This window comes from Parabacteroides acidifaciens (genome assembly GCF_003363715.1).
GTDB classification, from domain to species: domain Bacteria; phylum Bacteroidota; class Bacteroidia; order Bacteroidales; family Tannerellaceae; genus Parabacteroides; species Parabacteroides acidifaciens.
Genome location: NZ_QREV01000007.1, coordinates 1 through 57,671, shown reverse-complemented (window position 1 = coordinate 57,671; position 57,671 = coordinate 1). Strand labels below are relative to the sequence as shown.

Below are 57,671 nucleotides of genomic sequence, written 5' to 3'. Positions count from 1 at the left end.
ATCTATGACGGGGAGCGGATGCGGGTGTATAAAGGTTGGGAGAATTTAGATCCGGAAAGCTCTATAAATGTTTTGCTTGGACACGAATGCGATCATCTTGTAGGTAACAGGCAGGGGGATATATTCTTTAGGGCATGTGATTCTTTGGTAAGATATGATATCCGGGAAGAGAAGTTTTATGTGGTTGGGAGTTATAAAGCCAAAACGGTAACTTCTTCAGACGGGGATGTATGGACAGGCTATGAAAATATGATATGCCGATATGATGACAAAGGAGATAGCTTACAGCTTTGCATAAAAGAAAATATTCCGGATATTTCCTGTCTCCAGATTGCAAAAAAGAAGATTTGGATAGGCACGTATGAAGGATTATATGTAATTGAGGAGGGGAAAAAGGTTCGTTGCCTGATAGATGGACCGGAGTTCTATCGTTTATTTGAAAGTTCTACGGGAGAGATATGGGCCGGTTGCCGTACCGGAGGGCTGTATAGGATAACACCGGATGAGAAAATAACTTGGTATTCGGATACAAATCCGGCGCCTTATCATGTGGAGAGCAGCCAGATAAGGGGTTTTGCCGAAGACCGGTTTGGCAATATCTGGTTCGGTACGTTCATGGGATTGCATAAATATAATCCCTATACGGATCAGTTTACAGTATATCAACGGGACCATTTGCCGGGTAGTTTGTCACATTCTTCCGTATTTTCAGTCTTTATAGATGCGCAGGAGACAATATGGGTGGGCACTTATTATGGAGGTGTAAACTATTTCAACCCGGAGAGGGAAATATTTGCTCATTATACAGATAATCCTTTACGGAAAGAATGCCTGAATTATTCATTTGTCGGGCATTTAGCTGAAGATAAAGATGGAAATATCTGGATATGTACGGAAGGGGGAGGCCTGAATTTTATGGATCGTAAAACACGGACTTTCAAATATTTCACAGCCGGTCATCCTAATTCCGTATTACAGAATAATTTGAAAAGTATTGCATACGATGAAAAGCGGCACAGGCTGTATATCGGGACACATCATGGAGGGCTTTCCAGATATGATATAAAAACCGGTCTTTTTCATAATTACCTGAATGATTATGAAGAAGGAGATATGAAGCCGGACGGTATTATTTTCCATACAATGATTCATAACGATAGACTGTATGTAAGTGCGATGAACGGGACGTTTGTGATGGATCTCGATACGGATAAATTCAAATGGTTATGCAGGAATGCCCAAAGTTTTACAATTGATAAAGAAGAAAATATATGGATTCTGATTGGTACGTCACTTATCCGCATGGAGCTGGCAAATCCTGATAATCAGAAAAATTATGCTCTCCCTCGATATGGTATCCAGTTTGAGCCAAAACGGATTATAACAACCCATGATGGAAATATCTATTGTGTTGTTTTGGGAGGCGGTTTATACCGGTACGACAAACAGGCTGATTCGTTTATCCATTATTCGCAAGGAAGTGGACATCTATTGAGCAATTATTGTTACAATGTTGCAGAAACAAATTCCGGAGAACTTTTGGTTACCAGTGATAAAGGGGTTACATTTCTGAATCCTTCCAACGGGAAGGCAAGGTTTGCCACATTGGGGGCAAACCTGCCTATCACTTCTATTGCGGATGGATGTGGTATTTTGGTGTGCCGGAATAATGAATTGTTTGTTGGAGGCAATGATGGGCTTACATCTTTTTACCAGGAAGATTTGGATAAGAAAGAAAAAAATTATTCTTTATATTTTTCAGAACTGTATATCCATAATAAAAGAATATATCCGGGGGCGGTTTCGGGCGACATCCTGAAAGAGGCATTTCCGTTTAGTGAGTCTATTCATCTGAATCATGGGCAAAACAACTTGATTATAAATTTTGCTACTACAAACTATATTGATATTCAGAAGAATAATGAATATCAGTATAAATTGATCGGATTTGATAAAGATTGGGTTTCTTCTTCGTCTTCAAGTATTTATTATACGAATTTGGATCCTGGGAAATATACGTTACAGGTTCGTGAAAAAAATCTGTCTCAACATTTGATGAACAGGCGTGAAATATCTTTAGATATCCGGATTGCCCAGCCTTGGTATAATACGGGGTGGGCATGGGCTTTGTATGTCCTGACAACTTTTACAATTACTTATTTGACTGTACGAACTGTAAATGCACGGCGGAAGTTGGCTTTATCTCTTCAAAAAGAAAGGGAGGAAAAAGAACGTAATGAAGAACTGAATCAGGCGAAATTGCGTTTCTTTACCAACATCAGCCATGAATTCAGGACTCCGCTTACGCTTATTATCAGTCAGATAGATATGCTTTTCCAAAGTTCTTCACTCCCTCCGACTTTGTATAACCGGATTATCAAAATCAGTAAAAATGCAAACCGGATGCGGAACATGATTTCCGAACTGTTGGAGTTCCGGAAGTTGGAGCAGAACTATGTTTCGTTGCATGTATGTGAACAGAACCTGATTCCTTTCTTGAAGGATATTTATCTGTCTTATTGTGAATTGTCCGTTCAACAGACAATTACATTTAATTTCAACACAGAAGAGGATGACATTCTGTTATGGTTTGATTCGAATCAATTGCAGAAAGTGTTTTATAATCTTTTATCCAACGCTTTTAAATATACGAAACCCGGAGGAGTTGTTGAGCTGTATATCTCTTCAAATGATAATGATGTTAAGATTAAAGTGATCGATACGGGTATCGGTCTTTCGGCTGAGGATGTGTCCCATATTTTTGATCGTTTCTATCAGGCAGAAAACGGAAAGCAGCTTTCCAATTCCAATCCGGGTACTGGACTCGGACTGGCGTTAAGCAAAAATATAGTCAATCTTCATCATGGAGATATTACGGTGCAAAGTCAATTAGGGTATGGAACGATTTTTACAATTACGTTATTAAAAGGAAGATCGCATTTTGAAAATGATAAAAGCACGATTCTTTTGGAAAGTGTGGAGGAACCTGTGATAAAGGGAGAATCACTGCCGGACTCTATTTCTCCGGAAGAATATGAAGAAATAAACAATGCCTTCCCTGACTTGAAGTCTGGTTCTTATAAGGTTTTGATCGTTGAAGATAATGAGGAGTTGTTACAGATATTAAATACATTGTTTATTCCGTTTTATCAGGTAATATTAGCCCGGAACGGGCAAGAAGGGTTGCAGATGGCAAATGAAGAAAAGCCGGACCTGGTGGTCAGTGACGTTATGATGCCCCTGATGAGCGGTATGGAGATGTGTATGAAGATCAAGAATAATATCGATCTCTGCCATATTCCTGTTGTCTTGTTGACCGCTCTTGATTCGGTCGAGTATAATATAGAAGGACTTCAGCAGGGGGCGGATGATTATATCAGTAAGCCTTTCCACGCAAAAGTTTTATTGATGCGTTGTAATAACTTGATCCGGAACCGTCTGTTGCTGAAATCCAGATTGACCAAGCAGGTCGATTTTGATGTACAGTTGTTGGCTTCCACTTCCTTGGATCAAGAGCTATTGAACCATCTCGTTGAGGTTGTTGATAAATCTATGGGAGAACCGGATTTTGATGTAAATGTTCTTGCCAGGGAGTTGAATATGGGGCGTAGTTCTTTCTTTACAAAAATCAAGAACCTTACCGGCATGACGCCAAGTGAGTTTATACAAAATCAACGTATTAAACGTGCGGCAACTTTGTTGCGGGAACGGCCGGATATGTTGGTAAGCGAAATCTCGGATCAACTTGGATTTGTCTCTACCGTATATTTTAGCCGTTGTTTTAAAGCGAAATTCGGAATTTCACCTGCCCAATTCCGGAAAAAAGACAGCTAAGAATAGGCGTTATTCGCTAAGCGTTTATATTCAAACAGTTAATTCTTCTATTTGGACTGTGTGTGCATAAGAAACGGACGCTCTGTATAGGTCCGCTTTTTTATGTCCCGCTACATTTGCCTCCAGAGATTAGCAAAATTTATTAATCTAAATCTACTATTTATGATGAATGATTTAAACATTCCTTTCTTTAGGAAAACGATGTTTGCGGGAGTAGCCACACTATTCTTGTCAACAGGAGTTACCCAGGCCAATCCGGTTAGTGCCGGGGAGGATACAGCGGAAAAACACGTGATGACGTCATCTCAGCAATCGAAAGTGACAATTACGGGAACAGTTAAAGACGTACTCGGTCCGGTAATCGGGGCGAATGTTGTGGAAAAGGGGACTACAAACGGAACGGTTACGGATATGGAAGGCCGTTTCTCTTTGCAGGTATCTCCGGATGCCATATTGACCATTTCCTATATTGGTTATGTGGATCAAACGATACCGGTGAATGGCAAGAGTGTGGTCTCGGTTTTGTTAAAAGAAGATTTCCAAGCATTGGACGAGGTGGTTGTCGTTGGATACGGAACGCAGAAAAAGGTGAATATGACCGGTTCGGTCGCTTCGGTAGACATGAGCAAAATGGTGGATAGCCGTCCGATCACATCTCTTTCTGCCGGGCTTGCCGGTATGGCGGCGGGTGTTTCTGTCACAGCCGGCAGTGGAGGTCGGCCGGGTAATGATGGTGCGACGATCCGTGTACGCGGCCAGGGAACACTGAATGATTCCAATCCGTTGGTGATCATCGACGGAGTGGAAGCCAGCATGAACAACATCAACCCGCTGGATGTTGAAAGCATCTCGGTATTGAAAGATGCGGCTTCGTCAGCCATTTATGGATCCCGTGCCGCTAACGGTGTTATTTTGATCACTACCCGTAAGGGGAAATCAGGTGAAGCAAAAATATCTTATAACGGTTACGTCACCATGCAGAAAGTGGCGCACCGTATCGACTTGGTCTCCAATTATGCCGATTATATGGAACTGTATAACGAAGGACAACTCAATAGTGACCTTCCCGCTATTTTCAGCCAAGAGAAAATCGACGAGTGGCGGGCTGCCGGTGACAGCGATCCTGTCAAATATCCGAACTCCGACTGGCAGGATGCTCTTTTCCAGACCGGATGGATGCAAAACCATACGATCAATATTAATGGAGGTTCTGATAAGATCCATTATTATATTTCCGGCAATTATATGAACAACCCGGGTGTCATGGAAAATTCCGGGTACGAACGTTACAGTGCCCGTGTCAATTTGGATGCAGAAGTCAAAGATTGGTTCACGATCGGTGTCAATGCCTATGGGATTCGGGGGAAAGAAGAGTTAGGGTTGTTAAAGACCGAATCGAATGATAATTTCTATACTTATATGCAAGCCACTACGCCAGGTATTTGTTATCAAGCGCCTGATGGCCGGTATGGTGGTGTAAATAATCCGGAAGATGACCCGCAGAGTAGCTCCAACAATGTCTTGAAGATGTTGAACGACGTCAAAGGAAACCGTACAACCAATAATATCGTTTCCCGCTTTTATGCTCAGTTGAGGCCATTGAAGGGGCTGACGATCGAGGGGTCTTATACCTACGCTTTTTCCGACCAGTTCCTGTATCAACAGCCTGTCTTCCATGATCTGTGGAATTTGTATGACAATACGCTACAGATTGCCGGAACCGGAGTTACGAAGGTAATCAACCGTAATAATAAGACTGTTCGCAACAACATGGACGGATTGATTAAATATGAAACCAGTATCAACCGGCTGAATATCCAAGCGACAGTTGGTGCCAGCCAGGAATCTTACCGTAATAATTGGTTTGAAGCTTCCAGAGAAAAGTTGACCTCTTCGGAATTGACGGAGTTAAATGCCGCCACTGCCAACGCTACGGCAACAGGAACCTACTCCGATTGGTCTATGCGTTCATTCTTCGGGCGAATCAATCTGAACTGGAATGAGAAATATCTGTTGGAAGCCAATCTTCGTGCTGATGCCTCTTCCCGTTTTGCAAAGAAGTACCGTTGGGGCTATTTCCCTTCTTTTTCGTTAGGTTGGCGCATGGAACAGGAAGCTTTCATGAAAGATATTTCATGGCTTAACCAGTTAAAACTCCGTGCTTCGTATGGTTCGTTGGGAAACAATGCTGTGGGTAATTATGACTACCAGATGTATTACCAAGCATCTAATTATGTTCTGAATGACGCTTTGCAGATCGGTATGGCACAACGCGCGCTTTCGAATGCAGCATTGACTTGGGAAACCTCTTATATCACGAATTTTGGTGTGGATTTCGCTTTATTCTCTAAATTGAGCGGGACCGTCGATGCTTTTGTCAAAAAGACAAAAGGGATTCTGATCGAATTGCCGGCGCCATTGGTACATGGTAATGCCACCGTTCCCAAATCCAACGCGGCCGAAGTCCGTAACCGGGGTGTTGAACTAAGTTTGAATTGGAATGATAAAGTTGGAGCTGTCAATTACTTCATCGGAGGAAATTTCTCATACGTCAAAAACAAAGTGACGAAATTTAAAGGAGAAGAAATGGCTCTTAATGGTACCAATATGATTCTTGAAGGAGAGCCGATCAATGTACAATATGTGCTTTCTGTAGACCGGATCGTCCAAACGAAAGAAGATATGGCAATCGTGGAAGCTATGGAAGCCAACAATCCGGATGCTTTTAAACAATACAAGAAGCCGGAATATGGAGATTTTCTATATAAAGATATCGACGGGGATGGATGTATCACGGATGACGATAAGATCAAAGTCGGAAACGGTACTAATCCGACATTCACTTTCGGCTTTAATTTCGGTGCTAACTGGAAAGGGTGGGATTTCACTTGTATCTTGCAAGGTGCTACCGGATTGAAAACCTATTGGAGCGGATTGGACGGTGCCAGCTATTGGCCGCAGGTACGCCGGGGTAACCAGATCAACAAGACTATTGCAGACGGCCGCTGGTATCCGGGCCGTACGGATGCAACCTATCCGCGCCTCCTGAACTATACGGACGGCCGGAATCGCGTGGCAAGCGACTTCTGGATACAGGATAAGTCTTATTTGAGGGTGAAGAACGTTCAGTTGGGATATACGGTGCCGAAACGCCTCTCTCAAAAGCTCCTGATTGAGAACTTCCGTTTATATGTCAGCATCGACAATGCCTTAACCTTTACAGGATATAAGGGATTGGATCCTGAAGTGTCGGGAACGAAATATCCGACTATGCGATTAACGACATTTGGTTTGAACCTTACATTTTAATTAGTTGAAGACATGAAAAAGATTATAATATATTTGACTGCAACACTTTTCTCCGTTATTACATTCACCGGTTGCTATGATTTGGAGACCTATCCGGGAGATAAGGTTAACGAAGGGACATTCTATAAAACCGATGAACATGCCCACCAGGGGTTGATGGGTATCTACGGCATGTTGCGCCTGAACGAGGCATATGGCTACCAGTTCTGTTTCGACCATTTGGGAGATATAGCCTACGGATATAACTATTATATGATGTATCTGGCGACCTATACTGACCGTGACGGAACGATTCAGGCTCATTGGCAGACCTATTATGACGGCATACATCGTGCCAACACCTTTATCCGTTCGGTAAGGGGAATGAACGGCATTATCTCCGAAGAACAGATCAATGTGTACGTGGCGGAAGCCAAGTTTCTCCGTGCGGTGTTCTATTTCACCTTAACCGACCTTTTCGGTGGTGTACCCTATTATGACGAGTCGACCAACGTCAATGAAGAGTTTATGAACTTGAAGAGGCCGAGAAGTAGTCTTGAAGAGGTACGTGCCCATATTCTGGAGGATCTGGATGAGGCGATCAAGTATCTTCCCGTCAATCATGCTGCCAGCGAATATGGGCGTGCTACCAAAGGTGCTGCCTACGCCCTGCGTGGCAAGGTGCATCTTTATGACAAGGAGTGGCAATCAGCTATCAACGATTTCGAGGAGATCGTCTATAACAAATCCGATAATTATGGGTATGCCCTCGATGACGATTATGCCCGTGTCTTCAAACTTTATAACGGAGCGAAAAGCTCGGAAACAGTCTTTTCAATCCAGAACAAGAGTGGTGTCGGTACGGAGTATGGTATGCAGATACAGGCCTTGATGGGTTGTCGTAGTGCTTACGGAAGTTGTTGGAATAATACGGTTCCTTCTACGCAATTGGTGGATATGTATGAATTCAAGGATGGCCGTCCATTCGATTGGGACGAGGTCTTCCCCGGCTATAACACTATGACACCCGATGAGCGCAAAGATCTTCTCAGCGTTGAGATGGATGGATCGGGGACTGTCGTAGGTATTCGTGAGGCAGATACCGCCAAGATACTGAGCGCTTATACTTGCCGCGATCCACGTCTGATGGCTACCGTGATCGTCCCTTATTCCCACTATATGGGGAACATTGGCCGGACAACCAATGTCGATCTGATCTTTGCCCTGGATCACAATCTGTCGGGGAATGCTAATGGTGGTACACTTCAGAACAATGCAGGTTGGGTCTCTTATCTCTATCGGAAATTCGTGACTGAAGGAGACCAGGGCGGTGCGATCAGTAATCGTCTGCATACGCCGTTCGCTTTCCCCTTGATCCGTTTTGCCGATGTCCTCTTGATGCTTTCGGAGGCCTATAATGAGGCGGGGCAGTTGGACAAAGCCGTGACCGAATTCAATAAAGTCCGTGCCCGTGTCGATATGCCGGGTTTGAACTCCGGTCCCGCGTGGATGGCTGTCAGTAACAAGGAGCAGATGGCTGAACGAATCCGCAAAGAACGCGCTGTAGAGTTTGCCGGAGAAGGACTTCGCTTCAGCGACTTGCGCCGTTGGGGATATGAGGTTGCCCGCAAAGCGCTTGATAATGTCGATGCCGTCAATATTTATGGTGAACTGATTTATACTCATCTATTTACTGAACGTGATATGCTTTGGCCTATACCAGGTGTAGAACGGGAACGGAATGAGGCGTTGACACAAAATCCGGGGTGGTAAGTTTCTTGAATCCCTTTAACTTATGTGTTTATGAGATTGATTAATTTATTGGGTTTATTTTCCCTTTTGTTCTTTTCTGCGGTGGAGGGGCAGAATCATTCTGTCCGGCAACTTGAAAAGGGGTTGCGCCAACATCCGAGGCTGCTTTTCTGCCAGCAGGAAGAACAGAAGGTCCGGGATTTGTTAGGCATGGAACCTCTATTAGACAGCTTATACGTTAGTTTGATGAAAGAGGCGGAGCGTTTATTGACAGTCCCTCTCCAGGAAGATCCCCGAGAGAAAATAAAAAATACGAAAGACATATTGTCTATCAGCCGTGAACAGGTCTATCGAATGGTTAACCTGTCTTTGGCTTACAGGCTTAGTGGTGACAAACGGTTTGCTGAAAAAGCAGAGAAAGAGTTGATCAATGTTTGCAATTATAAGGACTGGGATCCTGTTCACTATCTGGATGTGGCGGAAATGACAACGGCAGTTGCCATCGGTTACGACTGGCTATATGATGTGCTGACTCCTTCGACCAGGCAGTTAGTAGTCCATTCGATTAAAACAAAAGCGTTAGACATTGTTGTAGAAGAATATAAAACCGGGAATGCTGATTCTTGGGCGAAGCGAGAAACGAACTGGAATGTCGTATGCAATACCGGAATGGTATTAGGCGCTTTGGCTATTGAAGAACAGGAACCGGAACTGGCCAGACATATCATCGGAGAAGCGGTAAAGTATGTTCCGAAATGCCTGAAGCATTTTGCACCGGATGGTGTTTGCTACGAGGGGCCTGCCTATTGGGGATATACGAACATGTATTTGTCCCTTTTGCTGAAAGCCTTGAATGATAATTTTGGAGAGGATTTCGGCTTGTCGGAAATGGAGGGAGTGGATAAAAGTGTCTTGTATTATATGCATAGTACGAGTCCTTCCGGTAAGATATTCAATTTTGCCAATTCCAGTAGTACGGCCCCGGCGGCAGAACCTATCTACTTTTATTTCAGTCAGGCTTTTAATCAGCCGGAAGCGGCAGCTTTTTATCGGAATGTCTTGTCAAAGACGGTACAAGGAGGAAATTATTTCAGATTTTATTTCCTTTCCATTCCCTGGTATGATACAGCCTCTTCGTCTGCAGATGTATTACCGAAGCTGAAAGTTTATAGAGGTATTAATGATATTGTCGTGTTCAACGGAGACCGGAATACGCCTAACAGCTTGTATCTGATCGCCAAGACCGGAGATCCCGATATGGCTCACCAGCAATTGGATATCGGAACTTTTATTGTGGAGACAAATGGGATCAGGTGGACGGACGATCTGGGGACCGATAATTATAGTTTACCCGGATTCTGGGATTACAAGCCGGACGGACAGCGTTGGAGCTATTTCAGAAATTCGAATTTCAGCCACAATACGTTGTCGATCGACCATAAGTTGCAAAACTCCGCCGGGATCGGCGAAATCAAAGAGCAGGACGATAAGGTAAACCAACCTTTTGTCACAATGGATATGAGCACTGCTTATGGCGGACAGAGCCGCTTTGTCTACCGGACATTCCGTATGCTCGACGATACTCGCATATTGGTTACGGACAGTGTCGGACTGGAGCGTCCGTCGCAATCTGTGCAATGGTCTGCGATTACTTCGGCGGATGTTGAATGTCAGGGAAATATGGCGATTCTCCGGAAAGACGGTAAATCTTTTTTCTTAAAGATCATTTCTCCTGCCAATGCTTCTTTTATGGCTAAAAGGGCCAAAAGAGATACGGAAGCAGAGAAACCGATAGAGGGATATACGGTTTTGTCGGCATCGGTATCGGGTAGCTCCATACAGGTAATCAAAGTTCTTCTGTCAGGAGAATAGAAGTGTAATTACATTAAAATAAAGAATATAAATATGTTGAAAACAAAGTATTTAATGGGTATGGCACTCAGTGTTACGTTGATTTCCTGTGGAGGGACAGGATGTGGATTTGTAGATGAGAATGTCGAATTTGCCCGTAAACAGATAGGAAAAGAAATCGAACTGATCGAAGCAAGCGGTAAGTTTATGAATCCGACTACGCTAAACCCTGATAGTTCCGTTTATTATTGTAATCTGGCGGACTGGCGTAGCGGTTTCTTTCCTGGCTCGGTTTGGTATTTATATGAACTGACAGGAGATAAGAGTTTATTGCCGATTGCTCGAAAGTACACGAAAGCGGTGGAAGAAGCCAAAAACATCAAATGGAATCATGATGTCGGCTTTATGATCTATTGCAGTTTTGGGAACGGTTTACGTTTGACGGGCGATCCGGAGTACAAAGAGGTGATTGTTGAGGCGGCCCGTTCTTTGTCAACCCGCTTCCGGCCGGTAGCAGGGATTATCCAGTCGTGGAATGTGGATAGAGGATGGATTTCCGAACGGGGTTGGGAATGTCCGGTGATCATCGATAACATGATGAATCTGGAACTGTTGTTTGCCGCTACACGGCTATCCGGCGACTCGACTTTCTATAAAGTTGCCGTTTCGCATGCCGACCGGACGATGAAGGAACAGTATCGTCCGGATGGCAGTTGTTATCATGTGGTGGATTACAGTATGGAAGACGGTTCCGTGCGCAACCGCCATACGGCACAGGGATATGCGCATGAATCGGCTTGGAGCCGTGGACAGGCTTGGGGAATTTACGGTCTGACACTTTGCTACCGGGAAACAGGTGACCGGAAATATCTTGATCTGGCCTTAAAAGCGATCCGCTTCATGTTTAATCATAAGAATACGCCGGAAGACCTTGTCTTCTATTGGGATATGGATGCCCCTGATATACCGGACGATTACCGGGATGCTTCGGCTGCCGCTTGTATCGCTTCTGCTTTGTATGAAATCAGTACAATGGATGTGCCCGATCCGCAGACCTATAAGACGTATGCCGACCGGATTATGAAAAGCCTCGCTTCTCCGGCCTACCGGGCTAAATTGGGTACGAACGGGAATTTCCTGTTGATGCATTGTGTTGGAAGTATTCCGCATAATGGAGAAATAGATGTTCCATTGAATTATGCCGACTATTACTTCCTGGAGGCTTTGAAGCGGAAACGGGATATCGAACAAAAGGCGTTCTGAGCCATCCGCCGGTTATGGATTCGGACGTCCCTTTTGTCCGCGTTAGCTTGTAGTAAGTTGTGCACTTGAAGAGAATCTTTTACCTTTGCTGTGAATTGATTCTGTTTGTAGCATGAAAGATATTATTTATGGATGCTTGTTATCGATTGCTCTGGTACTGGTCTCTTGTGAAAAACAGGTTGCCTCTTTTCCGGATTATGAGATTGCCGAGACTCTTTTGATGGAAAAACCGGATAGTTTGGCGGTGTTGTTGGAAGACCGGATTGATCCTGCCTTGTTGCCGGATAGTTTGAAGGCGGAATATGGCTGGTGGATAACGCGATTGCATAACCGGCAGAGGCGTAGCTTGATGAATGACTCGGTTATCCATCATACTTTGCATTATTTCAATCAAACAGGTTCTCCACGTCTATCCTATGCATATGTGTTGGCGGGAATGCAAAAGAATTGGGCTGGCGATAAACCGGAGGAAGAGATTGAATATATGAAAGAAGGTTTGCAGATCGCTGAAAACTTGCGTGATACGGTGCAATTTATCAATATAGGATCTCAATTGGGGCGTGTGTATTTCCTGTTGAATGAACAACGGCAATCCATAGATATAGGAAATAGAGTTCTTCAATATACGGAAAAAGACTCTGCGAGAAGGATGACCGGATTATATATGACGGGCTGTAGCTATGCGCAATTGGGGAAAACGGATTCGGTACGTTTGTATATGGAAGAAGCCATTCGTCTTTCTCAAAAATTGAATAGTGAGATGGAGTTTTATATTGTCCGGAATTATATAGATTGCCTGAATGCGGCAGGCCAAAGCAGGGAAGTCCAATCCTTGTTAGATGGATTTTACAAACGTTTTGCATTTAAGAGCGACAATGATTATCCAGCGAAAGAGTTTGCATATGCTTGCCTTTGGTTGGATCAGGGAAAAATGGATTCTGTACGGGCGTGCCTGGACCGATTGGATCGATATGGTAAAACGATTGTAAACGGAAGTGATCAAAACAAATATAAAATCTCTATCATCTATGTAACTAAGTTATTACATACGGCTTATAATATAAAGATGGGACGTCCGGTCAATTTGGTCGATGTTTATATGACCAGTGAAATGGTTGCGAACTGGGAAGCAAACAGGATGGGCATCGAACAGGAACGAGTCCGGACTCAAAATAAGTTGGAACGCAATAATTTGTTGCTGAAGATAAAAGAGGAACAGGGACGCCAGTTGGTTCTGTATATTTTATTGGCGGGCGGATTTGTCGTGGCCGTATTAGTCTATCTATATCAACGGAAACTGCTGAAGAAAGAGCGCTATTTGCAGCAAGTGAAGGAACAGATACGGCTTCACCGGATTGCCTTGAATGAGAATGAACAGCTGATGAGCCAGAATGAAGAAACCATACGTGTTTTATCGGCTCAATTGGATGAACAGGGAGAATTGAGTGACCAGTTGCATGACCGCCAGATGGAAATTGAGCAGATAAGACAAGAAAATAGCTTCTTGTTGAAAGAGAAGCAAAAGTTGGAACAGGAGATGAGTCGTTTCATGCAGGCTGTTCCAGGGAAGAGTATTGAAATGGAAGCTTATGAACGGATGACTGAGCAGAACATGACTTTCGTTACCTGTGCAAAACAACTGTCGGCGATCTTGATCGACCGGAACGAATTCCTGAAACGTTTGCAAAAGGGGGAGTTTAAGCATCTGTCCGATATCGACTGGCCATCCGTATATAAAACTTTGGATCAACTTTTTAATAATTATACGAAGCGTCTTCGGCAAAACTATCCGTCGCTAACGGAAGAGGATATTCAATGTTGCTGCCTGATCAAATTGCAACTTTCCACCTCAGCTATTGCGCGTCTGTATGGTATTGCACCCTCTTCGGTGACGAAGCGCAAGCAACGGATAAAGGAGCGGATTAACCAGACAAGGACAGGGCTGATCGGCAAGGAGCAACCGGTCGATGTCTACCTCTGGGGATATTAGGCTACCGGTTTGTCCACATCAGAAAATCTTAATTTTTTATTCCTTTTTATATCAGTTTGTTATCTGTTCTTGATTGTACAGGTAACCGCTTTTTATTGTCCATATGGAATTTAAGGCCGGAGCATGTTAGCTCTCTATCTTTGCTCTTGGATAATTACTTAAATTCTATGTTGTATGAAAAGAGTCGGTATAGTTATAATTTGCCTTATTTTATCTTTTGGAACTGTGTTTGCTCAAAAGATAAAAATAACGGGAAAAGTGGTGGATGGGAGCATGGATAAGGCTCCGTTTGAGTATGCGAATATTGTACTGCAGACATCGGATTCAGTATTTGTAGCCGGCGTGTCTACTGATGTAAAAGGAAACTTTCAGTTGGAGAAGGTACAGGCAGGAAATTATCGGCTGGTTATTTCTGCGATCGGATATACCGATTTGATTGCTGATTTGGCCGGTTTAACCGGATCGATCGATCTGGGAGAGTTGGTTTTAAGTGAAGCGGCAGAACAGTTGGCCGAAGTGACCGTAACCGCTGCCAATATCATTAACCAGGCAGATCGTAAAATCGTATTCCCCAGCCAAAAGCAATTGGAGGCTTCCACTAATGGGATAAATCTGTTACAAGCCTTGATGTTACCTCGCATACAGGTGAATCCATTAACGAAGTCGGTCGGTTTGGCAGGAGGCGGGACCGTACAACTTTGTATGAACGGAGTAAAAGTTTCGACAGAAGATATTAATGCTTTGCAGCCGGAGGATATCCTCCGTATCGAGTACCTGGAAGATCCGGGATTACGGTATGGGAGTGCCGAAGCCGTATTGAACTATATAACCCGCCGGCACGAAACCGGTGGTTCCGTCAGTCTGGATTTGATGAACTCTCCGCATATCGTCTTTCATAACGACGCAGTTTCCGCCCGCTTGAACCATAAGAAGTCGGAATTCAGCATTAACTACAGGACCAGTCCGCGTGACTTTTACGATTGCTGGCGTTCGAATGAAGAGGTCTTTCATTTTGAGGACGGCACTTCCCTGAACCGGTATGAGAAAGGGAAACCGGGGCATTTGTCCGAGTTGAATCATGGTGGTTCTTTCACTTACAACTATCAGGAACCGGATAAATATCAGTTGAATGCCCAACTGGGCTATTGGGGTTATTCGCAACCGCATACGGATTACAGGAGTGATCTTTACAATGTGGAGTATCCGGATCACATAACGGATATGCAGGACTATACGGACCAGGCTACGCATCGTCCGTTTATAGACTTGTATTATCAGCAAGAACTGAAGAATAAACAATTTCTGGCGTTGAACCTGGTAGGCACTTATATTTATACGGATTCCAAACGTTCGTATCAGGAAAGACAGGATGGAAATTTGTTGACAGATATATTTTCCGGTGTTACCGGTAATAAGTATTCCGTGATCGGGGAAGGCATTTATGAAAAGGGTTTTGAGAAAGGCCGGTTAAGTGCCGGGCTAAAGCATACGCAGGCTTTTTCGGATAACACGTATGCAGGTAATCTGGAATACAAGACGAATATGAAGCAGGCGGATACCTATTTATATACCGAATTTCAAGGTAAATGGGAGAAGTTGAACTATACGTTGGGTATCGGCGTTACCCGTTCCTGGTTAAAACAGGAGGGAGAAGAAGGCTATCAGACCTATACGTTCCGCCCCCGTTTTTCCCTGCAGTATGCCTTTACGGATCATTTCTATGCCCGGCTGAACGGTAGTCTGGTGAATAATCCTCCGGCCTTGTCCGAACTGAGCGCAGTGGAGCAGATGATCGATTCCATGCAGATACGGCGGGGAAATCCGGCTTTGAACCCTTATAACCGTTTCCAGACAAACTTGTATATGGAATACCGGAAAGGGAAAGTATCCGTCGGGCTTTCTTCTCTCTATCAGACGAATCCCAAAGCCATAATGGAATCTACATTTATCGAGAATGGGATGTTTGTCCATACGTACCGGAATCAAGACGGATTCCAATATTTCAACAGCGAACTGAACTTGCGGGCCGGGATGTTGTGGAATATCCTGCAATTCTCGTTAAGCGGTGGTGTAAACCGTTTCTGGAGCGACGGAAAGGACTACAGGCATACCTATACAAACTGGTATTACCGGGCGGAAATGATGGCGCAATACAAACACTTGATGGCTTCCTTTACTATCTATAACCGCCGTAATGGTTTTTGGGGTGAAACAATGTCGAGCGGGGAGAACCTGCATATGCTCTCTGCTATGTACAAATATAAGCAAATTGCTGTCGGTGTGGGAATGGTCAATCCGTTTGCGGATAATTATAAAAGGATCAATGAGAACTGGAACAAATATGTGTCGTCTATTAAAGAGACGTATGTCAACGAAAGCTCACGCGCCTTCTTTCTTACCTTTGCCTGGAATTTCCAGTTCGGACGAAAGTACCAGAGTGAAGGAAAGAAGATATGGAATCAGGATACCGATTCGGGTGTGATGAATACATCCAAATAATGTCGGTTTGGTTTCGTCTGTATGGAATGGAATTTCTCCTATTTTATTATTTCAGCAATATTTTGTATATTTACAGCCTATTATGGCTTATAAGCGATTGCTATAAGGCCCCGGGATGATGCAATGAATTTGGATAGATATATATGAGACCAGAAGATATTACTGAACAGGACGAAAGCGAAGAAATAAAAGATACGGAAGGACAGCCGGCTGCTGAAGGAAATACCGATGAAACGGTAGAGGCGGAGGCAAGTCAGGAAACACATTCGGAATATAAGATACCGGGAAAGTCGGAAAGCCGAGTATCTTATCATTTATCAGGCATGTATCAGGACTGGTTCCTCGATTATGCCTCCTATGTGATTCTGGAACGTGCCGTTCCGCATATCAATGACGGATTGAAACCCGTTCAGCGACGAATCCTGCATTCCATGAAACGCTTGGACGACGGACGTTACAACAAGGTAGCGAATATCGTCGGACACACCATGCAGTTCCACCCGCATGGCGATGCCTCCATTGGCGATGCATTGGTGCAGCTCGGACAAAAGGATCTCTTGATCGACTGCCAGGGAAACTGGGGTAATATTCTCACCGGTGACGGTGCGGCCGCTCCCCGTTACATCGAGGCACGTTTGTCGAAGTTCGCACTCGAAACGGTCTTTAATCCGAAAACAACCCTTTGGCAACTTTCTTACGACGGACGAAACAGGGAGCCGGTGACGCTTCCGGTCAAGTTCCCGCTGCTGCTGGCACAGGGTGTGGAAGGTATTGCTGTCGGTCTTTCTTCCAAAATATTACCGCATAACTTCAACGAATTGCTGGACGCTTCCATCGCTTACCTGCGGGGGGAAGAGTTTACGCTATATCCCGATTTCCAAACCGGCGGTTACATAGATGTAACGAAATACAACGACGGCGAACGGGGCGGCTCCGTAAAAGTGCGTGCCAAGATTACGAAGTTAGACAACAAGACGCTTGTTATCAGTGAAATCCCTTATGGGAAAACAACGTCTACCCTGATTGAATCTATCCTGAAAGCGAACGATAAGGGAAAGATCAAGATTAAGAAGGTGGACGATAATACGGCCCGCAATGTCGAAATCCTGGTGCATCTCGCTCCGGGTGTGTCATCCGATAAGACGATCGATGCCCTGTACGCCTTTACGGACTGTGAGATCAGTATTTCGCCGAACTGCTGTGTCATCATGGACAACAAGCCGCACTTCCTCACGGTAAGCGACGTGCTGAAACATTCGACGGACGACACGCTGCATCTGCTTCGCACCGAGCTGGAAATCCAGAAAGGCGAACTGGAAGAATCGCTCTTCTTCGCCTCCCTTGAAAAGATATTCATCGAAGAACGTATCTATAAGGATAAGGAGTTTGAAGAGTCGAAAGATATGGATGAGGCAGTCGCCCACATCGACAAACGGCTCGAACCGTTCAAGCCGCAGTTCATCCGCGAGGTGACCCGCGACGATATCCTGAAACTGATGGAGATCAAGATGGGGCGTATCCTGAAGTTCAACACGGACAAATGTAATGCGACCATCGCCCAGTATAAGGAAGAGATTGCGAAGATTGAAGACCATCTGGCGCATATCGTGGATTATACGGTCGACTGGTTCATGATGCTGAAAGAAAAGTACGGAAAGAACTATCCGCGTATGACCGAAGTGCGCAACTTCGATACGATCGAAGCAACCAAAGTGGTGGAGGCCAACGAGAAACTCTATATCAACCGCGCCGAAGGCTTTATCGGGACAAGTCTCAAGAAAGACGAATATGTCTGCAACTGTTCCGATATCGACGATATCATCCTTTTCTACCGCAACGGGACCTACAAGATCGTGCGGGTGAGCGAAAAGATGTTTATCGGGAAAGACCTGCTCTACCTGAATGTCTTCAAGCGGAATGATAACCGGACGATATACAACGTGATCTATCGCGACGGAATCTACCGCGACGGACAAATCGGTTGCAACTATATCAAGCGTTTTGCTGTAACAGGTGTGACGCGTGACAGGGAATACGATATAACAAAGGGAACGAAAGAGTCCCGTATCCTGTATTTCAGTGCCAATGCCAATGGTGAGGCCGAGACGGTGAAGGTGATCCTGAAACCGAAACCCCGCCAGAGATTGCTGGTGTTCGAAAAGGATTTCAGTGAGGTGGTCATTAAGGGACGTGGCTCGATTGGGAATATCCTGACGAGAGCCGAGATACATAAGATCAGCCTGAAGCAGAAAGGCAGCTCTACGCTGGGTGGCCGTATGGTCTGGTTCGACCGGGATGTGTTGCGGTTGAACTACGACGGAAGAGGCGAGGAACTGGGTGAATTCCAGAGTGACGACCTGATCTTAGTGATTCTTCCGAACGGTGATTTCTATACGACGAACTTCGAGTTAAGCAATCATTACGAGGCTAATATCTTGAATATCGAAAAGTTTGATGCCAACAAAATCTGGACGGCTGCTCTTTACGATGCCGACCAGAAATACTTCTACCTGAAACGTTTCCAGCTTGAGGCTGGAAGCCGTAAGCAGAATTTCTTAGGTGAAAATCCGAAAAGCCGCTTGGTGTTGTTGACCGACGAGGCCTATCCGCGTATCGAAGTGGTATTCGGCGGACACGACTCTTTCCGTGAACCGCTGGTATTGGATGCGGAAGAGTTCATCGCCGTGAAAGGATTCAAAGCCAAAGGAAAACGCCTCTCGACCTTCGATATCGAGACGATCAACGAACTCGATCCTGTTCGCTTTGCCCCCGTAGCGCAACCGCAGCAGGAAAAGAACGAAGGCGATGATGATACGGATCTTGATTCTGATGCCGATAAAAGCAATTCGGATATCATCGATGAGATTACCGGACAAATGAAACTTTTTGATGAATAATGTGCGTATGAAAAAGACTGCCTGTCTGATGTTCCTGTTTCTTTGGATGGCTTTGCCTCTCGTGGCGCAGTCGGATGAAGAAGAAGTACCCCGCTCGATCAACGAGAGTACGATGGTTGGTATCGGTGGTTACAATTTGCGGGACACGTACCTTTCACCCAGTACGGACATCAACTATACCGGTTGGGTGGCGCGTATCCTCAACGAACGGATGAAGGTAGTCCGGTTGGCAGATTATAAGATTTCCCGCCAGCAGCTTATCAACGTCGAGTTCGGTTCTACCCGCAATGGTGCGGAGACGGCGAACGAATATGCCGGGTTTGTGGATTACAGCCTCGGCTATCATTACCGCTTTACGAACCTGTTGCCGGGACTGAAGGTGCTGACCGGTGCTTCCGCCCGTCTTTCGGGTGGTTTCATCTATAACACGCGCAACAGCAATAATCCGGTTTCAGGGAAGGGGGACTTTGATCTGAATCTGTCGGCAATGGCGATTTATAACTTTAAGATCAAGGAGTTTCCGCTTACTTTCCGCTATCAGGCGGAGATACCGTTTGCCGGTGTCCTTTTCTCGGTGCACAAAGGCGAACCTTATTATTTCCTGACGCAGGGAGGCTCGGACGGGATCGTACGGTTCAGTTCGTTCCACAATAAGTTTGCGATGAAAAACTATTTCACGCTCGACATACCGGTGTCGAACTTTACGCTCCGCGTCGGCTATCTGAACAGTATGTACCGGACGGATGTGAACAGCATCAAGACGCATGTTCTCTCCAACTCGTTCATGATCGGGTTTGTAAAGGAATTTGTTTCTTTCGGTGGTAAGCGTTTGAAGAGTAATGCACACCGATACAGTAGTGCTTACTATTGAACTGTTTGAATGATGAAGATGAAAACAAGCATTACATATTATCTACTTCTTTTCTGCATCCTGTTTTCAGGATGTGAGGAAGCGACGAAATACAACTCGTCTCCCCGCGACAACTTCGAAGCGCTCTGGCGGATTATGGACGAAAACTACTGCTTTTTTGAGTATAAGAAAGTGGATTGGGACGAGGTGCACGATCGTTACAGCCTGCTTGTCAAGGATACGATGAACCAGTATGAGCTGTTTGATGTCCTCGGCAAGATGTTGGCGGAAGTGAAAGACGGACATACCAACTTGATTTCTTCTTTTGATATGTCCCGCTACTGGGCTTGGTACGAAGATTATCCGGCCAACTACTACAAGGAAATACAAGACAACTATCTCGGTACTGACTACAAGATTGCCGGCGGCATGAAATATAAACGTCTGGCGGACGATCAGATCGGCTATGTCTATTACGGTAGTTTCTCGAGTGGTGTCGGCGAGAATAACCTGGATTATATGTTCATGCATTTCAAGGAATGCAAGGGGTTGATCTTCGATGTGCGTGATAATGGCGGTGGCTCGATGACCTTTTCCGACCGTATCGCTTCCCGTTTCCTGGAAGAAAAGATGCTGACTTGCTATACGCAGTACAAGAAAGGCAACGGGCATAACGATTTCACCGAGCCGAACCCGGTCTATCTGTCTCCTTCAGACCGTCTCCGCTGGCCACGTCCGGTTATTGTCCTGACGAACCGCCATTCTTACAGTGCGACGAACGATTTTGTGAATGTGATGCGCCTCTTGCCGCAGGTTACGATCATGGGTGACCGTACGGGAGGGGGAAGCGGCCTGCCTTTCAGTTCGGAACTGCCGAACGGGTGGAGTGTTCGCTTCTCGGCATGTCCGGTGCTCGATGTCAATAAGCAGCACACGGAGTTCGGCATCGATCCGGATGTCAAAGTCTCAATTACAGGAGAAGACATAATGAAGGGACGTGATACGATCATAGATAGAGCGATCGAACTGTTGTTGGCAAAGGCCGATTCGATAGAAGCGGCTTCAAAAAGTAAAATCTCTTCCGCAGGCCTTGCATATTAGCATATTTTATTTACCTTTGCACTCGCAACGCGCCTGTGGTGTAATTGGTAGCCACGCCAGACTTAGGATCTGGTGTCGAGAGACGTGTAGGTTCGAGTCCTATCAGGCGCACGAAAAAACAAAAAGAGCTTGTTCCGTTGGAGCAGGCTCTTTTTGTTTTATAGGTCCGGCGGCAGTTTATTTCTTGCCAGAACTGAACTATCCCGTTCCCGCGCTCCGACGCGGGATCGCAAAGGAACAGGTTTTGTCCTAAACTGGTAAATGATGATTTATGGGTCTGTAGAGATGCATGCCTGTACATCTCTACTCGTGCCGCAGGCTATTTTGCGATCCCGCGTCGGAGCGCGGGAACGAGATAGTTCACTTTTTCTTAATAAGCAAGCGGAAAGGTCCTGACTCGTCAAGATCGCCTGCGAAATGGTATTGCAGCACTTCATGGGGTTATAGTGCCGTAAAGGAATGAATAACCCGGCAGATAGAATGAACGATGCGGGATGTGTGCCCCTTCCATACCTACCCGCTATTCATGTCACAGTCGTGAAACAAAAGAAATCCAACTGTAACATAGAAGGAAGACAGTTGTGACATAAAAGGAATACAGCCGTAACATGCAATAGAGGACCGCTGTTTATCCGTTATTGATTCACTATTTGCCAAATATGAAACAATAAATCAGCATTTACAGGTTCACTATTTCTTAAATTGTAGCTATTGTAAAATGTATGTTAAGCTGGCAAGGCATTATTCTCTTGTTTAGTATATTTGCCGGATTGTTCCTATCTTTGTATCCTTGTCAAAATAGAGAGTAAGATGAAATATACCCGAATATATATTCTTTTGACAGTCTTGCTGCTGCTTACCGCCTGTGGAGGAAAGCAGGCGGGGGGGAAAGTGGTGACGGTGACGATAGAGCCGCAGCGCTTTTTTGCCGAGAAGATTGCAGGAGATAAGTTTGCCATCCATTGTGTGGTTCCTTCCGGACAAAGTCCCGAAACCTATGATCCGACTCCGAAGCAAATGGTACAGATCGGGCGGAGCGCCGCTTACCTGCAGATCGGTTATATCGGATTCGAGCAGGTGTGGATGCAGAAGATACGTGAGAATAATCCCGATCTGAAGATATTTGATGTTTCCCAGGGTATGCAATTTATGAAGGATACGGAAGAAGAGCACCAGCATGAAGGGCATCAGCACGAAGCCGGTGACGGACATCACCACCACCATGCAGGAGGTGTCGACCCGCATATCTGGAGTTCCATCGAAGGGGCGAAAGTGATTGCCTGGAATACGCTGAATGCCTTTATCGAGCTGGATAAAGAGAATACCGAATATTATTGGAAGAATTATAACGATCTGCTGGCGGAGATCGAAAAGACAGACGCTGAGATCAGACAGCTGCTCGATCCGTTGGCCGACCGTACGTTCATTATCTATCATCCGGCCCTGACCTATTTTGCCGCCGAGTTCGATCTTACCCAGCTTTGCATCGAGATGGACGGGAAGGAACCTTCGCCTGCCCAGCTGAAACAGTTGGTTATGACAGCCAAGGAGCATCATACGAAGGTTGTCTTTATCCAGCAGGAGTTCGACCGGAAGAATGCCGAACTGATCGCAAAGGAGACCGGCTGCCGCCTGGTGGTCATCAATCCGCTGGATTATCATTGGAATACGGAAATGATTCATATAGCAAAAGCATTGGCTGATGGACAAACTGATTGACATAGAACATGTAACGGCAGCGTATGGCAATAAAACCGTCTTACGCGACGTTTCCCTGACAATCTGGAAAGATGATTTCCTCGGGATTATAGGACCTAACGGAGGTGGGAAAACGACGCTTCTGAAGGTGATACTCGGCTTGCTGTCCCCCGTTTCCGGCACGATCCGTTTTTATGAGGACGGCAAGGCTGTCTCTTCTCTCCGGATAGGCTATCTGCCCCAGCTGAATAATATCGATAAGAAGTTTCCTATCTCCGTGCGCGAGGTGATCGCTTCCGGACTTGCTTCGGAAAAGAAGCTTTTCCGTTCGTTCGATTCGGGCCAGAAGCAACGGGTGGAAGAGGTGATCGGCAAGATGGGGCTGGAAGAACTGGCTGGCCGCGCGATCGGCGAACTGTCCGGCGGGCAGTTACAACGGGTGTTGTTAGGACGTTCCATCGTTTCCCGTCCGCAGGTGTTGATACTGGATGAGCCGAACTCGTATGTGGACAAGCGCTTCGAGTCTCACTTCTATAAATTATTGGAAGAGATCAATAAAGAGAGCGCGATCATCCTGGTTTCGCACGATATCGGAACCGTATTGGCGATGGTAAAGAACATTGCCTGCGTAAATGAAACATTACATTACCATCCCGGCGCGGATGTGTCCGAGGAATGGCTGGGCGAGAAATATGCCTGCCCGATAGAGCTGATCGGACATGGTGACTTGCCTCACCGGGTTTTGAAAAAACACGAACATGAGTAACCTTTGTTGGATAAGCCTACCGGAGATCGGATATATCGTCGGCATTGCAGTTATTATTTTCGGTATTACCGCCGTAAGGCAGAACCCATTCATCACGCGTGGACAGAAGATTCTTTGGATTCTGACTATCATCGTGTTGAACTGGATCGGCCTGCTGTTGTACTACTATACCTATTATATGAAGAATAAATGAAGAAGATACTGATTACCGGAGCAAGTGGTTTTATCGGCGGTTTCCTCGTAAAAGAGGCGCTCGACCGGGGCTATGAGACGTGGGCGGGAGTCCGTTCGACGAGTAGCCGTGCCAATCTGAAGGATGAACGGATTCATTTTATCGACCTGAAATATTCCGACCGGAAAGCGTTGACGGCCCAATTGGTTGACTTTGTCCGCGAGCATGGCGCCTGGGATTATGTGATCCATAATGCCGGGCTGACGAAAACGCTTAATAAAGAAAACTTTTTCCGCATCAATGCCGGGAACACAGCCAATCTGATCGAAGCGCTCGCCGCATCCGGTTGTAAGCCGGAGAAGTTCCTGTTGATGAGCAGCCTGAGCAGTTACGGGCGCGGGGATGAGAAGACATTCCGACCGATCTCGCCGGACGATCCGCAATTGCCGGACACGGCTTATGGAAAGAGCAAGTTGGAGGCGGAAAACTACCTGCGTCAACAACCCTATTTCCCGTATGTCATCCTGCGTCCGACAGGCGTGTATGGACCGGGCGAGAGGGATTATTTTGTGGAGATTAAAAGTGTGCAGTCCGGTTTCGACTTTACCGCCGGTCTTACGCCGCAACGTATTACCTTTATATATGTAAAAGATCTGGCTACCGTCGCTTTCCTGGCATTGGAGAACGAGGCTATCCGGAACCGCCATTATTTTGTGGCGGACGGCGATGTCTATACAGACGAGTCGTTTGCCCGGATGATCCAGGAAATATTGCAAAAGAAGCATGTTTTGCGTGCCCGGGTTCCGATGGGATTGGTGCATATTGCCTGCCTGTGCTCGGAATGGGTCGGCAGGCTGTTGAAGAAGAGCATGACGTTGAATACGGATAAATATATAATCCTGAAGCAACGTAACTGGATTTGTGACGTTACGCCGCTTCAGAAAGAACTTGGCTTTGTTCCGGCTTATCCGCTACGTCGCGGGCTGGAAGAAAGTATCGAATGGTATAAGAAAGAAGGCTGGCTGTAGATGGTCAGTCTGCCTTTCGTGCCATGACGATCCCTTCTGTTGAGAGAGCCGGACTACCTTTGTAGCTGATTTTGATAAACCCGGCCGCTTCCACGCTGAGGTTGTTGCTGGCATACACATTGAATATCCCGAAACCTGCCACTTCGCAAGATACGTCCTCCGCTTTCAGGTCATATGCCTTGACCCGGCCTTTTCCGGCCACTTCATAAGAAACTTTTTTGGCGGTACCTCCCAGTTGGTAAGTGCCCGAACCCGCTACTTCGCACTCGAGTGTGCCGACGTTCAGGTCTTTGCCGTTGATGGTCGAACTTCCCGCTAAGCTGGTTGATAGTTTCTCCACCTCGATCCGGTCGTTGAGGTTGATTGTTCCCGAGCCGGCCACTGATATTTCCAGTTCTTCGGCCGTGTACGGGCCGTCCAGGCTAATCTCGGCTTTGCCGGCGAGACTGATCTCTTTCATCTTTTCGGAACTTGCCCGGACCGTAAATTCGGACGGCCAGATGAATTTCTCTTTATAAGCGTCTTTGATCTTGATGACTAAAGTCTTGTCGCTTACATATACTTCGAGCATGTCATAGACATTGCGGTCTGTCGTAATCGACAAAGCGGTAGCCCCTTCCGCCTGTGCGTAATGGATTTTTCCCGTCGGGCAGGCTACGGATAGCTCGTCATATTCTTCGACAGGCACGTTTATGGTTTCCACCTTTCCGTCTCCCCTGATAATACGAGAACAACCGGACATCACAAAGAGGATGCACAAGAGCGCTAATAAAGATACTTTTGTTTTCATGTCTATTTTTCTTCTTCTACCGTTCCTTTTCCTATCACTTTTTGCTGTACGGCTGTCGGGCCTTTATAACGGATGTTTCCTTTGCCGACAATCGTCGCTTTCAGGTTTTCGGTAGGATGAACCTGGGCGGAACCTTTACCGGTTATCTTACAGTTGACTTCGGGAACGGCAACGCCGAATGCCATGATCTCGCCGTCGGTCGTAATGCTGTAATCCGCTTCCCCGGCTTTTCCCGCTTTCAGGTTGATCGTGCCTGAACCGTTGATGCTGCATTCCAGTTTGTCGGCCTGCAAATTGTTGACAACCATGTTGGCGCTGCCCGATACGTTCAGGTCGAGTTTGCCTATTTCGACTTTTTCCTTCAGCTGGACAAGACAGTTGGAGTTTGCCTTGATCTTCAGTTCGTCACCGGTCAGCTTACTGTTAATCATGAAGTTCGCATTACCGGCGGCTTTTACTTCTTTCAGCCATTTGGAGTTGGTCTTGACGATGAACTTGGTGAAGTGGTCTACCTTGGCTCCTTTAAAGCTGACTGTCAGTTCGCGGTCTTTTATGTCGATGTTGACGTAAGGATGGAGGTTCTCGTCTACCGTCACTTCGAGGTAAGGGGTTGCATCCGACTGTTCGTAGTTGAAGTCGATCACTCCGTCTATCTTAATTGCATTATAATCGCCTACGGTTATTTTCTTGGTCGAGAGTTTTCCGTTTCCTTTTACATGGTCTGCTGCCTGGACGGAGAAAAATATTCCCAGCAGGAAAGCAATCGCTAATAGTCCTTTTGTTTTCATGTACATCTTCTTTATATTATATTTTTAGACGCATCTGTCGCGCCCTGGTTACAAATGTAGGAGGAATTTTGTAAAAGTACGCATAAAAACACCTGTAATTGTCAGTTCAGTTACTGATAATTACAGGTGTTTTGCATAATATATTCAGTCTATTTTATACGTTTGATATCTCCGGATCCAGTACTGCGGATATCGGCTCTGGGATATCCTTTATATTGGATATCGCCGCTTCCGGAGGTAGAAGCATCCAACGTTTCGGTTGCGTGCGCTTCAATGTCTCCACTGCCGCTCACCTTGCATTTCAGGTCTTTGACGACAAATCCGTATGCACTGATATCTCCGCTGCCCGTTACTTTATATACGCCGCTTTCCGCTTTCCCTTTTAGGTCCAGGTCGCCTGAGCCGGATATCGATGCTTCGATGTTCCGGCATGTCAGGTTGTTTGCTTTCATATCGCCGGACCCGCTGACTTTTATCTCGTATGTGTTTGCAATGCGTACCGGTTTGTTCAGGTAGATGTCCCCGGACCCGGATATATTCATTTTCAGGTCATCGCCGGTAAAATTATTTTGGAGTATAAAATCGACACATCCGCTTATTTTAACTTCTTCCAGCTTGGCCGAACTGCTGTTGATGATAAGTTTTGTCGGAAAGAGTCTGTCTTTGTTATTGGTCCGGATACTCAAACATCCATTAGATACATTGATCTCCAGTTGCGAAAGCAGATTCTCGTCAATCGTGATTTGCAGGGATGATTTTCCTGCGTTCTGCATGTAGTTAAAGGCTGGACCCCTGTTTTCACCTTTTGAAGAAAAGAAGTTATTTCCGTCCGTATTGATATTCCCGCCGATATGCAGTTCGGTGTAGTCGGATATTTGGATATCTTTGGTAATGACAGTACCGTTGCCTTTTATATCTTTAGCATATCCGGCTGTTACACATAAAAAGAACAGAGTTGCTAATGTGATTAATTTTGTTTTCATCGCTTTCTTCGTATTATGATTGATTAATTTTTCTTGATAGAGCCTCCGCCGACAACGCTTTTGCTGAGTTTGGGGTCGCCTTCGTAGCGGATATGTCCGCCCCCGGCTATGCTGGCATCCAATTGTTCGGATGCAAAGACTTCGATATTACCACCGCCGGCAACGCTGCATTCCGCTTTTCTGACCGTGCAGCCGAAAGCGCTGATGTCTCCGCCTCCGGCAACGCTCATGCTGCCCCGTTCGGCTTCTCCTTTGAGTGTGATGTTACCGCTGCCTGCAACACTGCAATCCAGATTGTCCACTTTCAAATTCTTTGCATTCAGATCGCCTGATCCGGCAACACTGAATTCCACTTTACGTGCTTCCAGCGATTTGTCGAAGTTTACCGTGCTGCTTCCGGCAATGCTTACCTCTATTTTATCGACTTTGAGGAGGCTTGTCACAGTGAATTCTCCGCTTCCGACAGCGCTTATATCTTTCAGACTCCGTGAGTTTGTTTTTATTTCGCAAACAGTCGGTTGGAGGTTCAGGCTACGCGAAAATCCACTGCTTTTGGGCTGGATGATCAGTGTCTTGCCCTTTACCTTGATTTCAAGATTGGACAGGATGTTTTCGTCTACTGTTATTTTCAGGTAGGGCGAAGCGTTTGACTGTTCGTATTCGATATCCATTCTTCCGACATACGAGATTTCGTCGTAATCGGATATGGATATTTCTTTCGTCGTAATGTTCCCGTCACCTTTTATCGTATTCTTCTGGGCAAACCCGTTTGTAGCCATCAGCAGGATACTGGCGATAAAGTAAAATACTCTTGTTTTCATGTCTTATGCTTTTTTGTTTGTTTTCTTTTAAAGACGAACGGGGTGGGACGACGGTTGCATATATTCTTTATTATTTCTCAAATTAAATTTTCTTATATGCTGTACAACACAAATTAGCATTTTAACTATTGACAAATTCGGAAAAGCCCGTATCTTTGCATCGTGGTTTTTTCATAATAGTATTAGATTTAAGGTTAACAAAGTTGGTTAGGGGTTGTCGTGAGACAGCCTTTAATTGTTTATAGGGGTTTCTGCCGGTGCAGGAGCCTTTTTTTATCGGGAATACTCCGGTATTCATCGGGATTTACCCGTTACCGGCCGTGTTTCTATTGCGTAAGTGACTCGCTGACCGTAGTTTTGCAGCAAATTAAAATGATATGAGTATGGAAACAAATCAACAGGGAAATTTTTACAGAGGTGGCTTCCCTCACCACAAGAGACTGAATACACTTGCAACTGCTGCTGTATTTATTATAGTCGGCTTGCTCTATCTCGGAAGGAATTTCGGGCTGATCGATTCTTATCTTTTCGATATTTTAGTGTCGTGGCAGATGTTGCTGGTTGTGGTTGGTGTCGTGAACCTGATTAAGCGGCATTTTATAGGTGGTTTTGTTACGATCGCTATCGGTGTTTATTTTTTGTTACCCGAAATAACCAGTATGGGGAGGGAGTGGGACAACGCATTTTGGCCGATCTTTCTCATTGCAACAGGACTCATGATTCTTTTTAAGCCGCGACATCATGCCTCCCGTCGCCGTTGGGACGGAAGGACGGAATATGCCAAAGAGGTTTACAGCTCGCAAGACGGGTATGTGGTTTCGGATAATACGTTTGGTTCCGTCCGGCAGATTGTGTTGGACCCGGTCTTTAGAGGGGCGCGGATTAAAAATACATTCGGCGGGACTATCCTGGACCTGCGCCGGACACGGCTGGAAGCTGCACAGACTGCAATAGACGTGGACTGCACCTTTGGCGGAGTCGAAATTTATTTGCCCTCGGACTGGAACTTGCAAACGCAGATCGATGCTCTTATCGGCGGGTGTGACGATAAGCGATACAACACATCTATAGAAATAGACAGGGAACACGTACTCTTAGTAAGAGGAAGAGTCTCTTTCGGAGGTATCGAGTTTAAAAGTTGATTTATGCAGACGCATCCATTTATAGAATCGGTCGTTAACCGCATAATGGGGATTACCCTGGCGGTAGTGGCATGGATGGTTTATGCATGGCTCCTGTTTTGCTATGGGCAGGAGGGGTTGTGGAATGCCTGCTTAGATGGCCTGGTTTCCGTCGGATTGTTGGCTGTGGCGGGTTTCCTGTATGGATATGTCGACGGAACTATCCATGCCTTGCAGATACGGGTTGCACTGGCAGTGTTGGTTCAGGCAATCAGCTTGGCCGGGGCATTCGAACTGCAAGTGCTACTGGAACAGGGAACCACTGATGATTTTGTCCACACGATACCCCTTCGCCTGGTTTTCGGTATCTTATGCTGGATCGTCCTGCTGCAATGGTACCGGATGAACCGGACCGATGATCAGGAGTTTGAAGAGGCTTCTGAAATAGAAACGGTAGAACCTGTACAGGCCGAAGAGGCTTTCCTGGACCGGGTTTCCGTGAAAGACGGTTCCCGCATCCATATCATTCATCTGAATGAACTGTTATACCTGCAGGCCGGAGGCGATTATGTCACGCTCTTTACCCCGGATGGGCAATTCGTGAAAGAGCAGACGATGAAATATTTTGAGACACACCTTCCTCCTACGGTATTTGTGCGGATTCATCGTTCCTGTATCGTCAATACCGAACAGATTCTGCGGGTGGAACTGTTCGGAAAAGAAAATTACCAGGTCCGGCTTAAAAACGGCGTTTGCCTGCGGGCAAGCAATGGCGGTTATAAGCTCCTGAAAGAACGTCTTTCCCTCTGATTTGGTGTCGTAAAAGTGTTAATTTTAGCAGAATTTGACGCCTTTGTATTAAGTTTTGAGCTTTGTAACACTTTTTGTCGAAAAGAGGCTTTGAGCTTAACAAATATTGTCTGCAAAAGGCTTGACAAAAGGGCTTGACGCCTGTATCTTTGCATTGTGGTTTTTTCATAATAGTATTAGATTTAAGGTTAACAAAGTTGGTTAGGGGTTGTCGTGAGACAGCCTTTAATTGTTTATGGGGGTCTGTAAATGAATATTCTCAATAAAAATCTAATGTGTATGAAAAAAGGAACTGTTCTGAAAGGTGTTCTTCTGATGCTGAGCCTCACGCTATTCTCTTCGGCAGGCTTTGCACAATCATTTAATGGTTTGGGTAGCGATATGGGCAATTTGTTCCGGCTTTCGGATGCAAAGACGCGCTCTATCAGTCCGGAAAACAGAACCGGCGAAAAGGGAAAAGGCGGGATGGCCGATCCGAAAGATAAAGACATTCTCAATGTCGCAAATGCCGCCCATGCCGCCCGCGATTTGGGGCAGGGATGGAAAGTCAATCCGTATATCCGTATCCAGTCGGGCGAAACTGCCGTGCTTGCCGATATAGAAGGACCGGGTGCTATTCAGCATATCTGGATGACTCCTACCGGAAACTGGCGTTTCTCTATCCTCCGTATTTATTGGGATGATGAAAAAGAGCCTTCTGTCGAGTGTCCTGTGGGCGATTTCTTCGGAATGGGCTGGGGCGTGTATGCTCCGCTTTCTTCGCTGGCGGTTTGTGTGAATCCCGGAAGTGCCTTTAACTGCTACTGGACTATGCCTTTCCGCCGGAAATGCAAGATTACGATGGAGAATATCAATAAAGAGGAACCGATGACCTTATATTACCAGGTAGACTATACCTTGACGGAGGTTCCGGCGGATGCCGGCTATTTCCATGCCCAATGGCGCCGTTCCAACCCGAATATGACTTCCGACTATACGATTGTCGACGGCATCAAGGGAAAAGGACAATACGTCGGTGTCTATATGGCCTGGGGCGTTAACAACAACGGTTGGTGGGGCGAAGGCGAAATCAAATTCTTTATGGATGGAGATACCAAATACCCGACGATTTGCGGAACAGGGACGGAAGACTATTTCTGCGGTTCCTATAACTTCGACAGGGAAGGGCAGTATAAGGAATTTTGTACGCCGTATGCCGGTCTGCATCAGGTGATTCGCCCGGACGGGACATATAAGTCACAGGAACGCTTCGGGCTCTACCGCTGGCATATTACAGACCCGGTCCGTTTCGATAAAGATTTACGGGTGACGATCCAGGATTTGGGTTGGCGTCTCGGCGGCCGGTATCTGCCTCAGAAATCGGATATTTCGTCTGTCGTTTTCTGGTACCAGTCCGAACCACACAATAAATTCCCTACACTCCCGGCCTGGGAAGAGTTGGAAGTAAATTAGAATTGAATCTTTTTGGCGTTTCGTTTGTTTAAAAAGAACTTGTATCTTTATCTCCGAAATAAATGGAATGCGATGGAATTACGAACAGCAAATGTAACCCGGTATATCATGCCCCTTCGGGAAGGCGGCTCGTTGCCGGCACTGGCGGAAGCGGACGATGAGTTCAAATATGTCGTGAAGTTTCGCGGTGCCGGTCACGGGACGAAAGCGCTGATTGCCGAACTGATAGGCGGCGAGGTGGCCCGTGCGCTTGGTTTCCGCGTGCCCGAACTGGTTTTCCTGAACCTGGACGAGGCATTCGGCCGTACGGAAGGGGACGAGGAGATACAGGATTTGCTGCAAGGCAGTCGCGGACTGAACTTAGGGCTGCATTTCTTGTCGGGCGCTTTGACGTTTGATCCGGTGGTGACAAAGGTCGGTGCGGAACAGGCTTCCCGTATTGTCTGGCTGGATGCGTTCCTGACCAATGTGGACCGTACGTTCCGTAATACTAATATGCTGATGTGGCACAAAGAACTGTGGTTGATCGATCACGGCGCTTCCCTCTATTTCCATTATTCGTGGGTGAACTGGAAGAAACATGCCGTTAGCCCTTTCGTGCAGATAAAAGACCATGTCCTGTTGCCCGAAGCCTCCCGGCTGGAAGAGGCGGATGCCGACATGAAACGCTTGCTGACGGATGAGAAGATACGTGAGATCGTCGCCCTGATCCCGGATGACTGGTTGCATTGGAGCGATAGCCCCGGCAGTCCGGATGAGATAAGAGAAGTCTATTATCAGTTCTTATGTGAAAGACTGGCCCATTCCGAAACATTTGTAAAAGAAGCGCAGGATGCAAGGAAAACACTTATATGAATATGCCGTGATCCGACTGGTTCCCCGGGTGGAACGGGAGGAGTTTTTCAATGTCGGAATCATTCTGTTCTCGAAGCGGGCGAAATATATCAAAGCGCTTTATAAGGTGGACGAGGACAAGCTGAACCTCTTTTCCTCCGAGTTGGACCGTGAAGCATTGTTCGCCAACCTCCATGTTTTCGATCGAATCTGTTCCGGAGCCAACGACGGCGGCCCGATCGCCTCCCTCGACATCCCGGAACGTTTCCGCTGGCTGACAGCCGTTCGGAGCGCCTCCATCCAAACCTCCCGCCCGCATCCGGGTTTCTCCGACGATCTGGACCAGACGTTGGAGACATTGTTCAGGGAGTTGGTTTTGTAAGGATTGCGCCGTATGCACTAATGGACAAATTTAAAATGCAACTTTAAATTTGTCCATTAGTGCCATAATATATACATTTACAGTGTTTTATTATCATATAAACTAAAGTCCCGATAATTATAAAGTCCGTTTATCAAGTCCCTATTGTCTGTTTCTCCATCATAGATAACAGCTGTCCGCTTCACCTGATCACCCAATAAATCCTTGAAGAACTTCAACTGTTTGTAATAATCGCCATTATAACTCTTCCCGGATTTTATCTCGTATGCTTCGAGGTCTAAAGCCTTCATCCGGATTACATCTATTTCCCTTTGTGTCTTATCACGGTAAAAATACAGATGTTCTTCTTTCCCTTTATTGAGCCCTTCTTTCATCATCTCGTTAACGACCATGTTTTCGAACAGCTCTCCCCGCAAAGGGTGTGTTTTTAATTGTTCTTCATTCTCTATACCCAGTAGGAAAGTAGCCAGGCCGGTATCATAAAAATAAAGCTTCGGGGTTTTAGTAAGCCTTTTGCCTATATTGGCATGATAAGGTGATAGCAGGTAAACGGTATAGGATGCGGCCAGGACACTAAGCCAGTTGTTGATTGTCGGCACACTCACGCCGACAGCCACTGACAGGGCCGATGCGTTGAATTCTGTCCCTATCCTTCCGGCACACAGCCGCATGAATGTTTGAAAAGGCATCAGATCCTTTATGTTGATTATGCTCCGTACGTCCCGCTCGATATAGGTTGTGAAATAATTCCGATAGATTATCTCACGTGCAGTTTCGTTCTTCCACACGGCGGGATAGCCGCCATTTAAGATTAGTCGATCTGTATCTGTTTTTTTTCCGGCCTGCTGTAATTCCTTTTGTGACAGTGGCAGCAAAGTAAGGACGGCAGTACGTCCAGCCATCGACTGAGTAACTTTTTCCAATAGCGCAAAGTTGCTACTCCCCGTCACAATAAATTTTCGGTCCATCTTTCCTTGATAGATATCTTCATCGACATTGACTTGGATGTAGGAGAAGATTTCCGGATAATGGTGTGCTTCATCTATGATGGCACCATTAGGATGATTGGCAAAAAAACTTTGTGGATCTTCTTTAATTCTGTTCAGTGTGTCGATCTCTTCGAGATTTACATACGGCAGATCTGGGTACAGTTCACGGCAGATTGTCGTCTTTCCTGATTGCCGGGGGCCAGTCAGGGTTATAACCGGAAAGAAGTCAAAACAGCGCTTTATCTCTTCTGACAAGGATCTGTATATTAGTTCTTTACTCTGCATTTGGACAAATTTAAAGTGTAAGTTTAAAATTGTCCAAAGATACTCTTTTTTTTAGTATCTCAAATACTATTCATACGGTTTCCTTCGCTCGCTTTTTCAAGAATTTTCTCATCCGGCTTGCAGCCGGTATTCATTAGGAGTAGTGCCGACTACCTTTTTAAATATTCTACTCAAATGATGCGGGTATTTAAAACCGAGTTCGTAAGCGATTTCACTGATCGTTTTATTGCTTTCGACTAATAACTCTTTCACTTTCTCCATTACAGTCAACTGAATGTATTCCTGTGCGGACTTTCCGGTTTCTTTTTTTATCAAGTCTCCAAAGTAGTTTGGCGAAAGGTGCATTTGTTCGGCACAATACCCGACAGACGGCAATCCGATCGTTTGAGGCTTTTCCGAAGCATAATAGGAATTTAATATCTGTTCAAAATTACCGAGTAAATCCCGGTTGACAATTTCACGGGTAACAAACTGGCGTTCATAAAAACGGACACAGTGATTGAGCAGCGTTTCTATGTTTGAGGCTATAATTTGTTTTGTATGTTTGTCGATCGCGTGTTCCAATTCTTCTTTGATCTCATTAAAACAATTGAGGATGATATGGCGTTCGCGTTCGGACATATGCAAGGCTTCGTTAGATTCGTATGAGAAAAATGTATAATCTTTCATCCTGGGGGCAAGGGGAGTTCCGTATAGCAAATCCGGGTGGAACATCAGCGCGATCCCTTTAGGATTAACCGTTTCTCCTCCGTCATCTATGCCTGCCACCTGCCCTGGGGAGATGAAGATCAATGTGCCGTCCTGATAATCGTATTTATTACGGCCATATTGTAATGTCCCACATGTAAGTTCTTTATAAATCACACAGTAGAATCCGAAGTTTTTCCGGCAATGTTTGATTGACTTCAGTTTGGAAAAGTCTGTTATGCTGACAAGGGGATGCAAAGTTTCCGCACCCAACAGCAAGTTATATTCCTGAATAGTCTCTAACTTTATAATACTTCCCATGACCCGTATTGTTTACTTTGTTACAAAAGTAATGATTTTGTATGGTAAATAATTAACGCATATCATAGAATCAGTAATTAAGGTTAGCGAATCAGTGATTTGTGTTTGCCGGTTGATAAATAGCCTTGTACGATCAGTGAATAGTGTTATCATATCCGTAATCTGTCTATTGTCCTGCTTTGTCACTCCCTTTAAATTTGCATTATTGAAATCAACATCAAAATAAAAAGGATCGGTTATGAAGAAATGTTTAATCCTCAAATTAGTTTTTATAATGACACTAAGTCAAAGTCTTGCTGTTTTACCGGCACAGAACAATCCTTTCGGATTGGTTTATGAAAATGCGCTCAAAGAAAATATCGAAGGCCGGGTGAATATCCATCCTGTTACTTACCGGTTGCATGACATAGAGATTGCAGCCAATGTGTATGTGCCTGCCGGTTATGATCCTGCAAACAAATATGCGGCAATAGTTGTGGCACATCCGAACGGGGGAGTGAAAGAACAGGTTGCCGGGCTTTATGCACAGCGGCTGGCGGAGAAAGGATATATTACTTTAGTGGCGGATGCCTCTTATCAGGGAGCGAGCGGAGGTGAGCCGCGTAATGTGGACAAACCGGCCAATCGTATTGAAGACATTCACGGCATGGTCGATTATATGAGCCATTATCCGGGTGTCGATGCGAAACGGATCGGTATTCTCGGCATATGCGGCGGTGGCGGATATACCTTGGGCGCTGCCCAATCGGATAAACGTTTGAAAGCTGTAGCGACTTTGAGTATGTTTAATTCCGGTAAAGTCAGGCGGGACGGATTTATGGGCTCCCAGGTTTCAACCATTCAGGAAAGGTTGAAACAAGCCACAGATGCCCGTGCGCGGGAAATGGCAGGCGGGGAAGTGCAATATACGGGAGATTCCAAACTGACAGACGAACAGATCGCAAAACTGCCGTTCGATTTGTATCGCGAAGGGTTTATCTATTATGGCAAAACCCATGCTCATTCCAATTCCACTTTCAGATATACGGTCAGCAGCCTGCTCGATCTGATGACGTGGGATGCTACCTCTAATATCGATTTGATCGGTCAGCCGTTACTTATGCTGGCAGGTAGCAAGGCCGATACCTACTATATGACTGAGGAGGCTTTCCATAGAGCAACCGGAACAGCGGACAAAGAATTGTTCCTTATTTCCGGTGCGACTCATATTCAGACTTACTATGTCCCTGAATACGTAGACCAGGCAGTAAATAAACTGGTGGAATTTTTTGCTAAAAGATTGCTCTATGCGGAGCATACGGTAGGAACTTTTGAACAGCCGTTTCCACTGGGCGAGAAATTGCTTGAAAACAAAAACTTTACCGGACAAGCTTATCTTGCCTCGATCAGTATGGACAAAGGGCTGAATGTTCCGATGGCGAATGTGACATTTGAGCCGGGTTGCCGAAACAGTTGGCATAGTCATTCCGGCGGACAAATACTGATAGCAACGGCCGGTATCGGTTATTATCAGGAAAAGGGGCGGCCTGCTCGTAGATTATTTCCGGGTGATGTGGTTGAGATAGCATCGGATGTCGAACATTGGCATGGCGCAGCTCCCGACAGTTGGTTTGCCCATATTGCTATCAGGTGTAATCCGCAGAATAATGAGGTCAAATGGCTTGATCCGGTGAAAGACAGTGACTATTTCGCGGCAGCCAGACAGAGTGTATCTATTAAGTAATCTGATTGAAAAATAAAATATAGCTGAAATATGAAAAAGTGTATTGAAACAATATTGCTATCGGTCACTGTCGCGATGGTATCAGCTCAGGAACCTGTTGTGATAGAGAAACAAGGCCATTTCTCTGTGGCAGGAAAAACGATTCAACGTGAAGGTGAATATGACAACTCCAAGTTTGTCGGATGGGCAACGCAAGAAGAGAAGGGGCAAAGCTACCGGGCAGACCATGCTTTTGTCCACTACCAGATACCCGTGCAGCCCAAAAAGCTTCCGCTTGTCTTTATTCATGGCTATGGCGGCTCCGGTGTTTGCTGGGAGATGACTCCTGATGGACGGGACGGATTCTCCACTTTGATGCTGCGCAAGCATTACAGCACTTATGTGATGGATCTTCCCGGGCGTGGTCATGCCGGAAGAACTTCTGCGACAACGACGGTAAAACCGGTTGCCGACGAGATGTTCTGGTTCGATATATGGCGTATAGGCGTATGGCCCGATTATAACAAGGGCGTACAGTTTCCTACGGATTCCGTATCCTTGTCACAATTCTTCCGTGAAATGACACCAGACCTGAGTGACCACCGGCAAGATGTGACAGCGATCGATGCATTGACGGAACGAATAGGTAAAAACATCCTGGTAACACATTCGGCAGGAGGCTTTCCCGGTTGGATGGCCGCCATGCAAAATCAGAAGGTTAAGGGCGTTGTTGCGTATGAGCCGGGCGGATATGTATTCCCGGAAGGTGAGGTTCCTGCCCCGATTGAAGGACTCACCGGTGGAGTACAGGGAATACCTGTACCCCTGGAGCAGTTTATGAAACTGACTCAAATCCCTATAGTCATGTATTTTGGAGACTATATTCCTGAAACACCCTCGGAAAAACTGGGTGATGAGAACTGGCGTGTACGTCTTCAGATGGGACGTAAATTTGTAGAAGCTATCAACCGGCATGGGGGGAATGCCACTTTGGTGGAGTTGCCTAAGATCGGGATTTATGGTAATACCCATTTTTTGATGCAAGACCTGAACAATACTCAGCTTGCCGATTTGTTAGAACAGTGGCTTGATGTTTCGGTGGGGCAGACTCAGACCATGGCGAAAGCCTTTTCTTCTACTGAACAGGAGCTGATTGATATTTCGAATGCTAAATGGCAATGGATGTCCGAAAAGAATGTGGATAAACTGGAATCATTATTCCATGAGAATGCCATGTTTGTCCACATGGGCGGATCTTGGGGGAAAGAAGCTGAATTGGAAACTATTAAAGGTGGTTTTATCCATTATAAACATGCCGATATCCATGATGTTTCGGTGAAATTTACTGCTAATATTGGCATTGTTTACAGTAACATTCATCTAACCTCCATGGTGGCAGGCAATGAAGTGACTTTTCCTTTCATGGTAACGGAAGTTTTTGTGAAAGAAAATGGGAATTGGCAACTTGGCAGTCTGGTTTTTACACGGCTTTTGGAAAGAACTGAGAATCAGTAAATATTTAATTCTCCTATATCTGATTTTCGGAGGCTTATTGTATAAAACGTATTTTTCCGACTCGGACGGCCGCCGAAACTAAACAAATGTTAATCCACTTTTCAGACGTCAAAAATGCCCTTTTTCTCCTTTTTCGGGAGTTTTTCGCCATTGCGACCGTCCTCTTTGCCATTGCGACCGTCTTAATCTTCGCGAGGTGCCGAGTGCATCACCCATGAGGACGGTCGTAATGGCGATGACGACCGTCTTCTTTTGAAAAACGACCGTCTTCACTGCAAAAAAGCCCCTAAATTTCCTTGGGATATTTGGAACGCCGTCCGTTTTATTTTCAAATATTCGATTCTCCGGGAGTTAAGGTTTATCACTTTGCCAGCGTTTATGCTTTCCTGCAATCAAATTGAACGTTTTTCGGGATGGACTCGGCAGCCCGTTCCGTCCGGTGTCAGCCGGAAAGGTTAAAAACGAGAAAAGAGACACTTCAAAATGGTTCAAGATTTTGGTCGAAATAGAAAAATGGGGAAAAAGGGGGTTATTGTAATTTCTCGATACAAAAATGTATGTATTGTCATCTGCGTACCATGGTCCGCAATAAGGAATGGTGCGTAGAATTGTGACGAGCAGATCAGGCAGATATTTTTGGAAGGAAAGAGTGTTTGAATTGTTAAATTTAGCAGAATTTGCACGTATTCTGTATAGTTTTAAAGTGTCTAACACTTTTTGGCAAAATACTTGTTGCGGCTTAACATATATTGTCCGTAAAAGGCTTGACAAACGGGCTTTACAGGCGTATCTTTGCAATGTGGTTTTTTCATAATAGTATTAGATTTAAGGTTAACAAAGTTGGTTAGGGGTTGTCGGGATGACAATCCTTAATTTTTTTATATACCTCCCACATTCGCTTCCAATCAAATATTCATGTTTTTGTAGTACTTTTTGTGGTAGGAGACTGCCAGAAAAGTCTTACTTTTAAGCCCTGTATCGAGATTGAATATCAATAAATATAAAGATCATGAAAGCTATACCTTTGATTCTTGCACTTTTCATCGGGCTTTTCCTGCCTGTCGGGAATCTGTCGGCTCAGAATCCTCATTATATTCCGGTAAAGGACAGCCGGGATCTGCATGCTTATTTCCGGTATGCGCCGGATCGGCCGATTGTGATCAGCGGGCATCGTGGCGGGATGCTGGATGGTTATCCGGAGAACTGTATCGAGTCTTTTGAGAAGACTTTGTCTTATATGGAGTCTTTCTTTGAGATAGACCCGCGTTTGACGAAGGACGGGGTGATCGTCCTGATGCACGACGAAACCATTGACCGGACAACGACCGGAAAGGGGAAAGTGTCGGATTATACCTATGCGGAATTGCAGCAGTTCAATCTGGTGGACCGGAATGGGAATGTGACCGCTTTCAAGATTCCTACCTTGAAAGAATGTATTGAATGGAGCAAGGGCAAAACAATCCTGAACCTGGATATCAAAGATGTCCCGTTGGATATAATGGCTGATTTTATCGAGAAAGAGAATCCGGTGAATGTCATGTACACGGTTCATAATGCCGAACAGGCCCGTTACTACCTGGACCGGGAGCCTGAAGCGATGTTCTCTTGCTGGTGCAAGAATATGGAGGAGTTCGGAAAATACGAAAAAGCAGGCATTCCCTGGAAACAGGTAATGGCGTATGTCGGCCCGAAGATGAAGCCGGAAGAACAGGCGTTGTATAATGCCTTGCATCGTAACGGTGTGATGTGCATGATTTCAGTTGCTCCGACGCATGACCGGGGGAAGACGGAGGCGGAAAAGATTGCCGGTTATAAAACGGAGATCGGGACGCATCCGGATGTGATCGAAACGGATTATCCGTACCTGTTTCAAGGGTTAGATTTAACAAAATAGAGTGGTTTTGAAGACTCTTTAGGGGCGTTTAGAATCTTTTTGCTATTTACAGACCTTGATTTAACAAGTATTAGCGGTAAAATGCTTGACAAATGGTCAAAACAGGTGTATCTTTGCAATGTGGTTTTTTCATAATAGTATTAGATTTAAGGTTAACAAAGTTGGTTAGGGGTTGTCGTGAGACAGCCTTTAATTGTTTATAGGGGTTTCGTTTCTATTTTACCTGATGAAAATAGTGCCCGGTTAGGGCAGTTTGTAGATATTTCCCGGCAGCGTTTTTATCTTTCCGTTTATTTCCAGTTCGAACAGCAGCGTTGTGAGTTGATAGACCGGCATATCCAATGCTAAGGCAAGCTGGTTGATATGCATCTCCTTTTCTTTCTGCATGATTCTCAGAATCGGGTTTTGTTCGGCCAACGGCTCCTGGTCGGAAAAGAATAGTTCCGTCTGTACGGGTGTTATCGGTTCTTGCACGTCCCAGCAAAGAGCGGAGATCAGGTCGGCGGCAGAAGTAATCAATCCGGCTTTGTTCTGTCGGATCAGGTTGTTGCAGCCTTTGGAATGGCTGTCGCCGACACGCCCCGGAAAGCTGTAAACGTCCCGGCCATACGAGAAGGCGATATCGGCCGTCACTAAGGAACCGCCTTTTTCGGCTGATTCGACGACAATCGTACAATCAGACATACCGGCTACAATCCGGTTCCGGCGAAGGAAATTAGGACGATCCGGCTCCGTCCCGCTGGGGAAATCAGTCAACAGGCCTCCGCGTTCCAACATCTCGACAGCCGTAGAGCGATGGCTGGACGGATAAATGCGGTCCAGGCCGTGTGCCAATACGCCGACGGTCGGCAATTGGTTTCGAAGGGCGCTCCGGTGGGCACAGATATCGATGCCGTAGGCCAATCCGCTGACGATTAATAAATCGGGGATAATTTGGGAGAGGTCTTTCAGGAGCGATTCGGTGAGTTCCCTGCCGTATTCGGTGGCATTGCGCGTTCCGACAATGCTGATGATCCGCGTTGCATCCAGATTGGTATTTCCCTTGAAATAGAAGAGGACGGGAGCGTCCGGACATTCCCTGAGGCGAGCCGGATAGTTCGCATCGGCCAGGAAGTAGCAGGAAATATGGTTCTTTTCGATAAAGACCGCCTCTTTTTCCGCCCGTTGCAGCACTTCCGGGCGTTTGATTTCGGCAGCTAAGACGCTGCCGATACCCGGGATTCTCTCCAACAACTGTTGCTTTTCAGCGAACACGGCCTCTGCTTCTCCCAATGTTTGCAGGAGATGGCGCGCCAGGATGTCTCCCACGCCGTTGATCATAGTAAGGCCGATTTGGTAAATCTGTTTTTCTGTCATGTATGTTCTATTCTTTTTAGCATTTCATCGAAATATTCGCCGCGTGTCAGTTTCCCGTTCTCCACGATTACCGACTCTACGATCCCTTTTGTTGCCAACGCATTGTCGGAAGCCCGGTAAATGTCCTGTTCGAAGACCAGTTTGACGCCTTTCTTATACACGTTGAGGCAGGAGATATAGCTGTCGCCGCTTTTCAGGGAAGTTTTATACTGGATTTCTACCCGCGAAACGAATCCGTCCACTCCTTTCTCATGCATCTTTCCAAAGTTCTCGCCGAGCGATTCCAGGAATTCATGACGGGTATGCTCCATATAATGCTGGTAGTTGGAGTTGTTGACAACTCCCTGCAAGTCACATTCGTAGTCACGGACTTTGTCTGTCAGTTTAAAGAGATATTCTTTCATTATTCAAACGATTTTTCGAGTTGAACTTTTTCCATTTTATATAGCCGGTCGGACGGGCGGATCTTCTCGTTTACCTTAAAGGAGAAACGTTCGCCCTTGACGGTTTGTTCTACCGGTTTGAGCTCTACGCGGATCTCGTCTATCGTCTGCATAACAGCGCCTGTAGTCGGTCCGGTAATCAGGATTTCATCGCCTGCTTTCAGGGTGCCGGACTCCATTTCAAATTCGGCCACACCGATCTTGTCGAAGTATTTGATTCCTTTGGCGACATAAACTTTCTTCTTGGTCGAGCCGGAACCGTATTTGCTGCTCCATTCGCCTAAGCGTTGCCCCAGGTAATAGCCGTCCCAGAATCCCCGGTTGAACACGCTGCTGAGGCGTTCGTCCCAGGCAGCCACTTTTTCTTCTGTGAAAGTACCGTTGCAGTAAGCGCGTACGGCTTCCTTATAGCATTCCGTTACGAGGCGCACATATTCCGGTCCGCGTGCACGCCCTTCTATCTTGAACACCCGCACGCCTGCATCCATCATCTTATTCATAAAATGAATTGTTTTCAGGTCTTTGGGCGACATGATATATTGGTTTTCGATATCCAGTTCGATGTTGCTGTCTTTATCTTTTACCGTATAGGCGCGGCGGCAAATCTGCATGCAGGCTCCCCGGTTGGCGGAAGCGTTCATCTCGTGCAGGCTCAGATAACATTTGCCGGAGACGGCCATACAGAGGGCGCCGTGGGCGAACATCTCGATACGGATCAGTTTTCCTTTCGGGCCTTTGATCTGTTGCTCGACGATCTGGCGGTATATCTCGTGCACCTGTTTCAGGTTCAGCTCGCGTGCCAGCACGACCACGTCGGCAAAGCGGGCATAGAATTTCAGGGCTTCTGCGTTCGAGATATTGAGTTGCGTGGAAAGGTGCACTTCCTGTCCGATGCTGTCGGCATAATTCATGGCGGCCACATCGGCTGCGATGATGGCGGAAACCTCTGCCGCTTTGGCTGCATCGATGATTTCACGCATCAACGGCAGGTCTTCTCCGTAGATTACCGTGTTTACGGTCAGGTAGCTTTTGATGCCGTGCTCGCGGCAAATGGCTACGATCTTACGCAAATCGTCTGTCGTAAAGTTATTGGAAGAGCGCGAACGCATGTTCAGCCCTTCGATACCGAAGTAAATAGAGTCGGCTCCTCCCTGGATAGCCGCCATCAGCGATTCGTACGAACCGACGGGCGCCATTATTTCAAAATCTTTCTCGTTCAAGTTATTATACATTTACAGATTACTCTTGCAAAGGTAGGAATAATATCCGAGAAGATGTGCATTTGCATCCGCCTCCGGTTCCATGGGCATGCAACTTTAGTTTCATGGGCATGAAATAGTTTTTCCATGCCCATGGAATTTTTGGCGGATGCCCGGGGCTGTTTATGCGGATCAGCGCAAATGGTAAATCGTGACGAGAGGATTCGAGTCTTCGGTTATCTTTTGCAGGACCGGGTGTTGCTTCAGCTCCGGATATTTCTCTTTCAGGTATTCGATCTCTACGGCGGTGTTGAGTTGTACCATCAGTTTTTTACCCGGATAGGAATAGTACGGCCAGACAGGAAGGCCGCCGTCTGTCTCGTTATGGATGCCGATACCCGTCAGAATCCGGTTATGTTTAAACAGTTCCATGGCATCGATTGAAGATTTTTCGTGGCATACCGCTCCGGTTTCCTTGTCCAGGCTGAATAGATGGAATCGTGACTGGTTGTCGGCTTCGAAACATTTGACAATGTAGCGGCGCGGAGTCTCGAAGAAGCGGGATATCCAGTATTTCCCGTCTACGATCGCACCCGGTTCGGAACGTACCATCTTCTGTTCGTCGGCGGAAAAGCCGAAATCGATGCGGAAGGCAGGATGAATGCCGTCCATTCCCAACTCCCAGACTGTATCGATGCCGGCAGAATAGCAAAGCATGCCGCCTGTGCCTCCGTTAAAGTTCCACTCTCCCAGCAAAGTTTCTTTTAATGGCAATAAATCCATGTTTCCGACAGTCTGGCGGATCGCAATCGTATCGTCTGTCGCCAAGTTGAAAACGCCGAGACTGAATATGCCTGGCGTATCCATCGGGATACTTTCACGGCCCATTTCGGCCATCGTGTTGGGACCGATGCAATATTGCCAGAGATACGGGCGCAATGTATTTACCTTTTTAATAAACTCGCCGTCAAAAGAGTAGAAAGAGGTGGAAAAAAATTCGCTGACGCACAGCAACCGGTTCTCGTCGTCGACCGAGAGCGAGACGATCTGCGCCGTTTCTCCCGGTCCGTTTCCGGTTTTTGCGACGCTGCGGACAAAGTGTCCTTTGCGGTCGAACTGCAAAATACCGTCCTGGCGGGTGGAATAGATAAAGACATAATCGTCGGAAACAGCCAAATCCAGTATCTCGGCGATCAGGGATTCGTCTGTCAGTTCCAACGGAACATATTCGATTGATTTTATCTCGTCTGAAATCTCTACCCGGTCTGATGCAAAATTAGGGTTCGTCAGATCGAGTACCGGCAATTTATCGGTGGAATTTTTCGATCCGCATCCGGTCAAAGCAACAACGGCTATCAGCCAAAACAACATCTTTTTCATACGCTTTTTTCGGGCAAAAGTAGGAGTAACGGTTTTTCTGGCGGTTTCACATCAGTTCACATCTGCTTAAAAATCACGAATAAAGGCGTCGCATTGTTCCGGCGTTCCCTTTTCACCTGTCGTTTTCTGATACAGGCGGACGCGTCGCATCGAAATGGCCTGGTTGGTGCAACAGAGCAACATGGCGGCTGTAGAAGGCGGAACCTCCATTTTGATCAGGCAACACATCCGCCATTCCTGTTCGCTTAATTTCGGAATTTTTCTTTTCAGCCGTTCGCGAAACTCCGGATAGGCCCGGTTGAAGGCTTGCAGCAATTCTTCCCAGTCCTTAGGCGTCGGTTTCCATTCTTCTTTTCTGTGGAAACGGAGATAAATCTCGGAAGAGAGGAAATCTGTTTCGGACAAACTATCAGCCGTTCTTTTCAGCCGGTAGCGGGAATAACCCCAGGCTCCCGTTCCGCAAGACACTAAGAGGGCGATCCAGACGTACATTTGCCCCTGTTGTGTCTTTTGCGAGTCGGATAAACGCGCTTCCCATTCTTTCTGTTCCGAGGTGCGGAGAAGTTGGGTGACTTGGTTTTGTTCCATTTCTTTACGCAAGGCATCCTGATAATGCAGATAGCTTTTATGATAAAAGTCCGCTTGCAGGCTGTCTCCGCGGCTTTGGGCAATCCGTGACAAAGCTGCATAGAGATGTGGATGTGAAGGGGGAAGCCGGCTTAAATTCTTTTCCGCTTCCTTCAGCTGTCCCCAGCTGATTTGCAGGTCGGCTAAGGCCAGATAGAGTTCCGCATTCTCTTCTTGGGAACGTGTTTGTTCCAGCTCTGTTTTCAGAATGGCTTCCGCCTCTTTCTGTTTTCCTGTTTGCTGTAATATTTGGGCCTGCCTGATCCGGCAACCGGCTTTTTGGTAGTAGTGAAAAGCGCTGTCTGTTTGTCCGGATAAGGCATAAATATCGGCCATCTCCCGGTAAAGAGCTATCCGCAGGGAGTCGCAGGCTGTTCCTTCGGCATAAGCCAATGCTGTCTTTTCGCTTTGCAGCGCTTTTGGTTTGAGAGACTGGTTCCGGTAAATCTTTCCCGTTTCCAGATAGGCGAGGGAAAGGGCCGTGCTGTCCTTTTCTTTTTCCGCCTGCCTGATCGCTTGCCGGTAGGTTTCCAATGCCGGAAGATATTGCAGCTGTTCCTTATAGAAGGCCGCTTGCCGGAGAAGTGTTCCGGTTGTTGCAATATCTTCCCGGCCGGTTGGCGTACAGGCCACGAGAAGACAGGCGAAAATGACCAGCCTTATTTTATGTATCATCGTATTCCTTGTTTTGAAGGGGTAAAGATAATACATTCCTCAAGAATAAGGATTTATTATTTCTTCTGTGTCACATATTTCACGCCATCCAGTTTGATTCTGTCTTTCAGGAACTTTTCAACTCCCTCAAGCACTCCGTCCGGAGTCCATTTATAGGTGGTGATGGTGACAGTTGAAATATCGTCGGAATAGATTTTATCCAGTCGTTCGTTTATCTTTTCACCTGTCTCGAGGTAACGTTTGTAAATGGTTATTCCTTCCTCTTTCTTTCCGCTTTTGTAATTTAGGGTGACGTAAGCATCCGGTGCAGGAGGTGGTGGTGGCGGGGTTGGCAGCGCATTCCCGTTGTCATCATATCCCTGCGCTTTCGTAATATTACATTTGATATTGTTCCTGTCGAATAAATCCTTCATTTTCTCTAAGTAGCTCATAGGCACTTTGGGAGTATGCGGACAGATAATTACTTTGGTTGCAGCGGCGAACCTTCCGTTTTTTATCGCTTTCTCTGCAATCTCCAATGCTTTTTGTTCCCCGACACCATAGATGGATATGCCGTCTATCACTTCCTTTCCCTCATTATTATTCTTGGTAAAAGACAGATAGACATTGTAATCATCTTGGATATCTTTCTGTAAATTCGTACTTTTGCTTGCTGTAGGCAAGGGCTCTTCGTTAACCTGTTCTATGACTGCCGGAGCAGGAGTTTGAACAGGTGTCACTACCGTTTCCGTACGGGCGAATGCACTTAAGGCCGCAAGGCCTGCCGGGACCAGGAGCACGAGCTTCAACCGGGCCCAATTGTTCGATTTCTTTTTTAACATCATAGTAATACGCTTTTTAATTTTACTGTGGTTAAAGCTGTTGGCAAGAGTGTAGAGGCTGGAGCCGACAGCTTTTTTCACGAGTAACAGTTGATATTTTGTTGCATCGATGCCTTGATTGAGTACGCCTTTGTCTGCCTGGTATTCGTGTATGTCCCGCAGTTCCCTTTTGAGCAACCATACTGCCGGGTTACACCATTGCAGAAGAATAATCATTTCCATATAGAGCAGATCGGCCGAATGGTTATAACGGAGATGCATTTTCTCGTGTGTGAGGATTTCTTCCGGATGGTTCCGGTAGTCGTCCCCGGAGAGAAAGATGTAACGTCCCCAACTGAAGGGGGAAATGGGATCGGCTATCAGGACTAACGTATATTTCCCGTTTTTCTGCTTCTTCCCTTTCCGCATCAGTTGATACATTTTCCGGAATGAAAGGACAGTCGTGGACAGGCATATGCAACATCCTGTCAGATAAGCGATGCCGATAAGTTTTATCCAGGGAATAGCGGCGTTGTCTGTTGGAGTAACTGTCGCTGTTGTTCTATTTTCCTGAATGGGCGTTGTGTTTACCTCTTCTTTCAGGAAAACCGTTTCCAACTGGCTAACCGGTTGGCTGAGCGGAAGAGGTTGCGTGGTGGTAATCCTGCAAAACGGTAGCAACATGCAAACGCCTGTTCCCGCCAGCAATATCCAACGGTTGAACCGGAAAAAGGTATCGTTGCTGAACAGCGCCTTGAAGCAGACGTAGAACACGGCCAGGCAAATGCCGGATTTCAGTATGTATAGAAGAAAGGCTTCCATAAGTGTTGGTTTTATTATTTGTTCTTGATCTGCCGGATCAGCTCCTGCAATTCGTCTACCGTGAGCGCTTCTTCCTCGATCAGAGTAGAGACGACACGCGTATAGGAATTGTCGTAATATTTGCCGATCACCTGTTTCAGCGAGTTTCGCCGGTATTCGTCTTCCGATACCAGTGCGTAATATTGGTGCGTATTGCCGTACACCTTGTATCCGATATATCCTTTTTCTTCTAACGAACGGACAATTGTCGACAAGGTGTTGTAATGCGGCTTGGGCTCTTCCTGCAAGTCGAGTAATTCCCGTACGAACAGCGGGCCTTTTGCCCAGAAGTAACCTAATATCTCTTCTTCTTTTGTTGTTAATCTGACCATAATCTGTTTCTTATTAGCGGAATGCACAAATATAACTATATTATTTAGTAATACAACTATATTGTATAGTTATTTTACTATATTTCTTAGTAGATATCCTTTCCCCTCTGTTTTTGGCAGAAAATCAGTACCTTTGCGTGCGTATATTAAGTTATAAGATGAAAATAGGAACAATAGATTTAGGTCAACATCCCGTCTTCCTGGCGCCTATGGAAGATGTTACAGATATTTCTTTCCGGTTGATGTGCAAACGTTTTGGTGCGGATATGGTGTACACCGAATTTGTTTCGGCAGACGCTCTGATCCGCAGTGTCAACAAGACGCAGCAGAAGTTGAATGTGGCAGACGAAGAGCGTCCGGTTGCTATCCAGATTTACGGGCGCGATGTCCCGACGATGGTGGAAGCGGCACAAATCTGTGAAGCGGCGCGGCCGGATATTCTCGATATTAATTTCGGTTGTCCGGTGAAACGTGTGGCCGGAAAAGGAGCAGGGGCCGGAATGCTCCGTAATATTCCGCTGATGCTGGATATCACGCGTGAAGTGGTAAAAGCAGTCAAACTTCCCGTTACGGTGAAAACCCGTCTCGGATGGGATGCCGACAACAAGATCATTGTCGATTTGGCCGAACAGTTGCAAGATTGCGGTATTGCCGCCCTTTCCATACACGGACGTACACGGGCGCAGATGTACACGGGCGAGGCGGATTGGACACTGATCGGCGAAGTCAAGAACAATCCCCGGATGCATATTCCTATTATAGGAAATGGCGATGTCACTTCTGCCGAGATATGCAAACAACGTTTTGAGCAGTATGGTGTGGATGCCGTGATGATTGGCCGGGGCAGTATCGGTCGCCCCTGGATTTTTCGGGAGGTGAAACATTTTCTGAATACAGGCGAATTGCTTCCTGCCGAGTCTTTTTCCTGGTATCTCGACATATTGAAAAAACAGGTCATACAAAGTGTCGAGCGTTTGGATGAGCGGCGGGGCATTTTGCATATCCGCCGCCATCTGGCTGCTACTCCGTTGTTTAAAGGTATTGCGGATTTCAAGCAGACGCGCGTTGCAATGTTGCGGGCGGAGACGGTGGAAGAGCTGTTCGGTATTCTGGATTCCATCCCTGAGCGCTATTCGATCTGAATGGGGAGTCCGGGAGACTTTCCTCTGCCGGAACAGGCTGTTTATTGATATTATAATAGTGTGAAATCGCGCACAATGTCAATTTTAAAAGGAAAAATGACAAATTTGCAATAAATTGTAACTAAAGGCTCTTGCATTTATAATAAATATAGTTTATATTTGCAGTGAGTTTTTTTCATAGTATTTTAGATCTAAGGTTAACAAAAAGTCTTTGCGGGGAGGGGATCGAGAGATTGTTTCGCTGGAAAGCAGCAAAAAGGCCGCATCCTATTATATGGAGTGCGGCTTTTTTGTGGACATAAAATAAGAAAGCCCGTTGTTTATCGCAACGGGCTTTTTCTATATACATATATAATGTATTAGTCTTTCAATTTCGCGCAAATAAATTCGCGGTTTAGGCGGGCGATGTTGCTGACAGAGATGTTCTTCGGACATTCCATTTCGCAAGCGCGAGTGTTGGTACAGTTACCGAAGCCCAGTTCGTCCATTTTGGCAACCATTGCTTTCGCACGGCGGGCAGCTTCCACTTTTCCTTGAGGCAACAGAGCCAACTGGCTGACCTTAGCAGAAACGAACAGCATAGCCGAACCGTTCTTACAAGCAGCAGCACATGCACCACAACCGATACAAGCAGCAGCATCCATAGCCAAATCAGCATCAGCCTTAGGGATAGCAATTGCATTTGCATCAGGCACACCACCTGTGTTTACAGATACGAAACCACCTGCCTGGATGATTTTATCGTAAGCATAACGGTCTACCATCAAGTCGCGGATTACCGGGAAACCGGCTGAACGCCACGGTTCGATCGTGATTGTTTCGCCATCGTTGAAACGACGCATATAGAGCTGACAAGTAGTAGCACCGGTTGCCGGTCCGTGCGGGTGTCCGTTTACATACAATGAACACATACCGCAGATACCTTCACGGCAGTCGTGATCGAAAACTACAGGGTCTTTACCTTCGTTAATCAGTTGTTCGTTCAGGATATCCAGCATTTCCAGGAAAGATGTGCCCTGGTTAATGTTTTTCAGCTGGTAAGTTTCGAACTGTCCTTTTTCTTTCGGACCTTTCTGACGCCAGACTTTAAGTGTGATATTTATATCTTTATCCATGATTCTAATTTTTGAAAATTGTTACTTCTTGTAGTTACGTGTCTGAGGTACTACGAATTCATAATTCAGATCTTCCTTCAGCATAACAGGATCTTTGTCTTCACCCTGATATTCCCAGCAAGATACATACATAAATTTATCATCATGACGAAGAGCTTCACCTTCTTCTGTCTGATGTTCAGTACGGAAGTGACCACCACAAGACTCGGCACGATCCAATGCATCGTGAGCCATCAGTGTACCGATCTCGATAAAGTCTGCCAGACGCAATGCCTTTTCCAATTCCACGTTCAGGTCTTCAGCCTGTCCCGGGATATGTACATTTGTCCAGAATTCCTTCTTCAGGTCTTTCAGTTTCTGGATAGCTTCTTTCAAACCTTCGGCATCGCGGGCCATACCGATGTATTCCCACATGATGTGACCCAGTTTCTTATGGATAGAATCGACAGATTCTTTACCCTTGATGCTCATCAATTTCTGGATACGGTCTTTGATAGCCTTTTCAGAAGCTGCGAACTCAGGCAGGTCGGTGCTGAAACGCGGAACCTGGATCTGGTCGGACAGATAGTTCTGGATTGTATAAGGCAATACGAAGTAACCGTCGGCCAAACCTTGCATCAAAGCAGATGCACCCAGACGGTTAGCACCGTGATCAGAGAAGTTGGCTTCACCGATAGCGAACAGACCCGGAATGGATGTCTGCAATTCGTAGTCTACCCACAGACCACCCATCGAGTAGTGCAGAGCCGGATAGATCATCATCGGAGTTTCATATGGATCATCGTTGGTAATTTCTTCGTACATATCGAACAAGTTACCATATTTTGCTTTTACAACATCTTTACCCAGGCGGTTGATAGCGTCGGAGAAGTCGAGGAATACGGCCAGACCCGTGTTGTTCACACCGAAACCGGCGTCGCAACGTTCTTTGGCGGCACGTGAAGCTACGTCACGCGGAACCAGGTTACCGAATGCCGGATAACGGCGTTCCAGATAGTAGTCACGGTCTTCTTCGGGGATGTCTTTACCTTTCTTCGTTCCGGCCTGTAATGCTTTTGCATCTTCCAGCTTTTTCGGTACCCAGATACGACCGTCGTTACGCAGTGATTCGGACATCAATGTCAGCTTGGACTGGTAGTCGCCGTGTACAGGAACACAAGTCGGGTGAATCTGTACCATACAGGGGTTAGCGAAATAAGCGCCCTTCTTGTAGCACTGCCATGCAGCAGAACCGTTGGAAGCCATTGCGTTGGTAGACAGGAAGAATGTATTTACATAACCACCTGTTGCAACCACTACGGCATGAGCGGAGAAACGTTCGATCTTACCGGTGATCAGGTTGCGTGCGATGATACCGCGAGCGCGGCCGTCGATCTTGACAACGTCCAACATTTCGTGACGAGTGTACATCTTCACTTTGTTCAGACCGATCATGCGGCTCAAAGCGGAGTAAGCACCCAGCAACAACTGCTGTCCCGTCTGACCGCGGGCATAGAACGTACGCGATACCTGAGCACCACCGAATGAACGGTTGTCCAACAGACCGCCGTATTCGCGGGCAAAAGGAACGCCTTGTGCTACGCACTGGTCGATGATAGAGTTGGAAACTTCTGCTAAGCGATAGACGTTAGCTTCGCGGGCACGATAGTCACCACCTTTGATTGTATCGTAGAACAGACGGTAAACAGAGTCGCCGTCATTCTGATAGTTCTTTGCAGCATTGATACCGCCCTGTGCAGCGATCGAGTGTGCACGACGGGGAGAGTCCTGGATACAGAAGTTCAATACGTTGAATCCCATTTCTGCCAAAGAAGCGGCAGCAGATGCTCCAGCCAGACCTGTACCTACAACGATTACATCCAGACGACGCTTGTTAGCGGGGTTCACCAGTTTCTGGTGATCTTTATAATTTTTCCACTTCTCAGCCAACGGGCCTTGAGGAATTTTAGAATCTATTTGAGTCATAATGATTTATTTTCAATTGAAGATTTAAACCTAAATTAAGCACCTACACCATTCAGGAAGAAAATAATTGTAATAACAGCGAACAAGCCACAAATGATAGTAGCTACCCACTTAGAAATGCATTCCCAACGGTTTAACCAGATTGTATTGTTCCAACCGATAGTGTGAATAGCGGACCAGAAACCATGAGTCAGGTGGAACCACAATGCGACGAACCATACCAGATACAGCACTGTGTTTACAACATTGCCCTGGAAATAGAAGTTGATGAAAGCGGCACCATCCTGCGGATGAATGTCTCCATGAATACCTGCCAGTTCGGCGAACATCATGTTGTACCAGAACTGTGAAAAGTGCAAAATCATGAACAGGATAACAATCAGACCCAAAACAAACATGTTTTGAGAAGCCCATTCAACGCCTTTCGGACGGGCGTTGATAGCATAACGGTCATTACCACGTGCTTTACGATTCTGCAGGGTCAAAATGATAGCATACACAAAGTGTACTACCACACCAGCAGCCAACACTAATGTACCAACCAGAGCATACCAGTTAGATCCCAGCAAACCGCAAATAACATTATACGCTTCACCAGAAAATACCGCTGCTATGTTCATACACAAGTGGAACAATAGAAACAGAATTAGGAAAAGACCTGATATGCTCATTATCAGCTTCTTCCCGATAGAAGAATTAAGTAACCACATAAGATAATAATTTAAGTTATTTAATTGTATTTAGAAATTTCTTCCAATCTATGGTTATTATCGTGCAAAGGTAGGCTAAATCCACATATCACGCAAACGATTAAAGAAATATTTCGGCAATTGGATGGTTGATTTTCCAAGTGTTTTTTTGAGAGGGAAAGTTAATTTTTTCTACAATACTATTGCAGCTTTGCTACATTGTTGTATATTTGCAAAATGGTCAGGATATACAACCTTCTGATCAGAATGTATAACTTTTTGCATAGGGTAGAATAGAATAACAATTAAATCGTGGTAATGAACGTCCTGAGGAGATGTATATTTTCCGGACTATTATTCGTATATGCGACTGGTATGATCTGGTGTCAGGAAAGAGGTAATGCTGTGAACTCCTTTCCTCCCGATTCTATTCGGTTACAATATCTGAAAGATTGCTGCGAACGGGCAGACGATACGCCTGAAGAACTATTGTATCTCGACTCTCTTCTAAACGAGTCGGAAGGTCCGGAAAACCGGAATTTTAAAGCCTATGCCTACCGGAATCAAATCCGCCATTATTATAATGCTGTCGATTGGGAACAGGCCGAGAAGGTGTCGGTACCTGCTATCAGTTTTTTCCGTCGCGAACAGATGCTGGATTATCTGTTCGAAACTCAGGCAATGATTATCACCTTATATACGGACCGTGGCGAATTTGAGCTGGCCCTTCAGAAAGGACGGGAGATGTATAAGGAAGCGAAAGCAATCGGGAGTGCGGGCGATATAGCCGAGGCTTGCTATGTAATTGCCTATGCTTGTTATATCTCGGGACGGTGTAATGACGCTTTGGAATGGGCCGAACGGGGCGTTCGGTTGTTGGATGGTATGAAAGACAAACACATGAACCGGATGGAATTCTATTTTATTTTAGCGGAATCCAGCCGTCAGTTGAACCGGGAAGAGCGGGTGATCGTTTATGTCGACTCCGTACGCCGGGAACTGATCGATTTCCATTTGCTTAATCCCGACAAACCGAAAGATTATTTCTCCTATTACTGGATTTGGGTTTATTGTAATGAAGCGGATTACGAGCTTTACTGCAACCATCCGGCGGAAGCTTGTTCCTGCCTGAAGAAAGCCGACAAATATAAGCAAAGCGATATTTATGATACTTATAAGGATGGCCTCTATTTTACCTGGTCGGACTATTATCTGGCGGTAGGGGATTATGATCAGGCGACGGCGTGCCTGGACACGGCAGCCTACTATTTGCAACTCCGCCACCCGGGTGAGAATCCAGATGTCTACCGTAGAAGAGCGGTTATAGCCGCTAAGAAAGGTGATTATAAACAGGCAACCGAAGAACTTCGCCATTGTGTGCAAATTGCCGATTCCCTTAGCTGTGCCCGGTTTGACTGCCAATCTCATCAACTTCGTTCCTTCTTCCATATCAATCAGCTCGAAACAGAAAGAAAAAAACAATCGTTAGTCATTCATTTCCAGTTAATACTGGCTTTCTCCCTTGCATTGGCTCTCTTGTTGCTCTGTTATTTGTGTTACCGTTTTTACCGGATTAAATGCCTGTTGGCTGTAGCGGTGGAAGAGGCGGTGGAGGCAGATGAGAATACTTCTGTTTTTCTGAGTAATATGACCCGCGTGGTAAATGATTTCCTGCAAGAAACATCTGCTTTTTCCGAGTCTCTGATCCGTGAGACGGAGATGGAGAAAAGACAGGAATATGCTGTTTCGCTTTGTTCGCGCAACGAACTGGCACAACGTGTTATTTTCGATATTTTGGATGTTTCGAAGATCGAGTCGGACCGGATGCAATTTCATTATGAAGATGTAAACCTGGCCCGGCTGGTACGTGAAGTCTATATGAAGATGCAATCGTTTGCTACCGAGGAGGTTCATTTGAGACTGCTTCCGGTAAAAGAGATGCGGATGACGACCGATCCGATACGGCTTGCCCAGGTTTTGGAGAATATACTTCATTGTGCATTTCTGCATGCCAAGTCAGGGGAAGTCTCTTTTGGATATCAGGCGGAAGGCGAAGAAGTTGTTTTCTTTGTTAGCTGCAAGGGCATCGTCTTTTCGGAAGAGGCTTGCCAGTTTATGTTCGATCGATTGGCGCAAACGGCCAGCAAGTTAGAGAATATACAATTGGGTATGGTGATCAGCAGAGGACTTATTATGAAAATGGGCGGACGGATGTCCATGCCGGTCCGGACGGAGTCGGGATGCCGGATAGAATTTGTGATGCCTCTTAAACATATATAGAAAGATGAAACGGTATATATTCATATTATGTATAGTTCTTTCGGTTTTTCCGTTCTCTCTTGTCTCTGCCGAGTTAGAGGGGACAAGGGCTTTGCCTGACTCCACCGCGGAACAGCTCCGGAAACTTTATGATGAAGCCGTAAGGAAAGAAGAATCGGGCGACTATAAAGGAGCGTTCGATTCATACCTTCATCTGGCCGACACACGGGATTCGCTCGAAGAGGTTTTTTATGTCCGGCAGATCGACCGCCTCCGGGCTGAGAATGAAGCCCGGCAAATGGCGGAGGAAAACGAACAGCTGCATTTGAAATCGGATTTCCTGTATTTGTTTATTTCCTGCCTGCTGTTCTGCTGCCTTCTGTTGTTCGTGATGATACAGGTCAATCGCCGGATGCGTAAAAAGCTGGCGGAGGCCCGTGATAAGGCGGAACGTTCCAAGCAGTTGAAATCAGCCTTTCTTGCCAATATGAATCATGAAATCCGGACACCGCTTAATGCCATCGCCGGTTTCTCGCAGTTGTTGGCTGATGAGACGGACCCGGAAGTTTGCGAACAATATATTAGCATAATTCGAAATAATAATGTATTATTGCTGGATCTGTTGAATGATGTGGTGGATATTTCCAGAATCGAGTCGGATACAATCTCGTTTTCTTATTCGAAGGTTTATGTGCCCGACCTGGTCGATGGATTGTGCAAGGTTTACGCATTGCAGGTTGCTCCGTCGGTGAAGCTGGTCATGGAGCCTATTCCTGATCTTCATATGTTTACAGATCGCAACCGGTTGACGCAAATACTCTCCAATCTTTTGTCGAATGCTGTTAAACATACATCGGAAGGAGAAATACGGGTCGGATGTGCCTTGTCCGGGTCGGAACAGATTCGTTTCTTTGTATCCGATACCGGTGAAGGTATCCCGCATGAAATACAGGAGAAGATCTTTGCCCGTTTTATCCAGGCTGTCGCTAACAAATCAAAGGGCGTCGGATTGGGATTGGCGCTTTGCAAAGGTTTTGTAGATCACATGGGCGGTCAGATAGGAGTGGAGTCGGAGCCGGGGAAAGGTTCTGTTTTCTGGTTCATCCTGCCCTTGCGTATGCCGGATGATAACGAAGCATTATAAAAAGAATATCATTATGAAAGTTGTACCATTTTTTGTTTGTGTTTTTATTTCTTTCTTGTTTGCCGGTTGTCAACAGGCGTCTCTTTCGGTGGAGGATACCGGCAAATCGTTAACCTATAGTATGGATGGCAAGCCTTTGTTCTCCTATAATTATGCGATGGTTTATCCGGCTCCCGGAGTGGATACGGTTTATAAGCGCAGTGGCTTTATCCATCCGTTGAAGACGTTGAAGGGTGAAGTGCTGACCAATTGTTCGCCTTCCGACCACTACCATCATTTCGGGTTGTGGTATGCCTGGACGAAAACGACGTTTGAAGGCAATGAGATCGATTTTTGGAATCTCAACAAAAAGCAAGGAACTGTCCGTTTCCGTAATTTCGACCGTGTTTCCGATACCGGCTTTGCGGCGACGTTGGATCATGTTGTTTATCCGGATTCTCCCGCAGAAAAGGTGGCGATGAATGAGAAACTGGAAGTCCGTATCGGCAGAACGGACTTGCCGGGCTATTATGTCGATTACCACACAACGTTGCGTTGTGCCGGCTCCAGTCCGATTACAATGGAAGCTTACCGGTATGGTGGTATATGTATACGTACGCGCGAAGACTGGAATGACCAGACCGCTGAAATGCTTACATCCGAAGGGCTTGCCCGCGATCAGGCGGATGGCTCGAGAGCTCGTTGGTGCTATTTCCAAGGGAAAGCCGGAAACGAAGATGCCTGTATCCTGATTGTTGCCAATCCTTCCAATCTGAACTATCCGGAGCCTTTGCGTGTCTGGGACAAGACTGTCAATAAACCCGCCGGCGATGTGATGTGGAATTTCTCTCCGACAAAGCAGCAAGCTTTTACGTTGGAACCGGGTAAGGAGTTAAGCCTCTCTTACCGGATTTACGTGTTGGACCGGAAAATTGATGCGGCAACAGCAGAGAGATTGTGAGCTAACTTGCCGATAAATTAGGGGGGGCTTATTGTAAAAAATAGATTTTCCATCCCCAAAAGACATCTGAAACTAAACAAATGTTAATCCTCTTTTCAGACGTCAAAAATGCGCTTTTTCTCCTTTTTCGGGAGTTTTTCGCCATTGCGACCGTCCTCTTTGCCATTGCGACCGTTCTAATCTTCGCGAGGTGCCGAGTGCATCACCCATGAGGACGGTCGCAATGGCGATTACGACCGTCTTCTTTTGAAAAACGACCGTCCTCATGCCCAAAAGCCGCTCAAATTTCCTTGGGATATTTGAGACGCCGTCCGTTTTATTTTCAAATATTCGATTCTCCGGGAGTTAAGGTTTATCACTTTGCCAGCGTTTACGCTTTCC

Annotated in this window: 41 protein-coding genes, 1 tRNA gene and 3 pseudogenes (1 of these 45 running past the window's edge); 29 read left to right on the top strand and 16 right to left on the bottom strand. The window is 46.0% G+C overall.

Annotated elements, in window-relative coordinates:
- From DWU89_RS04735 to DWU89_RS04665, 15 genes are all read left to right on the top strand, one after another.
- Positions 1–3,834, top strand: partial view of a hybrid sensor histidine kinase/response regulator transcription factor gene (locus DWU89_RS04735; protein ID WP_115498525.1) — the 3' portion only. Its footprint begins 168 nt before the window's first position; 3,834 of the gene's 4,002 nt are visible here — the last part of the coding sequence; its start codon lies beyond the left edge, outside the window; the stop codon is at positions 3,832–3,834.
- Positions 3,835–3,996: 162 nt separating this feature from the next.
- On the top strand, positions 3,997–7,143 hold the full coding sequence (locus DWU89_RS04730; RefSeq protein ID WP_115498524.1) for a SusC/RagA family TonB-linked outer membrane protein: 3,147 nt from the start codon (positions 3,997–3,999) through the stop codon (positions 7,141–7,143).
- 12 nt (positions 7,144–7,155) lie between these two features.
- A complete protein-coding gene (locus tag DWU89_RS04725) occupies positions 7,156–8,895 on the top strand; it encodes a RagB/SusD family nutrient uptake outer membrane protein (protein ID WP_115498523.1) in 1,740 nt (579 codons plus the stop codon).
- Between the two features lie 30 nt (positions 8,896–8,925).
- Positions 8,926–10,746: a heparinase II/III domain-containing protein gene (locus DWU89_RS04720; RefSeq protein ID WP_115498522.1), complete on the top strand. Its 1,821-nt coding sequence runs from the start codon at positions 8,926–8,928 to the stop codon at positions 10,744–10,746.
- Between the two features lie 33 nt (positions 10,747–10,779).
- Positions 10,780–11,988 carry a glycoside hydrolase family 88 protein gene (locus tag DWU89_RS04715; protein WP_115498521.1) on the top strand — a complete coding sequence of 403 codons (1,209 nt, stop codon included), beginning with the start codon at positions 10,780–10,782 and terminating at the stop codon, positions 11,986–11,988.
- A 112-nt stretch (positions 11,989–12,100) separates the two neighbouring features.
- The gene (locus DWU89_RS04710) at positions 12,101–13,978 is read left to right on the top strand and encodes a helix-turn-helix transcriptional regulator (protein ID WP_115498520.1); all 1,878 of its coding nucleotides are present in this window, start codon (positions 12,101–12,103) and stop codon (positions 13,976–13,978) included.
- Between the two features lie 174 nt (positions 13,979–14,152).
- Complete coding sequence (locus DWU89_RS04705; protein WP_115498519.1) at positions 14,153–16,477, top strand: TonB-dependent receptor; 2,325 nt, start codon at positions 14,153–14,155, stop codon at positions 16,475–16,477.
- Between the two features lie 143 nt (positions 16,478–16,620).
- Positions 16,621–19,374 (top strand): DNA gyrase/topoisomerase IV subunit A, encoded by a 2,754-nt coding sequence (locus tag DWU89_RS04700; protein WP_115498518.1) that lies wholly within the window; start codon positions 16,621–16,623, stop codon positions 19,372–19,374.
- Between the two features lie 7 nt (positions 19,375–19,381).
- Positions 19,382–20,245, top strand: a complete 864-nt coding sequence (locus DWU89_RS04695; RefSeq protein WP_115498582.1) for a DUF3316 domain-containing protein — start codon at positions 19,382–19,384, stop codon at positions 20,243–20,245.
- A gap of 18 nt (positions 20,246–20,263) precedes the next feature.
- Complete coding sequence (locus DWU89_RS04690; RefSeq protein WP_115498581.1) at positions 20,264–21,325, top strand: S41 family peptidase; 1,062 nt, start codon at positions 20,264–20,266, stop codon at positions 21,323–21,325.
- 29 nt (positions 21,326–21,354) lie between these two features.
- A tRNA-Leu gene (locus tag DWU89_RS04685) sits at positions 21,355–21,436 on the top strand.
- Between the two features lie 699 nt (positions 21,437–22,135).
- Positions 22,136–23,044 carry a metal ABC transporter solute-binding protein, Zn/Mn family gene (locus DWU89_RS04680; RefSeq protein ID WP_115498517.1) on the top strand — a complete coding sequence of 303 codons (909 nt, stop codon included), beginning with the start codon at positions 22,136–22,138 and terminating at the stop codon, positions 23,042–23,044.
- Positions 23,028–23,789: a metal ABC transporter ATP-binding protein gene (locus DWU89_RS04675; RefSeq protein ID WP_115498516.1), complete on the top strand. Its 762-nt coding sequence runs from the start codon at positions 23,028–23,030 to the stop codon at positions 23,787–23,789. The genes DWU89_RS04680 and DWU89_RS04675 overlap by 17 nt, the downstream gene beginning before the upstream one ends.
- Complete coding sequence (locus DWU89_RS04670) at positions 23,782–23,982, top strand: PLDc N-terminal domain-containing protein (protein ID WP_115498515.1); 201 nt, start codon at positions 23,782–23,784, stop codon at positions 23,980–23,982. The genes DWU89_RS04675 and DWU89_RS04670 overlap by 8 nt, the downstream gene beginning before the upstream one ends.
- Positions 23,979–24,989: an NAD-dependent epimerase/dehydratase family protein gene (locus tag DWU89_RS04665; protein ID WP_115498514.1), complete on the top strand. Its 1,011-nt coding sequence runs from the start codon at positions 23,979–23,981 to the stop codon at positions 24,987–24,989. The genes DWU89_RS04670 and DWU89_RS04665 overlap by 4 nt, the downstream gene beginning before the upstream one ends.
- A gap of 4 nt (positions 24,990–24,993) precedes the next feature.
- On the opposite strand, the gene DWU89_RS04660 is transcribed toward DWU89_RS04665, so the two are convergent.
- From DWU89_RS04660 to DWU89_RS04645, 4 genes are all read right to left on the bottom strand, one after another.
- On the bottom strand, positions 24,994–25,779 hold the full coding sequence (locus tag DWU89_RS04660) for a head GIN domain-containing protein (protein WP_115498513.1): 786 nt from the start codon (positions 25,777–25,779) through the stop codon (positions 24,994–24,996).
- Positions 25,780–25,781: 2 nt separating this feature from the next.
- Entirely contained in the window at positions 25,782–26,567 is a 786-nt protein-coding gene (locus DWU89_RS04655; protein WP_115498512.1) for a head GIN domain-containing protein, read from the bottom strand.
- A gap of 149 nt (positions 26,568–26,716) precedes the next feature.
- Positions 26,717–27,550 (bottom strand): head GIN domain-containing protein, encoded by an 834-nt coding sequence (locus DWU89_RS04650; protein ID WP_115498511.1) that lies wholly within the window; start codon positions 27,548–27,550, stop codon positions 26,717–26,719.
- Positions 27,551–27,573: 23 nt separating this feature from the next.
- Complete coding sequence (locus DWU89_RS04645; RefSeq protein ID WP_115498510.1) at positions 27,574–28,371, bottom strand: head GIN domain-containing protein; 798 nt, start codon at positions 28,369–28,371, stop codon at positions 27,574–27,576.
- A 383-nt stretch (positions 28,372–28,754) separates the two neighbouring features.
- Between DWU89_RS04645 and DWU89_RS04640 the strand changes: the two genes are divergently transcribed.
- From DWU89_RS04640 to DWU89_RS04615, 5 genes are all read left to right on the top strand, one after another.
- Entirely contained in the window at positions 28,755–29,513 is a 759-nt protein-coding gene (locus tag DWU89_RS04640; RefSeq protein WP_115498509.1) for a LiaF transmembrane domain-containing protein, read from the top strand.
- A gap of 3 nt (positions 29,514–29,516) precedes the next feature.
- Complete coding sequence (locus tag DWU89_RS04635) at positions 29,517–30,302, top strand: LytR/AlgR family response regulator transcription factor (RefSeq protein WP_115498508.1); 786 nt, start codon at positions 29,517–29,519, stop codon at positions 30,300–30,302.
- Positions 30,303–30,581: 279 nt separating this feature from the next.
- Positions 30,582–31,754, top strand: coding sequence for a glycoside hydrolase family 172 protein (locus tag DWU89_RS04625; RefSeq protein WP_115498507.1), 1,173 nt, complete (start codon positions 30,582–30,584; stop codon positions 31,752–31,754).
- Positions 31,755–31,826: 72 nt separating this feature from the next.
- Positions 31,827–32,609 (top strand): HipA family kinase, encoded by a 783-nt coding sequence (locus DWU89_RS04620; RefSeq protein WP_115498506.1) that lies wholly within the window; start codon positions 31,827–31,829, stop codon positions 32,607–32,609.
- Positions 32,587–32,970, top strand: a complete 384-nt coding sequence (locus DWU89_RS04615) for a DUF3037 domain-containing protein (protein WP_115498505.1) — start codon at positions 32,587–32,589, stop codon at positions 32,968–32,970. Before DWU89_RS04620 ends, DWU89_RS04615 begins: the two co-directional genes overlap by 23 nt.
- Positions 32,971–33,047: 77 nt before the next feature.
- On the opposite strand, the gene DWU89_RS04610 is transcribed toward DWU89_RS04615, so the two are convergent.
- Both DWU89_RS04610 and DWU89_RS04605 read right to left on the bottom strand, forming a co-directional pair.
- Positions 33,048–34,244: an ATP-binding protein gene (locus DWU89_RS04610; RefSeq protein WP_115498504.1), complete on the bottom strand. Its 1,197-nt coding sequence runs from the start codon at positions 34,242–34,244 to the stop codon at positions 33,048–33,050.
- Positions 34,245–34,352: 108 nt separating this feature from the next.
- Positions 34,353–35,252, bottom strand: coding sequence for a helix-turn-helix domain-containing protein (locus tag DWU89_RS04605; RefSeq protein WP_115498503.1), 900 nt, complete (start codon positions 35,250–35,252; stop codon positions 34,353–34,355).
- Between the two features lie 238 nt (positions 35,253–35,490).
- Here DWU89_RS04605 and DWU89_RS21005 point away from each other — a divergent pair.
- From DWU89_RS21005 to DWU89_RS04590, 5 genes and pseudogenes are all read left to right on the top strand, one after another.
- A pseudogene (locus DWU89_RS21005) lies at positions 35,491–36,162 on the top strand (alpha/beta hydrolase); the annotation flags it as partial.
- 369 nt (positions 36,163–36,531) lie between these two features.
- Positions 36,532–36,969, top strand: a pseudogene (locus DWU89_RS20750) (cupin domain-containing protein); the annotation flags it as partial.
- Positions 36,970–37,005: 36 nt separating this feature from the next.
- Positions 37,006–38,043: pseudogene (locus tag DWU89_RS04595) on the top strand (alpha/beta hydrolase); the annotation flags it as partial.
- A 27-nt stretch (positions 38,044–38,070) separates the two neighbouring features.
- The gene (locus DWU89_RS21205; RefSeq protein ID WP_316250653.1) at positions 38,071–38,469 is read left to right on the top strand and encodes a nuclear transport factor 2 family protein; all 399 of its coding nucleotides are present in this window, start codon (positions 38,071–38,073) and stop codon (positions 38,467–38,469) included.
- 1,009 nt (positions 38,470–39,478) lie between these two features.
- Positions 39,479–40,363, top strand: a complete 885-nt coding sequence (locus tag DWU89_RS04590; RefSeq protein ID WP_115498501.1) for a glycerophosphodiester phosphodiesterase family protein — start codon at positions 39,479–39,481, stop codon at positions 40,361–40,363.
- Positions 40,364–40,606: 243 nt separating this feature from the next.
- On the opposite strand, the gene dprA is transcribed toward DWU89_RS04590, so the two are convergent.
- From dprA to DWU89_RS04555, 7 genes are all read right to left on the bottom strand, one after another.
- Entirely contained in the window at positions 40,607–41,719 is a 1,113-nt protein-coding gene (gene dprA, locus DWU89_RS04585) for a DNA-processing protein DprA (RefSeq protein WP_115498500.1), read from the bottom strand.
- Positions 41,716–42,123: an acyl-CoA thioesterase gene (locus DWU89_RS04580; protein ID WP_115498499.1), complete on the bottom strand. Its 408-nt coding sequence runs from the start codon at positions 42,121–42,123 to the stop codon at positions 41,716–41,718. Before DWU89_RS04580 ends, dprA begins: the two co-directional genes overlap by 4 nt.
- Entirely contained in the window at positions 42,123–43,394 is a 1,272-nt protein-coding gene (locus DWU89_RS04575) for a peptidase U32 family protein (protein WP_115498498.1), read from the bottom strand. Before DWU89_RS04575 ends, DWU89_RS04580 begins: the two co-directional genes overlap by 1 nt.
- Before the next feature lie 159 nt (positions 43,395–43,553).
- Positions 43,554–44,741: a 6-bladed beta-propeller gene (locus DWU89_RS04570; protein WP_115498497.1), complete on the bottom strand. Its 1,188-nt coding sequence runs from the start codon at positions 44,739–44,741 to the stop codon at positions 43,554–43,556.
- Positions 44,742–44,807: 66 nt separating this feature from the next.
- Positions 44,808–46,043, bottom strand: a complete 1,236-nt coding sequence (locus DWU89_RS04565; protein WP_115498578.1) for a tetratricopeptide repeat protein — start codon at positions 46,041–46,043, stop codon at positions 44,808–44,810.
- A 56-nt stretch (positions 46,044–46,099) separates the two neighbouring features.
- A complete protein-coding gene (locus tag DWU89_RS04560) occupies positions 46,100–47,665 on the bottom strand; it encodes a M56 family metallopeptidase (protein WP_115498496.1) in 1,566 nt (521 codons plus the stop codon).
- A 14-nt stretch (positions 47,666–47,679) separates the two neighbouring features.
- Positions 47,680–48,036: a BlaI/MecI/CopY family transcriptional regulator gene (locus DWU89_RS04555; RefSeq protein ID WP_115498495.1), complete on the bottom strand. Its 357-nt coding sequence runs from the start codon at positions 48,034–48,036 to the stop codon at positions 47,680–47,682.
- A gap of 158 nt (positions 48,037–48,194) precedes the next feature.
- On the opposite strand from DWU89_RS04555, the gene dusB reads away from it, so the two are divergent.
- Positions 48,195–49,178: a tRNA dihydrouridine synthase DusB gene (gene dusB, locus DWU89_RS04550; RefSeq protein ID WP_115498494.1), complete on the top strand. Its 984-nt coding sequence runs from the start codon at positions 48,195–48,197 to the stop codon at positions 49,176–49,178.
- Between the two features lie 359 nt (positions 49,179–49,537).
- Here dusB and DWU89_RS04545 read toward each other — a convergent pair whose 3' ends face one another.
- Genes DWU89_RS04545 through DWU89_RS04535 form a run of 3 tightly spaced genes read right to left on the bottom strand, consistent with a single transcriptional unit; the run spans position 49,538 to position 52,968 of the window.
- Positions 49,538–50,293 carry a succinate dehydrogenase/fumarate reductase iron-sulfur subunit gene (locus tag DWU89_RS04545; protein ID WP_115498493.1) on the bottom strand — a complete coding sequence of 252 codons (756 nt, stop codon included), beginning with the start codon at positions 50,291–50,293 and terminating at the stop codon, positions 49,538–49,540.
- Between the two features lie 21 nt (positions 50,294–50,314).
- Positions 50,315–52,258, bottom strand: a complete 1,944-nt coding sequence (locus tag DWU89_RS04540) for a fumarate reductase/succinate dehydrogenase flavoprotein subunit (protein ID WP_115498492.1) — start codon at positions 52,256–52,258, stop codon at positions 50,315–50,317.
- 35 nt (positions 52,259–52,293) lie between these two features.
- Positions 52,294–52,968: a succinate dehydrogenase/fumarate reductase cytochrome b subunit gene (locus DWU89_RS04535; protein ID WP_115498491.1), complete on the bottom strand. Its 675-nt coding sequence runs from the start codon at positions 52,966–52,968 to the stop codon at positions 52,294–52,296.
- Between the two features lie 354 nt (positions 52,969–53,322).
- Here DWU89_RS04535 and DWU89_RS04530 point away from each other — a divergent pair, with 354 nt between their 5' ends.
- From DWU89_RS04530 to DWU89_RS04520, 3 genes are read left to right on the top strand one after another with little or no spacing between them, the layout of a single operon-like run.
- Positions 53,323–55,227, top strand: a complete 1,905-nt coding sequence (locus tag DWU89_RS04530; RefSeq protein WP_158543328.1) for a tetratricopeptide repeat-containing sensor histidine kinase — start codon at positions 53,323–53,325, stop codon at positions 55,225–55,227.
- 4 nt (positions 55,228–55,231) lie between these two features.
- A complete protein-coding gene (locus tag DWU89_RS04525; protein ID WP_115498489.1) occupies positions 55,232–56,350 on the top strand; it encodes a sensor histidine kinase in 1,119 nt (372 codons plus the stop codon).
- A gap of 13 nt (positions 56,351–56,363) precedes the next feature.
- The gene (locus tag DWU89_RS04520; protein WP_115498488.1) at positions 56,364–57,290 is read left to right on the top strand and encodes a DUF6807 domain-containing protein; all 927 of its coding nucleotides are present in this window, start codon (positions 56,364–56,366) and stop codon (positions 57,288–57,290) included.
- Positions 57,291–57,671: the final 381 nt, after the last annotated feature.

What these genes read in the sequence shown, in the direction of transcription:
- DWU89_RS04730 (WP_115498524.1), top strand. Translation starts at nt 3,997, where the DNA reads ATGATGAATGATTTAAACATTCCTTTCTTTAGGAAAACGATGTTTGCG.
- DWU89_RS04725 (WP_115498523.1), top strand. Translation starts at nt 7,156, where the DNA reads ATGAAAAAGATTATAATATATTTGACTGCAACACTTTTCTCCGTTATT.
- DWU89_RS04720 (WP_115498522.1), top strand. Translation starts at nt 8,926, where the DNA reads ATGAGATTGATTAATTTATTGGGTTTATTTTCCCTTTTGTTCTTTTCT.
- DWU89_RS04715 (WP_115498521.1), top strand. Translation starts at nt 10,780, where the DNA reads ATGTTGAAAACAAAGTATTTAATGGGTATGGCACTCAGTGTTACGTTG.
- DWU89_RS04710 (WP_115498520.1), top strand. Translation starts at nt 12,101, where the DNA reads ATGAAAGATATTATTTATGGATGCTTGTTATCGATTGCTCTGGTACTG.
- DWU89_RS04705 (WP_115498519.1), top strand. Translation starts at nt 14,153, where the DNA reads ATGAAAAGAGTCGGTATAGTTATAATTTGCCTTATTTTATCTTTTGGA.
- DWU89_RS04700 (WP_115498518.1), top strand. Translation starts at nt 16,621, where the DNA reads ATGAGACCAGAAGATATTACTGAACAGGACGAAAGCGAAGAAATAAAA.
- DWU89_RS04695 (WP_115498582.1), top strand. Translation starts at nt 19,382, where the DNA reads ATGAAAAAGACTGCCTGTCTGATGTTCCTGTTTCTTTGGATGGCTTTG.
- DWU89_RS04690 (WP_115498581.1), top strand. Translation starts at nt 20,264, where the DNA reads ATGAAAACAAGCATTACATATTATCTACTTCTTTTCTGCATCCTGTTT.
- DWU89_RS04680 (WP_115498517.1), top strand. Translation starts at nt 22,136, where the DNA reads ATGAAATATACCCGAATATATATTCTTTTGACAGTCTTGCTGCTGCTT.
- DWU89_RS04675 (WP_115498516.1), top strand. Translation starts at nt 23,028, where the DNA reads ATGGACAAACTGATTGACATAGAACATGTAACGGCAGCGTATGGCAAT.
- DWU89_RS04670 (WP_115498515.1), top strand. Translation starts at nt 23,782, where the DNA reads ATGAGTAACCTTTGTTGGATAAGCCTACCGGAGATCGGATATATCGTC.
- DWU89_RS04665 (WP_115498514.1), top strand. Translation starts at nt 23,979, where the DNA reads ATGAAGAAGATACTGATTACCGGAGCAAGTGGTTTTATCGGCGGTTTC.
- DWU89_RS04660 (WP_115498513.1), bottom strand. Translation starts at nt 25,779, where the DNA reads ATGAAAACAAAAGTATCTTTATTAGCGCTCTTGTGCATCCTCTTTGTG.
- DWU89_RS04655 (WP_115498512.1), bottom strand. Translation starts at nt 26,567, where the DNA reads ATGAAAACAAAAGGACTATTAGCGATTGCTTTCCTGCTGGGAATATTT.
- DWU89_RS04650 (WP_115498511.1), bottom strand. Translation starts at nt 27,550, where the DNA reads ATGAAAACAAAATTAATCACATTAGCAACTCTGTTCTTTTTATGTGTA.
- DWU89_RS04645 (WP_115498510.1), bottom strand. Translation starts at nt 28,371, where the DNA reads ATGAAAACAAGAGTATTTTACTTTATCGCCAGTATCCTGCTGATGGCT.
- DWU89_RS04640 (WP_115498509.1), top strand. Translation starts at nt 28,755, where the DNA reads ATGGAAACAAATCAACAGGGAAATTTTTACAGAGGTGGCTTCCCTCAC.
- DWU89_RS04635 (WP_115498508.1), top strand. Translation starts at nt 29,517, where the DNA reads ATGCAGACGCATCCATTTATAGAATCGGTCGTTAACCGCATAATGGGG.
- DWU89_RS04625 (WP_115498507.1), top strand. Translation starts at nt 30,582, where the DNA reads ATGAAAAAAGGAACTGTTCTGAAAGGTGTTCTTCTGATGCTGAGCCTC.
- DWU89_RS04620 (WP_115498506.1), top strand. Translation starts at nt 31,827, where the DNA reads ATGGAATTACGAACAGCAAATGTAACCCGGTATATCATGCCCCTTCGG.
- DWU89_RS04615 (WP_115498505.1), top strand. Translation starts at nt 32,587, where the DNA reads ATGCAAGGAAAACACTTATATGAATATGCCGTGATCCGACTGGTTCCC.
- DWU89_RS04610 (WP_115498504.1), bottom strand. Translation starts at nt 34,244, where the DNA reads ATGCAGAGTAAAGAACTAATATACAGATCCTTGTCAGAAGAGATAAAG.
- DWU89_RS04605 (WP_115498503.1), bottom strand. Translation starts at nt 35,252, where the DNA reads ATGGGAAGTATTATAAAGTTAGAGACTATTCAGGAATATAACTTGCTG.
- DWU89_RS21205 (WP_316250653.1), top strand. Translation starts at nt 38,071, where the DNA reads ATGGCGAAAGCCTTTTCTTCTACTGAACAGGAGCTGATTGATATTTCG.
- DWU89_RS04590 (WP_115498501.1), top strand. Translation starts at nt 39,479, where the DNA reads ATGAAAGCTATACCTTTGATTCTTGCACTTTTCATCGGGCTTTTCCTG.
- dprA (WP_115498500.1), bottom strand. Translation starts at nt 41,719, where the DNA reads ATGACAGAAAAACAGATTTACCAAATCGGCCTTACTATGATCAACGGC.
- DWU89_RS04580 (WP_115498499.1), bottom strand. Translation starts at nt 42,123, where the DNA reads ATGAAAGAATATCTCTTTAAACTGACAGACAAAGTCCGTGACTACGAA.
- DWU89_RS04575 (WP_115498498.1), bottom strand. Translation starts at nt 43,394, where the DNA reads ATGTATAATAACTTGAACGAGAAAGATTTTGAAATAATGGCGCCCGTC.
- DWU89_RS04570 (WP_115498497.1), bottom strand. Translation starts at nt 44,741, where the DNA reads ATGAAAAAGATGTTGTTTTGGCTGATAGCCGTTGTTGCTTTGACCGGA.
- DWU89_RS04565 (WP_115498578.1), bottom strand. Translation starts at nt 46,043, where the DNA reads ATGATACATAAAATAAGGCTGGTCATTTTCGCCTGTCTTCTCGTGGCC.
- DWU89_RS04560 (WP_115498496.1), bottom strand. Translation starts at nt 47,665, where the DNA reads ATGGAAGCCTTTCTTCTATACATACTGAAATCCGGCATTTGCCTGGCC.
- DWU89_RS04555 (WP_115498495.1), bottom strand. Translation starts at nt 48,036, where the DNA reads ATGGTCAGATTAACAACAAAAGAAGAAGAGATATTAGGTTACTTCTGG.
- dusB (WP_115498494.1), top strand. Translation starts at nt 48,195, where the DNA reads ATGAAAATAGGAACAATAGATTTAGGTCAACATCCCGTCTTCCTGGCG.
- DWU89_RS04545 (WP_115498493.1), bottom strand. Translation starts at nt 50,293, where the DNA reads ATGGATAAAGATATAAATATCACACTTAAAGTCTGGCGTCAGAAAGGT.
- DWU89_RS04540 (WP_115498492.1), bottom strand. Translation starts at nt 52,258, where the DNA reads ATGACTCAAATAGATTCTAAAATTCCTCAAGGCCCGTTGGCTGAGAAG.
- DWU89_RS04535 (WP_115498491.1), bottom strand. Translation starts at nt 52,968, where the DNA reads ATGTGGTTACTTAATTCTTCTATCGGGAAGAAGCTGATAATGAGCATA.
- DWU89_RS04530 (WP_158543328.1), top strand. Translation starts at nt 53,323, where the DNA reads ATGATCTGGTGTCAGGAAAGAGGTAATGCTGTGAACTCCTTTCCTCCC.
- DWU89_RS04525 (WP_115498489.1), top strand. Translation starts at nt 55,232, where the DNA reads ATGAAACGGTATATATTCATATTATGTATAGTTCTTTCGGTTTTTCCG.
- DWU89_RS04520 (WP_115498488.1), top strand. Translation starts at nt 56,364, where the DNA reads ATGAAAGTTGTACCATTTTTTGTTTGTGTTTTTATTTCTTTCTTGTTT.